Source organism: Rhodospira trueperi, from assembly GCF_900101965.1.
In the GTDB taxonomy this organism is placed as follows: Bacteria; Pseudomonadota; Alphaproteobacteria; order Rhodospirillales; family Rhodospirillaceae; genus Rhodospira; species Rhodospira trueperi.
The window spans coordinates 1-55,493 of sequence record NZ_FNAP01000013.1; the positions used below are offsets into that span (position 1 = coordinate 1).

Annotated in this window: 54 protein-coding genes (1 of these 54 running past the window's edge); 30 read left to right on the forward strand and 24 right to left on the reverse strand. The window is 67.5% G+C overall.

The annotated features are described in order from the left end of the window. The first annotated feature begins 141 nt into the window (after nt 1-141). Entirely contained in the window at nt 142-3,774 is a 3,633-nt protein-coding gene (locus BLS85_RS14700; protein ID WP_176793777.1) for a chemotaxis protein CheB, read from the forward strand. 130 nt (nt 3,775-3,904) lie between these two features. On the opposite strand, the gene BLS85_RS14705 is transcribed toward BLS85_RS14700, so the two are convergent. From BLS85_RS14705 to BLS85_RS14720, 4 genes are all read right to left on the reverse strand, one after another. After that, nucleotides 3,905-5,320 carry a cryptochrome/photolyase family protein gene (locus tag BLS85_RS14705; protein WP_092787495.1) on the reverse strand — a complete coding sequence of 472 codons (1,416 nt, stop codon included), beginning with the start codon at nt 5,318-5,320 and terminating at the stop codon, nt 3,905-3,907. Nucleotides 5,321-5,380: 60 nt separating this feature from the next. Then, nucleotides 5,381-6,367, reverse strand: coding sequence for an acrylyl-CoA reductase (NADPH) (acuI, locus tag BLS85_RS14710; protein WP_092787496.1), 987 nt, complete (start codon nt 6,365-6,367; stop codon nt 5,381-5,383). 105 nt (nt 6,368-6,472) lie between these two features. Then, the gene (locus tag BLS85_RS14715; protein ID WP_143027210.1) at nt 6,473-6,937 is read right to left on the reverse strand and encodes a hypothetical protein; all 465 of its coding nucleotides are present in this window, start codon (nt 6,935-6,937) and stop codon (nt 6,473-6,475) included. A gap of 157 nt (nt 6,938-7,094) precedes the next feature. Further along, nucleotides 7,095-8,771, reverse strand: a complete 1,677-nt coding sequence (locus BLS85_RS14720; RefSeq protein ID WP_092787498.1) for a choline dehydrogenase — start codon at nt 8,769-8,771, stop codon at nt 7,095-7,097. Nucleotides 8,772-9,255: 484 nt separating this feature from the next. Here BLS85_RS14720 and BLS85_RS14725 point away from each other — a divergent pair, with 484 nt between their 5' ends. From BLS85_RS14725 to serA, 6 genes are all read left to right on the forward strand, one after another. Further along, complete coding sequence (locus BLS85_RS14725; protein WP_092787499.1) at nt 9,256-9,603, forward strand: PilZ domain-containing protein; 348 nt, start codon at nt 9,256-9,258, stop codon at nt 9,601-9,603. 117 nt (nt 9,604-9,720) lie between these two features. Further along, nucleotides 9,721-10,065: a tRNA-binding protein gene (locus tag BLS85_RS14730; protein WP_092787500.1), complete on the forward strand. Its 345-nt coding sequence runs from the start codon at nt 9,721-9,723 to the stop codon at nt 10,063-10,065. Between the two features lie 17 nt (nt 10,066-10,082). Further along, on the forward strand, nt 10,083-10,442 hold the full coding sequence (locus BLS85_RS14735) for a CidA/LrgA family protein (protein WP_092787501.1): 360 nt from the start codon (nt 10,083-10,085) through the stop codon (nt 10,440-10,442). Beyond that, a complete protein-coding gene (locus tag BLS85_RS14740; RefSeq protein WP_092787502.1) occupies nt 10,439-11,146 on the forward strand; it encodes an LrgB family protein in 708 nt (235 codons plus the stop codon). The genes BLS85_RS14735 and BLS85_RS14740 overlap by 4 nt, the downstream gene beginning before the upstream one ends. 112 nt (nt 11,147-11,258) lie before the next feature. Next, a complete protein-coding gene (locus BLS85_RS14745; protein WP_092787503.1) occupies nt 11,259-12,431 on the forward strand; it encodes a phosphoserine transaminase in 1,173 nt (390 codons plus the stop codon). A gap of 148 nt (nt 12,432-12,579) precedes the next feature. Next, nucleotides 12,580-14,157, forward strand: a complete 1,578-nt coding sequence (gene serA, locus BLS85_RS14750; protein WP_092787504.1) for a phosphoglycerate dehydrogenase — start codon at nt 12,580-12,582, stop codon at nt 14,155-14,157. Between the two features lie 177 nt (nt 14,158-14,334). Here serA and BLS85_RS14755 read toward each other — a convergent pair whose 3' ends face one another. The 5 genes from BLS85_RS14755 to gpmI all read right to left on the reverse strand — a co-directional run bounded on the left by BLS85_RS14755 (nt 14,335) and on the right by gpmI (nt 21,453). Further along, nucleotides 14,335-14,826, reverse strand: a complete 492-nt coding sequence (locus BLS85_RS14755; RefSeq protein ID WP_092787505.1) for an RNA pyrophosphohydrolase — start codon at nt 14,824-14,826, stop codon at nt 14,335-14,337. Continuing rightward, nucleotides 14,819-16,780: a divergent polysaccharide deacetylase family protein gene (locus tag BLS85_RS14760; RefSeq protein ID WP_092787506.1), complete on the reverse strand. Its 1,962-nt coding sequence runs from the start codon at nt 16,778-16,780 to the stop codon at nt 14,819-14,821. The genes BLS85_RS14755 and BLS85_RS14760 overlap by 8 nt, the downstream gene beginning before the upstream one ends. A gap of 383 nt (nt 16,781-17,163) precedes the next feature. Continuing rightward, complete coding sequence (locus tag BLS85_RS14765) at nt 17,164-18,474, reverse strand: S41 family peptidase (RefSeq protein ID WP_092787507.1); 1,311 nt, start codon at nt 18,472-18,474, stop codon at nt 17,164-17,166. Further along, complete coding sequence (locus BLS85_RS14770) at nt 18,471-19,898, reverse strand: murein hydrolase activator EnvC family protein (protein WP_092787508.1); 1,428 nt, start codon at nt 19,896-19,898, stop codon at nt 18,471-18,473. The genes BLS85_RS14765 and BLS85_RS14770 overlap by 4 nt, the downstream gene beginning before the upstream one ends. Beyond that, nucleotides 19,870-21,453, reverse strand: coding sequence for a 2,3-bisphosphoglycerate-independent phosphoglycerate mutase (gene gpmI, locus BLS85_RS14775; RefSeq protein WP_092787509.1), 1,584 nt, complete (start codon nt 21,451-21,453; stop codon nt 19,870-19,872). Before gpmI ends, BLS85_RS14770 begins: the two co-directional genes overlap by 29 nt. Nucleotides 21,454-22,160: 707 nt before the next feature. On the opposite strand from gpmI, the gene BLS85_RS14780 reads away from it, so the two are divergent. Continuing rightward, nucleotides 22,161-22,949 carry a protein phosphatase CheZ gene (locus tag BLS85_RS14780; RefSeq protein ID WP_092787510.1) on the forward strand — a complete coding sequence of 263 codons (789 nt, stop codon included), beginning with the start codon at nt 22,161-22,163 and terminating at the stop codon, nt 22,947-22,949. A gap of 107 nt (nt 22,950-23,056) precedes the next feature. On the opposite strand, the gene BLS85_RS14785 is transcribed toward BLS85_RS14780, so the two are convergent. Further along, nucleotides 23,057-24,064, reverse strand: a complete 1,008-nt coding sequence (locus BLS85_RS14785; protein ID WP_092787511.1) for an NADPH:quinone oxidoreductase family protein — start codon at nt 24,062-24,064, stop codon at nt 23,057-23,059. 107 nt (nt 24,065-24,171) lie between these two features. Between BLS85_RS14785 and BLS85_RS14790 the strand changes: the two genes are divergently transcribed. The 4 genes from BLS85_RS14790 to BLS85_RS14805 all read left to right on the forward strand — a co-directional run bounded on the left by BLS85_RS14790 (nt 24,172) and on the right by BLS85_RS14805 (nt 27,633). Further along, on the forward strand, nt 24,172-24,798 hold the full coding sequence (locus BLS85_RS14790) for an RNA methyltransferase (RefSeq protein WP_092787599.1): 627 nt from the start codon (nt 24,172-24,174) through the stop codon (nt 24,796-24,798). A gap of 250 nt (nt 24,799-25,048) precedes the next feature. Beyond that, nucleotides 25,049-25,582, forward strand: a complete 534-nt coding sequence (locus BLS85_RS14795) for an invasion associated locus B family protein (protein WP_143027211.1) — start codon at nt 25,049-25,051, stop codon at nt 25,580-25,582. Between the two features lie 77 nt (nt 25,583-25,659). Then, nucleotides 25,660-26,913, forward strand: coding sequence for an NAD(P)/FAD-dependent oxidoreductase (locus BLS85_RS14800; protein ID WP_092787512.1), 1,254 nt, complete (start codon nt 25,660-25,662; stop codon nt 26,911-26,913). 81 nt (nt 26,914-26,994) lie between these two features. Next, nucleotides 26,995-27,633 (forward strand): glutathione binding-like protein, encoded by a 639-nt coding sequence (locus BLS85_RS14805; protein ID WP_092787513.1) that lies wholly within the window; start codon nt 26,995-26,997, stop codon nt 27,631-27,633. An 85-nt stretch (nt 27,634-27,718) separates the two neighbouring features. Here the strand turns inward: BLS85_RS14805 and BLS85_RS14810 are convergent, their stop codons facing one another. The 7 genes from BLS85_RS14810 to BLS85_RS14840 form a co-directional block, all read right to left on the reverse strand. Continuing rightward, nucleotides 27,719-28,210: a Dps family protein gene (locus tag BLS85_RS14810; protein ID WP_092787514.1), complete on the reverse strand. Its 492-nt coding sequence runs from the start codon at nt 28,208-28,210 to the stop codon at nt 27,719-27,721. Between the two features lie 269 nt (nt 28,211-28,479). Beyond that, on the reverse strand, nt 28,480-28,986 hold the full coding sequence (locus BLS85_RS14815) for a DUF2141 domain-containing protein (protein ID WP_143027212.1): 507 nt from the start codon (nt 28,984-28,986) through the stop codon (nt 28,480-28,482). Then, the gene (locus tag BLS85_RS14820) at nt 28,983-29,264 is read right to left on the reverse strand and encodes a hypothetical protein (protein ID WP_092787515.1); all 282 of its coding nucleotides are present in this window, start codon (nt 29,262-29,264) and stop codon (nt 28,983-28,985) included. The genes BLS85_RS14815 and BLS85_RS14820 overlap by 4 nt, the downstream gene beginning before the upstream one ends. A gap of 35 nt (nt 29,265-29,299) precedes the next feature. After that, on the reverse strand, nt 29,300-30,496 hold the full coding sequence (locus tag BLS85_RS14825; RefSeq protein ID WP_092787516.1) for an aminotransferase class I/II-fold pyridoxal phosphate-dependent enzyme: 1,197 nt from the start codon (nt 30,494-30,496) through the stop codon (nt 29,300-29,302). Nucleotides 30,497-30,544: 48 nt separating this feature from the next. Further along, the gene (locus BLS85_RS14830) at nt 30,545-31,516 is read right to left on the reverse strand and encodes a pyridoxal-phosphate dependent enzyme (protein WP_218128448.1); all 972 of its coding nucleotides are present in this window, start codon (nt 31,514-31,516) and stop codon (nt 30,545-30,547) included. A gap of 4 nt (nt 31,517-31,520) precedes the next feature. Next, the gene (locus BLS85_RS14835; protein WP_092787518.1) at nt 31,521-31,730 is read right to left on the reverse strand and encodes a DUF4169 family protein; all 210 of its coding nucleotides are present in this window, start codon (nt 31,728-31,730) and stop codon (nt 31,521-31,523) included. Nucleotides 31,731-31,754: 24 nt separating this feature from the next. After that, nucleotides 31,755-32,648, reverse strand: a complete 894-nt coding sequence (locus BLS85_RS14840) for an alpha/beta fold hydrolase (protein ID WP_092787519.1) — start codon at nt 32,646-32,648, stop codon at nt 31,755-31,757. A gap of 294 nt (nt 32,649-32,942) precedes the next feature. Here BLS85_RS14840 and BLS85_RS14845 point away from each other — a divergent pair, with 294 nt between their 5' ends. Then, nucleotides 32,943-33,623 carry a GntR family transcriptional regulator gene (locus BLS85_RS14845; protein WP_092787520.1) on the forward strand — a complete coding sequence of 227 codons (681 nt, stop codon included), beginning with the start codon at nt 32,943-32,945 and terminating at the stop codon, nt 33,621-33,623. A gap of 107 nt (nt 33,624-33,730) precedes the next feature. Here the strand turns inward: BLS85_RS14845 and BLS85_RS14850 are convergent, their stop codons facing one another. After that, complete coding sequence (locus BLS85_RS14850; RefSeq protein WP_092787521.1) at nt 33,731-34,765, reverse strand: AAA family ATPase; 1,035 nt, start codon at nt 34,763-34,765, stop codon at nt 33,731-33,733. 36 nt (nt 34,766-34,801) lie between these two features. On the opposite strand from BLS85_RS14850, the gene BLS85_RS14855 reads away from it, so the two are divergent. The 4 genes from BLS85_RS14855 to BLS85_RS14870 are packed head-to-tail and all read left to right on the forward strand — an operon-like array spanning nt 34,802 to nt 37,840. After that, entirely contained in the window at nt 34,802-35,437 is a 636-nt protein-coding gene (locus tag BLS85_RS14855) for a DUF1285 domain-containing protein (RefSeq protein WP_092787522.1), read from the forward strand. A gap of 59 nt (nt 35,438-35,496) precedes the next feature. Continuing rightward, complete coding sequence (locus tag BLS85_RS14860) at nt 35,497-36,078, forward strand: CoA pyrophosphatase (protein WP_245699250.1); 582 nt, start codon at nt 35,497-35,499, stop codon at nt 36,076-36,078. Between the two features lie 43 nt (nt 36,079-36,121). Further along, nucleotides 36,122-36,463: a hypothetical protein gene (locus BLS85_RS14865; RefSeq protein WP_143027213.1), complete on the forward strand. Its 342-nt coding sequence runs from the start codon at nt 36,122-36,124 to the stop codon at nt 36,461-36,463. Nucleotides 36,464-36,511: 48 nt separating this feature from the next. Next, complete coding sequence (locus BLS85_RS14870) at nt 36,512-37,840, forward strand: CCA tRNA nucleotidyltransferase (protein WP_092787525.1); 1,329 nt, start codon at nt 36,512-36,514, stop codon at nt 37,838-37,840. A gap of 16 nt (nt 37,841-37,856) precedes the next feature. Here BLS85_RS14870 and BLS85_RS14875 read toward each other — a convergent pair whose 3' ends face one another. Next, nucleotides 37,857-38,315, reverse strand: a complete 459-nt coding sequence (locus BLS85_RS14875; RefSeq protein WP_092787526.1) for a tRNA (cytidine(34)-2'-O)-methyltransferase — start codon at nt 38,313-38,315, stop codon at nt 37,857-37,859. 326 nt (nt 38,316-38,641) lie between these two features. Between BLS85_RS14875 and petA the strand changes: the two genes are divergently transcribed. From petA to accD, 10 genes are all read left to right on the forward strand, one after another. Beyond that, on the forward strand, nt 38,642-39,196 hold the full coding sequence (petA, locus tag BLS85_RS14880; protein WP_092787527.1) for a ubiquinol-cytochrome c reductase iron-sulfur subunit: 555 nt from the start codon (nt 38,642-38,644) through the stop codon (nt 39,194-39,196). Between the two features lie 7 nt (nt 39,197-39,203). Beyond that, nucleotides 39,204-40,445 carry a cytochrome b gene (locus BLS85_RS14885; RefSeq protein ID WP_092787528.1) on the forward strand — a complete coding sequence of 414 codons (1,242 nt, stop codon included), beginning with the start codon at nt 39,204-39,206 and terminating at the stop codon, nt 40,443-40,445. Continuing rightward, on the forward strand, nt 40,442-41,245 hold the full coding sequence (locus tag BLS85_RS14890; protein ID WP_092787529.1) for a cytochrome c1: 804 nt from the start codon (nt 40,442-40,444) through the stop codon (nt 41,243-41,245). Before BLS85_RS14885 ends, BLS85_RS14890 begins: the two co-directional genes overlap by 4 nt. Nucleotides 41,246-41,385: 140 nt before the next feature. Continuing rightward, entirely contained in the window at nt 41,386-41,514 is a 129-nt protein-coding gene (locus BLS85_RS19645; RefSeq protein WP_281242557.1) for a hypothetical protein, read from the forward strand. Between the two features lie 72 nt (nt 41,515-41,586). Continuing rightward, nucleotides 41,587-43,926, forward strand: coding sequence for a xanthine dehydrogenase family protein molybdopterin-binding subunit (locus BLS85_RS14900; protein WP_092787531.1), 2,340 nt, complete (start codon nt 41,587-41,589; stop codon nt 43,924-43,926). Then, nucleotides 43,923-44,732 (forward strand): 3'(2'),5'-bisphosphate nucleotidase CysQ, encoded by an 810-nt coding sequence (gene cysQ / locus BLS85_RS14905; RefSeq protein WP_092787532.1) that lies wholly within the window; start codon nt 43,923-43,925, stop codon nt 44,730-44,732. The genes BLS85_RS14900 and cysQ overlap by 4 nt, the downstream gene beginning before the upstream one ends. Further along, entirely contained in the window at nt 44,713-45,504 is a 792-nt protein-coding gene (locus BLS85_RS14910) for a trypsin-like serine peptidase (RefSeq protein WP_092787533.1), read from the forward strand. Before cysQ ends, BLS85_RS14910 begins: the two co-directional genes overlap by 20 nt. A 60-nt stretch (nt 45,505-45,564) precedes the next feature. Beyond that, nucleotides 45,565-46,791: a tryptophan synthase subunit beta gene (gene trpB, locus BLS85_RS14915; protein ID WP_092787534.1), complete on the forward strand. Its 1,227-nt coding sequence runs from the start codon at nt 45,565-45,567 to the stop codon at nt 46,789-46,791. Beyond that, complete coding sequence (gene trpA / locus BLS85_RS14920) at nt 46,791-47,603, forward strand: tryptophan synthase subunit alpha (RefSeq protein ID WP_092787535.1); 813 nt, start codon at nt 46,791-46,793, stop codon at nt 47,601-47,603. Before trpB ends, trpA begins: the two co-directional genes overlap by 1 nt. Before the next feature lie 33 nt (nt 47,604-47,636). Beyond that, nucleotides 47,637-48,713, forward strand: a complete 1,077-nt coding sequence (gene accD / locus BLS85_RS14925) for an acetyl-CoA carboxylase, carboxyltransferase subunit beta (protein ID WP_092787536.1) — start codon at nt 47,637-47,639, stop codon at nt 48,711-48,713. A gap of 37 nt (nt 48,714-48,750) precedes the next feature. Here the strand turns inward: accD and BLS85_RS14930 are convergent, their stop codons facing one another. After that, a complete protein-coding gene (locus BLS85_RS14930; protein WP_092787537.1) occupies nt 48,751-49,446 on the reverse strand; it encodes an orotate phosphoribosyltransferase in 696 nt (231 codons plus the stop codon). A 141-nt stretch (nt 49,447-49,587) separates the two neighbouring features. On the opposite strand from BLS85_RS14930, the gene BLS85_RS14935 reads away from it, so the two are divergent. The 3 genes from BLS85_RS14935 to BLS85_RS14945 are packed head-to-tail and all read left to right on the forward strand — an operon-like array spanning nt 49,588 to nt 51,625. Then, nucleotides 49,588-50,373 (forward strand): enoyl-CoA hydratase/isomerase family protein, encoded by a 786-nt coding sequence (locus BLS85_RS14935; RefSeq protein ID WP_092787538.1) that lies wholly within the window; start codon nt 49,588-49,590, stop codon nt 50,371-50,373. Nucleotides 50,374-50,379: 6 nt separating this feature from the next. Then, nucleotides 50,380-50,985 (forward strand): methyltransferase domain-containing protein, encoded by a 606-nt coding sequence (locus BLS85_RS14940; protein WP_092787539.1) that lies wholly within the window; start codon nt 50,380-50,382, stop codon nt 50,983-50,985. Next, complete coding sequence (locus BLS85_RS14945; RefSeq protein WP_092787540.1) at nt 50,942-51,625, forward strand: YkgJ family cysteine cluster protein; 684 nt, start codon at nt 50,942-50,944, stop codon at nt 51,623-51,625. Before BLS85_RS14940 ends, BLS85_RS14945 begins: the two co-directional genes overlap by 44 nt. Nucleotides 51,626-51,894: 269 nt before the next feature. On the opposite strand, the gene BLS85_RS19310 is transcribed toward BLS85_RS14945, so the two are convergent. The 4 genes from BLS85_RS19310 to purQ all read right to left on the reverse strand — a co-directional run. Beyond that, nucleotides 51,895-52,122, reverse strand: coding sequence for a hypothetical protein (locus BLS85_RS19310; protein WP_143027214.1), 228 nt, complete (start codon nt 52,120-52,122; stop codon nt 51,895-51,897). Beyond that, on the reverse strand, nt 52,097-52,903 hold the full coding sequence (locus BLS85_RS14950; RefSeq protein ID WP_176793779.1) for a DUF2806 domain-containing protein: 807 nt from the start codon (nt 52,901-52,903) through the stop codon (nt 52,097-52,099). Before BLS85_RS14950 ends, BLS85_RS19310 begins: the two co-directional genes overlap by 26 nt. An 89-nt stretch (nt 52,904-52,992) precedes the next feature. After that, entirely contained in the window at nt 52,993-55,188 is a 2,196-nt protein-coding gene (gene purL, locus BLS85_RS14955) for a phosphoribosylformylglycinamidine synthase subunit PurL (protein ID WP_092787542.1), read from the reverse strand. After that, nucleotides 55,185-55,493: the 3' end of a phosphoribosylformylglycinamidine synthase subunit PurQ gene (gene purQ / locus BLS85_RS14960; protein WP_092787543.1), read on the reverse strand. The gene runs 384 nt beyond the window's last position; the window shows 309 of its 693 coding nt (coding positions 385-693); its start codon lies beyond the right edge, outside the window; its stop codon occupies nt 55,185-55,187. Before purQ ends, purL begins: the two co-directional genes overlap by 4 nt.

The window sequence follows — 55,493 nt, forward strand, 5'->3', positions numbered from 1 at the left end:
GTCCACATGACCCTCTCCCTGACATCAGGTCCTCTTGGCAGGGAATCAGGCTACAGAGGCGGGATCAACCAAACTCTTCAACTGGTTGTTTTGACTCATGAACCTCTCGGACAGACACTTAGGACACGTGAGAGGCGGGGGATGACCAGGACACAAGCGAGTTCCGAGCCGGCCGTACCGCTTCTGGTCGGCGTCGGGGCGTCGGCGGGGGGGCTGAAAGCCTTCCAGATCCTGCTGGAGGTCATGCCGCCCGACACCGGCATGGCCTTCGTCTTTATCCAGCACCTGGACCCCGAACATCCCAGCATGATGACCGACCTGCTGTCGCGCCGCACCACCATGTCGGTGCGCGAGATCGAGGACGGCACCCTGCCGGAGCGCGATCACGTCTACATGATCCCACCCGGGCAGCATGTGGTGTTGCAGGACGGCCGCTTGCGGCTGATCCAGCCCACGGCGCGGCGCGGCGAGCGCATGGCCATCGACACCTTCTTCCGCTCGCTGGCGGCGGAGCGGGCGGAGGACGCGGCGGCCATCGTTCTGTCCGGCACCGGCACCGACGGCTCCCTGGGCTTGCGCGAGGTCAAGGAACGCGGCGGCCTGTGCCTTGTCCAGACCCCGGCGACCGCCGACTACGACGGCATGCCCACCAGTGCGATGATGACCGGCGTGGTGGACAGCGCGCTGGATATTGCCGACATGCCGCCGACCCTGCAGGCGTTCGAGCGGCGGGTGCGGGCGCGCGGCCGCGAGGAAGGGCAGGCCGCCGCGCCGTCGGAGTTCAATCGCCTGATGTCCGTGCTGGCCCACCAGAGCGGCATGGACTTCCGCTTCTACAAGACCAGCACCGTTCTGCGGCGCATCGAGCGGCGCATGAGCATGGTGCGTGTGGAGGACGCCGACGAATACCTGTCCCTGTTGCGCACCGATCCCGGGGAACGCCGGGCGCTGTCGCGCGACCTTCTGATCAGTGTCACCAGTTTTTTCCGCGATCCGGAGGTCTTTGAAACCCTCCAGAAACAGGCGTTGCCCGAACTGATCGCGGCCGGGGACAACGACCCTTTGCGCATCTGGGTGCCTGGCTGCGCCACCGGCGAGGAAGCTTACACCATCGCCATGCTGGTGCTGGACTGCATGGAGCAGGGCCTGCGCAAGCGGCCCTTGCAGATCTTCGCCACAGATGTCGATGGCGATGCCCTGCGGGTCGCCCGGGAGGGGGTTTATGCGGAGGGCATCGCCGGCGATCTGTCCGACCGCTGGCTGAACCGATACTTCACCCGCAATGAGTCCGATTACGTCGTCGGCAAGGCGTTGCGGGATGTCGTGGTCTTCGCGGAACAGAACCTGCTGACCGATCCGCCGTTTTCTCGTATCGACCTGATCAGTTGCCGGAATCTGCTGATCTATTTGAAGAACGATGTGCAGGAACGGGTCATGGGCCTGTTTTCCTTCGCCCTGCGGCCGGGCGGGTTCCTGCTCCTCGGGTCGTCGGAAAGCGTCGGCCGGGCGGAGGAACAGTTCTCCATCGTGTCGAAGAAGCACCGCCTGTACCGGCGCACGGATCGAACGGTGGTGGCGCCGCTGACCTCGCCGCCGATGGCGTACCAATACTCGGCGCCGAGTGGCGGCCAACGGCAGGTGCCGGCCCAGCCCATCCGGGATGTGGCGACGCGCGCCATTCTGGATCATCTGGCGCCACCGTGCGTTCTCGTGGACCGGGGGTATGACATCCGGTTCTATCATGGGGAAACCGCCCGGTTCCTGTCCCAGCCGTCGGGAGAGCCGACCCGCAACCTGCTGGACCTGCTGCGCCCCGGGCTGAAAACCCGCCTGCGCGCGCTGATGCGCGCCGTCGCCAAGAATGCGGGCCCCCTCGTGGGTGAGCCGGCCAAGATGCGGTGCGAGGATGGCGGCCGTGTCCCCGTCCGCCTCAGCGTGATGACGGTGCAGAGCGACCGGGCCGGCGAGCCCATGTACCTGGTCGCCTTTCACGAGGAATCGGCCGAGACCGTCGTGTCCGATGACGAGGGCGGCTCCTCCGGGATTGTCGCGCAACTGGAACAGGAACTGACCGCGACCCGCGAGGACCTGCAATCCACCATCGAGGAACTGGAAACATCCAACGAGGAACTGAAGGCCTCCAACGAGGAGGTCATGTCCATGAACGAGGAGTTCCAGTCCACCAACGAGGAACTGGAAACATCCCGCGAGGAACTCCAGTCGCTCAATGAGGAGTTGACCACGGTCAATTCTCAGCTTCAGGAAAAGGTGCTGGAGCTGGAAAAAACAAACGACGACCTGACCAATATTTTTGATGCCACCGACATTGCGGTGATCTTCATTAACAGGGACGGCATCATCAGCCGCTTCACACCGCAGGCGGGGCGTCTGCTCAAGCTGCGCGCCAGCGATTTGGGGCGTCCGGCCCGGGAACTGCGGTTCGACATTTCGGACGGAAACCTGCACGACCGCGTTGAGGAGGTTGCCCGTGTGCTGCGTCCGTGCGTGACCGTGATCATGGCCGAGGATGATCGCTGGTACAGCGAGCGCATCAATCCCTACCGCACCGGGGATGGCCGCTACGATGGCGTGGTCGTCAGTTTCGTGGAGATCACCGAGGAAGTCCGCGCCCAGCGGGAAGCCATGCGCCAGCGCAACCTGTTTGACTCCGTCATGCGCCAGGCGACGGAAGGCATCGTCGTCACCGACGTGGATGGAAACATGATGCTGGTCAACGACGCGGCGCGGCGCATGGCCTCCGGTGATCCGGGCGGCAAGCCGGTCCGGGAGGGGCCGGTCTATTGGGGCGAGGGGTTTCGCTTCGATGGTACGCCCATCGAAGTGGACGACTGGATCAGCCTGCGCGCGCTGCGGGCAGGCGGTCCGTTGGCGGAAACAGGCCGGATGGTGCGCCCGGACGGCAGTTTCTATGATTTGGCCATCAGCGCGGCGCCGGTGCGCGACGATCAGGGCGCAGTCATGGCGTCCATCGCCATCTTCCGCGACATCACCGGGGAACGCCGCCTGACGGAGGAGCGCGAGGCGGCGGTCCGCCGGGCCGACGAGGCCAACGCCGCCAAGAGCCGGTTCCTCGCTAACCTCAGCCATGATGTCCGAACGCCGCTGAACGCCATCATCGGATTCAGCGACGCGATCAGGGCCGGCATCTACGGCGAGGTCACGGACGCGCAGCGGGACGTGCTGGAAACAGTCCAGCGGGCCAGCCAGTATCTGAACCAGCTCGTCAACGACATTCTGGATCTGTCGCGGATCGAGGCCGGCCGTCTGACCTTGAGGCCGGAGACCGTGGGGCTTGAGGACTTGGTGCGGACGGCCGATGGCACGGCACGTCCGCAGGTGCGAGGGGCGGAGCCGATTGTTGATGTGGACATCGAACCGGCCGGCCTGACGGTGCATGCGGATGCCGTGCGTTTGACCCAGGTCCTGGTGAACCTTCTGACCAACGCGTTCAAGTACGGCCCCCCGAACGGCACCGTGCGGGTCCGCGCCCGTCTGCTGGGGCCGAACGGTGGCGTGCGCCTCACCGTCACCGATCAGGGGCCCGGGATGTCCGAGGAGGACATGGAAAAGGCATTCGAGCCGTTTTTCAGGGGCAGTCGGGATGATCCGACGGTGGAGGGAACCGGACTCGGGCTTTCTTTGGTTGCTCAGATCATGCACCTGCATGGTGGCCGGGCCGCGTTGTCTCAGGCGGAGGGCGGCGGCCTGGAAGTGACGCTGGAAATACCGCCGGAGGCGGGCGACGCGTCATAGGACCGTCGGGCGGGTGACCGCAGGGCACCCGCCGCCCGACGCCACCCCGGCGGCTGTCCTTCGGCCAGCCGCCCTACGCCTTTTCGTCGGGCCGTCTTTGAGCCGAATCCCAGGGATCCGTGCGCTTCCCCTATCCCGATCCGCTGTCGGCGAAGGCGGCCAGTGCCCGCGTTCGCGCGGCCGCGTGATCGACGATGGGGGCCGGGTAGGTCTCGTCCAGGCGCACCCCCGCCTCGCGCAGGGCCGGGGCCGGCGCCCGCCACGGAGCATGGATCCAGCGGGACGGCAGGCTGGCCAACTCCGGCACCCAGCGCCGCACGTAGGCGCCCTCCGGATCGAACGTCTCGCCCTGAAGGACGGGATTGAACACCCGGAAATAGGGCGCGGCGTCCGCGCCGCAGCCGGCCACCCATTGCCAGGAACAGGGATTGTTGGCCGGGCAGGCGTCCACCAGGGTATCCCAGAACCAGTGCTCACCGGCGCGCCAGTCGATCAACAGGTCCTTGACCAGGAACGAGCCGGCGATCATGCGCGCCCGGTTGTGCATCCAGCCGGTGTGCCAGAGCTGGCGCATGGCCGCGTCCACCACCGGAAAGCCGGTCATGCCCCGTTGCCACGCCCGCAGGCCGTCCGGGTCGTCACGCCACGCAAACCGGGCGAACCGCGCCTGCAAGGGGGCCTCGGCCATCGCCGGGTGTTGGTGCAGCAGGTGATGGCAGAACTCGCGCCAGCCGAGTTCGCGCAGGAACGCCTCGGCTCCGGCGGAGGGGAGGCGGTCGCGCACCGCATGCCAGATCTGGCGCGGCCCGATCTCGCCGAAGCACAGATGGGGAGACAGCCGGGACGTGCCGTCGTCGGCGAGCGCGTCGCGTCGGGTGTCATAACCCGCCATGGCCTCATCGAGAAAGGCTTCGAGCCGGTCACGCGCCGCCGCCTCGCCCGGGGTCCAGGTGGCACGCAGCCCGCCGGCCCAGTCCGGAGCCTCCGGACGCAATGGCCAGTCGGCGAGCGCGTCGCCGGCGGGCCAGACGGTGGGCGCCGGGATGTGGTCCGGCGCCGCCCGGGGGCGCGGCGGCGGTTCCAGCGTTTGCAGGTGCTTCCAGAACGGGGTGAAGACCCGGAACGGCGTGTCCTGTCGGGTGCGCACGGTCTCCGGCTCGTGGAGCAGCGCGCCGCCAAAGCGCCGCGCCGTCACACCTAGCGCGGCGAGATGATCGGCCAGCGGCGCCTCGTCGGTCCCGGGCCGGCGCGTCCACAACACCGCTTCGGCCCCGGTCTCGCGGATCAGCGCCTCCAGCGCCGGGCGCACCGGGCCGCGCCGCAGGGTCAGGCGCGAGCCCCGGGCCTCCAGGTCGCGAGCCAGCGCGGCCAGGGAGCCGTGCAACCACCACCGCGCCGCGCCGCCCAGCGGACGGGCGGACTCGTCCTCGCCGTCGAGGATGGTGACCGGGATGACCGGGCGGCCGGTGGCGACGGCGGCGGTCAGGGCGGGGTGATCGGCCAAGCGCAGGTCGCGGCGCAGCCACAGCAGAACGGGCGTGGTCACGGGCGGGATCCGATCTTGTGCGGGATCAAATGGCTGGACACTGCCGCCGCGATTGACCCCCTACCGCGCCATGTCCACCACGAGGCGGCCGCGCACTTGCCCGTCCATCAGGCGGCCGGCGGCGTCGATGGTCTCCGACAGCCCGATCTCGTGGCTGATGGCGGCGAGATGGGCGGCGTTGAGATCGCGCGCCAGCAACTCATAGGCGGCCAGCCGCTCCGGCTTCGGCATGTACACGCTCTCGATGCCGCACAGCTTGACCCCGCGCAGGATGAACGGCGCCACCGATGACGGCAGGTCCATGCCGCTGGCCAAGCCGCACGACGCCACGGTGCCGAAGTACTTCATCTGCGACAGCACGTTGGCGAGGGTATGGCTGCCCACCGCGTCGACCGCACCGGCCCAGCGTTCCTTGCCCAGGGGCTTGGCGGCGCCCGCGTACTCGGCGCGGTCCATGATGTCGGCGGCCCCCAGGCTCTTGAGGTAGTCGGCCTCGCCGGTACGGCCGGTCAGGGCCACGACCTCGAAGCCCTGCTTCGCCAGCAGGGAGATGGCGACGCCGCCGACGCCGCCGTTGGCGCCCGTGACCAGCACCGGTCCCTTGTCCGGCGTGACGCCCTGACGGGTCAGTTCCAGCACTGCGAGGGCCGCCGTATACCCCGCCGTGCCGATGGCCATGGCCTGCGCCGGGGTGAAGGCCGATGGCAGCGGCACCAACCAGTCGCCGGGCACGCGGGCCACGGCGCCCAGGCCGCCCCAGCGGGTTTCGCCCAAGCCCCAGCCGTTCAGCACCACCGGGTCGCCCGGTTTGAAATCTGCGTGTCCGCTGTCGGTCACCGTGCCGGCGAAGTCGATGCCGGGAATCATCGGCCATGACCGCACCACCGGACCCTTGCCGGTGATGGCCAGTCCGTCCTTGTAGTTCAGGGTGGAGTGACTGACGGCGACGGTGACGTCGCCCTCGGGCAGATCGGCCTCATCCACCTCGGCCACGGTGGCGCTGGTGGACTTGTCTTCGTTGCGGGTCAGCAGGATGGCCTTGAACATGCGGTGTCCTTCCCAAAAAGGTTCAGGGGATGACATGGTCCACCTTTAACAGCCCGGCAAGGCCGGCGTCATCACCGATCCTGTGCCGCGCCGACGGCGGCGGTTTCAGCGCACACGTTGCAGGATCAGAACACAGTCCGGGCGGTTGATCTGCTGTTGCACGCACAGGGAATGGGTTAGTTGCAGTGTGGCCGGCTCCAGGAGCCGCCAGACCCACAGTTCTCCGGGCGGACGTGGTCCCCTGCTGCCCTGGTGCGTGTCATAGTGCTCGCGGACCTCCAGCCGCAGCCACTCGCCCTCGGTGAACCAGATGCCGGCGACCCAGGTGTAGCCGCCGGAGACCCCGAGTTGCATGCCGAGCGACTTCTGGAACGTGCCGTCCGCATTGAACAGGTATTCCATGCCGATGACCGCGCCGCTGGACGGGTCCATGCCATGGCCCTGCCACGCGCCCACCAATGCGTCCTGGGCCCGGGCCGATGCGGGTCCCAGTCCAAGCGCGAACAGGAGCAGGGCCAGAAAGAGGGCGGCCGGTGACCGTAAGACGGCGCGTCTTGGTGTGCGTGACATGGGCGTGCCCCCCTTTCGACCGATGATGCCCTGCGGCCTCTGCGCGTCGCCGAACCTCTGGGCCGAACCTCTGGGCCGAACCTCTGGATCGCACCGGGCGAGGATCGGCGGGTGACCCGGCCCCACCCCATCCGATCCGATCCGATCCGGCGTCCGGTCAGCGCTGCTTCGTTTCCCAGTCTTCGGCGATGTGGACAGGCACGGTCTCCGGCGGCTCGGGATCGCGCCCCCGGATTCCGTCGGCAATCTTTTCGGCCAGCATGATGGTGGGGGCGGTCAGGTCGCCGGAGACGATGCTGGGCATGATCGAGGCATCGATCACCCGCAAACCCTCTACGCCCCGCACGCGGCCCCAAGTGTCGACCACGGCCATGGGGTCGGACTCGGGCCCCATGGCGCAGGTGCCGGCGGGGTGATGGGCGCTCTGCACGGTCTGGCGGATCCAGGCGTCGAGGTCGGCGTCGCTCGTCACGTCCGGGCCGGGCGCCAGTTCGCCGTCGTTGAACGGTGTCAGGGCCGGCTGGGTCATGATTTCGCGGGTCAGTTTGACAGCGTCGCGCATCTCGCGGCGGTCGGTTTCGGTGGACAGATAGTTGAACTGAATCCGTGCCCGTTCCATCGGATTGTCGGAATAGGGCACCACGCGGCCCCGGCTTTCGGGGCGCACGGGGCCAACATGGGCCTGATAGGCGTGCATCGGTTTCAAATCGCTGCCATCGTAGGCGGCAGCGGTGGGCCGGACGTGGACTTTCAGATTTGGATGACGCACGCCCGATTCGGAGCGGATGAACCCGCCGGCCTCGAAGTGGTTGGTGGCGCCCAGGCCGGTGCCGCGCGACCACCATTCCCGAGCGATCGAGGCTTGACGCAGGCCTGACTGGGTGCCGTACAGCGTTTGCGGGGTTTTGCACTTGTATTGGATGTAGACTTCCGGGTGATCCTGAAGGTTGGCGCCCACCCCGGGCAGCGGCGAGATGACGGGGATGTTGAGATCCTCCAGGATCTCGGGGTCGCCGATGCCCGACAGCATCAGCAGCAGCGGCGAGTTGATGGCGCCGGCGGCGAGAATGACCTCGCGCGTCACCCGCAGCTTGCGCTCGCCCTTCGGCGTCATCGCGTCGATTCCCTGGGTGCGGCCCTTGCTGTTGACCAGGATGGCGCAGACTTGGCTGCGGCTTAGGAAGGTCAGGTTGACGCGTCGCAGGATCGGGTGCAGGTAGGCGGTCGCGGTGGACGACCGTCGGCCCTGGCCCACGGTCATGTCCAGGGGGCCAAACCCTTCCTGATGCTCGCCGTTGAGATCGTCGGTGCGGGGGTAGCCGGCCTGTTGTCCGGCCTCGATGAAGGCGTCGTACACCGGGGTCCAGCGGTTGCCGCGTGTCACCTTCAGCGGCCCACCCCGGCCGTGGAAGGGGCTGTCGCCGATCTCGGGGAAATCCTCTGCCTTCCTGAAGTACGGCAGGCAGTGGGCATAACCCCACGACGGGTCGCCGGTTTCCTCGGCCCAGCGCTCATAGTCCAGCGCATGGCCGCGGGTGTACACCATGCGGTTGATTGAACTCGATCCGCCCCAGACGCGGCCGCGCGGCTGGTTGATGACGCGGTTGTCGGCGAAGGGCTCGGGATCGCTCTGGTGGCCCCAGTTGAGCCGTTTGGACTTCAGCGGGCGGGCGAACCCGGCCGGCATGTGGAGATAGGGGGACCAGTCGCGGCCGCCGGCCTCGATCAACAGCACCTTGACGCCCGGGTCCTCGGAAAGGCGGTTGGCCAGCACGCAGCCGGCCGTGCCGGCGCCGATGATGATGTAATCGTAACTGCCAATGGGATGGGACATCGGTAGGGGGCCTCCACGCGACCGGGTTCGATAGGGATGCTCAATCAGCCGGCGTAAGGGTCTGGATGACGACGCGGCGCGCCCGATCACATCATTCCCGCCGGCAAACGACAACACCGTCCTGACCGGATTGATCGTCCGGTCGCGCCATGGCGATCACGCATCGATTTCGTCTCCCCCTGAAGTGTTCGGAGCGAAGCGTTGCCGGACCACGGCGCGGGAAGACCGGTGTAGAACCATGGCGCGCCGAAATCCAGCGTCGCGCCGACGTTGATTGGGGCCCGAATCGACGTCGGTTCGGAGCATTCTTCGTCCGCGCGGCAGTCCCCGGCTCCGCGTGGGCGCGTTTTCGTGCCGCAAAGGCTGTGATTTGCATTGCCGCCACGGTATATTCCGCCGATGATGGTGGCTCGGTCATGTCCGCGCGAGGCGCGGCCGAGACGTGCCGCAGAAAACCTGAACCGGGGCCAATGGAGCAGGGACCATGGACAGCGACCGTCGCGACTTGCCGCGCTGGCAACTTGCCGAGGACGCCACCCTAATTCTGGATGCCGACTACGATGTCCGCTGTTCGTTGCGGGACGTGTCCGGTTCCGGGATTGCCATCGAAACGGACCTGAAGCCGGAAGTGGGTGACGAAGCGATTGTTTACGTGCGGTCTCTTGGCCGGTTCAAGGCGCGGGTGGCGCGCGTGGCCAAGGACCATGTCGCTTTTCGCTTCATGATCGAGAACGAGCGCCAGATCGTCCTCCTTGAGCGTCTGGAGCGCCGCCTTGTCCTGGAGAAAGAGAAAAACGGCGGCGCGGCGTCCTCCCAAGACGCGTCGGTGTAGAGTCTTTCCCGACTCCCGGGTCGAAGCTGCCCTGAGCCGGCCGAGTCTGTCCGCTTGACGGCGGACGGCCGGGGCGGTCTGATCCGCGCGACGGATTGGAAAGAGGGGGCTTCCGACATGCTTGGCGAAACCATTGGGTACGATGATTTTCTGAAGGTCGAAGTGCGCGTCGGTCGCGTGGTGGCCGCCGAGCCGTTCCCGGAGGCCCGCAAACCGGCCATCAAGCTGCGCATCGACTTCGGGGCCGACATCGGCGAGCGCAGATCCTCCGCCCAGATCACCGATCACTACACGCCGGAGTCCCTGGTCGGCCGGCAGGTCCTGGCCGTGGTCAACTTTTCCCCAAAGCAGATCGGCCCGTTCATGAGCGAGTGCCTGGTGCTCGGCCTGTCCGACGCCGAGGGCCGGGTGGTGCTGATCGGTCCCGACCGTGACGTGCCTCTGGGCGCGCGGATGCATTGAGGGGAGGCTCGACGGTCATGCTTCCCTGGCTCGCCCTGCTGCTGGTGTTCCAGTTGGCCGGAGAGGCCGCGCGGCACGCCCTGGCGCTGCCGGTGCCCGGTCCGGTGCTGGGCATGCTCGCCCTGCTGCTGACGCTGGGGGTGCGCGGCTGGCTGAAGCGGGACGGAGATGCCGTGCCCGAGTCGCTGGAGCGCGCGGTCGGGGTCCTGCTCGGCCACCTGTCGCTGCTGTTCGTGCCCGCCGGGGTGGGGGTGATGACGCACATCGCGCTGCTGGCCACGGAGGCGGTGCCGCTGGCCGTGGCCCTGATCGGCAGCACCCTGGCGGCCATCGCCACCGCCGGCCCCCTGATGGTCCTGATGGAGCGTCGGCCATGATCGACGGGCTGTCCGACATCTGGGTCTATCTGGCGCGGGATCCGTTGTTCGGCCTGACCCTGACCATCGTGGCCTATTTGGCGGCCGATCGGGTGTACCGCTGGCTGGGCCTGCACCCGCTGGCCAACCCGGTGCTGTGGTCGGTGATCGTGCTGGCCGGTGTGCTGTGGGCGACCGACATTCCCTACGCGCGCTATTTCGAGGGCGCGCAGTTCATTCATGTGTTGCTCGGCCCGGCGACGGTGGCGCTGGCGGTGCCGCTGTACCGGGCGCTGGGCACGCTGCGCAGAAGCTGGCGCGGCATCGCCGTGGCCCTGCCGGCGGCGGTGGTGGTGGCCTCGCTGGGCGCCGTCGGCCTTGCCATGCTGTTCGGCGCCGAGGACGTCACGGTGGCTTCCGTGGCGCCCAAGGCGGTGACCACGCCCATTGCCATGGGCATCAGCGAGCGCATCGGCGGCCTGCCCTCGCTGACCGCCGTGCTGGTGATCCTGACCGGGATTCTGGGCGCGGTGCTGGGGCCGCCGCTGCTGACCCTGCTGAAGGTGCGCGACCCCAGGGCGCGTGGCATCGCCCTGGGCGCGGCCGCCCACGGCATCGGCACGGCGCGGGCCTTCAACGAAAGCCCGGAAACTGGCGCCCACGCCAGCCTGGCCATGGGACTGGCCGGCGTGATGACAGCCGTATTGTTGCCGCTGGTGTGGTGAGGGGAGCGCGAACCGCTTTCCCGGTTGACCCCACCCCGCCCGGGGCCTATGACCGTCGGCGGGCCACGACCCCCCAACGGGTCGCGACCCTTCTGCAAGGAAGGGAGGCAACATGACCGCACCGCAGAAACCGGCCACCCGGCCGGAAAACCCGAACTTCTCCTCCGGCCCCTGCGCCAAGCGCCCCGGCTGGACCCCCGCCACCCTCGCCGACGCCCTGGTCGGCCGCTCTCATCGCTCCAAGCCCGGCAAGGCCCGCATCAACGCGGTGATGGACAAGAGCCGCGCCCTCCTGGGCCTGCCTGACGACTACCGCATCGGCATCGTTCCCGCCTCCGACACCGGCGCCGTCGAGATGGCGCTGTGGTCGCTGCTCGGCGAGCGCGGCGTCGAGATGCTGGCCTGGGAAAGCTTCGGCGCCGGCTGGGTGACCGACGTGGTCAAGCAGCTCAAGCTGTCCGACACCCGTAAGCTCGATGCCCCCTACGGCGCCCTGCCGGACCTGTCGGCGGTCGATTTCGACTGCGACGTGGTCTTCACCTGGAACGGCACCACCTCCGGCGTGTGTGTGCCGAATGGCGACTGGATCCCGTCCGACCGCGCCGGCCTGACGATCTGCGACGCCACGTCGGCCGCGTTTGCCATGGACCTGCCATGGGACAAGCTCGATGTGACCACGTATTCCTGGCAGAAAGTGCTGGGTGGCGAGGCGCAGCACGGCGTGCTGATCCTGTCGCCGCGCGCGGTCGAACGGTTGGAGTCGTATTCGCCGCCGTGGCCGCTGCCCAAGATCTTCCGCATGACCAAGGGCGGCAAGCTGATCGAGGGCATCTTCAAGGGCGAGACCATCAACACGCCGTCGATGTTGGCGGTCGAGGACGCGCTCGATGCGTTGACCTGGGCCGAGGGAATCGGCGGCCGCTCTGTGCTGATGGCGCGCACCCAAGCGAACCTGAAGGCCGTCGAGGATTGGGTCGCCGACAGCGACTGGGCGGGCTTCCTGGCCGCCGAGGCGGCGTCGCGCTCGTCCACGTCGATCTGCCTCAAGGTGGTGGCCGACTGGTTCACAGCCCTGCCCGAAGACGCCCAGGCCAAGGCCGCCAAGCGCATGGTGGCCCTGCTGGACGAAGAGGGCGTGGCCTTCGACATCGGCGCCTATCGCGACGCGCCGCCGGGCCTGCGCCTGTGGGGCGGCGCCACCGTCGAGACCGCCGACATGCAGGCTCTGCTGCCCTGGCTCGACTGGGCGGCGGCCGTCGTGAAGGCGGAGATGGCCTCGGCGTAGGTTGGGGTGAGCGAAGCGAACCCCAACACGTCCGGTCGAACGTTGCGGTGTTGGGGTTCGGCGCGTTGCGCCTTACCCCAACCTACGGGCAGCCGATCGCCCCGGGGTCAGCAAACTCTGCGACATATCATCACGAAAGGACTTCACCATGCCCAAGGTGCTGGTGAGCGACAAACTCAGCCCGCGCGCCGTCGATATCTTCAAGGCGCGCGGTGTTGAGGTCGACGTGAAGACGGGCCTCAAGCCCGAGGAACTGATCGCCATCATCGGCGACTACGACGGCCTGGCCATCCGCTCGGCCACCAAGGTGACGAAGGACGTGCTGGAGGCCGCCACCAACCTGAAGGTGGTCGGCCGCGCCGGCATCGGCGTCGACAACGTCGACATTCCGGTCGCCACGCAGAAGGGCGTGGTGGTCATGAACACGCCCTACGGCAACGCCATCACCACGGCTGAGCACGCCGTCGCCATGATGTTTGCCCTGGCCCGGCAGATCCCGCAGGCCAACGCCTCCACCCACGCTGGCAAGTGGGAGAAGAGCAAGTTCATGGGCGTCGAGCTGACCGGCAAGACGCTGGGCATCATCGGGTGCGGCAACATCGGGTCCATCGTCGCCGAGCGCGCCGTCGGGTTGCGCATGCGGGTCATCGCCTTCGATCCCTTCCTGCCACCGGAACGGGCGCTCGACCTGGGCGTGGAGAAGGTGGACCTCGACGACCTGATCGCCCGGTCCGACATCATCAGCCTGCACACGCCGTTGACCGACAAGACCCGCAATATTCTCAGTGCCGAGGCCATCGGGCGGATGAAATCCGGCGTGCGCATCATCAACTGCGCGCGCGGCGGTCTCGTCGATGAGGCCGCGTTGAAAGCGGGGCTGGAGAGCGGCCATGTGGCCGGGGCCGCCCTGGACGTCTTCGAACAGGAACCGGCCAAGGACAACCCGCTGTTCGGCCTGGACAACGTGGTCTGCACGCCGCACCTGGGCGCCTCGACCACCGAGGCACAGGAGAACGTCGCCCTGCAGGTGGCCGAGCAGATCAGCGACTTCCTGCTGACCGGCGCCGTGACCAACGCTCTGAACATGCCGGCCGTGAGTGCCGAGGAGGCGCCCCGCCTGCGCCCCTACATGAAACTGTGCGGTGAGTTGGGCGGCTTCGCCGGCCAGATCACCGAAAGCGGCCTGAAGTCGGTGCGAATCGAGTACCAGGGCGATGTGGCCGGGTTGAACACCCGCCCGCTCAGCGCCGCCGTCATGCAGGGTCTGCTGACGCCGCTGCTGGAGGCGGTCAACATGGTCAGCGCGCCGGTGGTCGCCCGCGAGCGCGGCATCGAGATCAAGGAAACCAAAAGCGAGAGCTGTCGCAACTACCACAGCCTGATCCGGCTGGAGGTCACGACCGAGCGTCAGACCCGCAGTGTCGAGGGGACGCTGTTCGGCGATTCCCTGCCGCGCATCGTGCGCATCAACGACATTCCGGTGGAGGCCGAACTGGGCCCGGACATGCTGTACCTCATCAATGAGGACAAGCCGGGCTTCATCGGCAGCCTGGGGTCCACGTTGGGCGATTCGGGCATCAACATCGCCTCATTCCACCTGGGGCGCACCGACGCCGGCGGGCAGGCCATCTGTCTGGTGCAGGTGGATGGACCGGTGCCGGCGGCGACGCTGGAGGCGGTACGCGCCCTGCCGCATGTGGTGCAGGCGAAGCCGCTGCGGTTCTGAAATCTGGAAAGCAACGCATTCGCCACGCCGTTCGGACAAGTTCTACGGCCATGTTCGACGCCCGGTAGGTTGGGGTGAGGGGCAACGCCCCGAACCCCAACGGCTCCGGCCGACAGATGTTGGGGTTCGCTGCACTCACCCCAACCTACGCGCGGCCCTGTTCCTCCGGCCTCGGTCTCACGCCGGGATCAGGTGCGGGGCGAACGCGTCGAGAACCTGTCGGTATAGGTCGCGCTTGAACGGGACGATTAGATCCACGGTGTGCTCTGGCCTGACCCACCTCCAGGCCGAGAATTCGGGGTGGGCGGTCTCCAGGACGACATCCTCGTCCCGGCCCAGAAAGCGCATCAGGAACCACTTCTGTTCCTGTCCCCGGTAGCGTCCCTTCCAGAGTTTGCCGCGCAGATCAGACGGCAGATCGTATCGCAGCCACGTTGCCGATTCGGCGACCAGGGTTGCCAGGCGAGGCGGGATGCCGGTTTCCTCCTCCAGTTCCCGCCGTGCGGTCTGAAGCGGATCCTCGCCCGGGTCGATCCCGCCCTGGGGCATCTGCCAAGCCTCGCTCTTGAAGTCGATGCGCTGGGCGACAAACACGAGCCCGTCCGGATTGGTCAACATGATCCCGACGCCGCGCCGATAGGGGCTGCTGTCCCGTGAGGGGTCAACCATGGTCCGCTGCGTCCGCCGCGTGGGTGGCCGACCCGGCCGGGGTCTCGTTTCGAGCAGCCCCACCGCCGCCGCTGGCATCGTGTTCGCCACCACCGCGCTCAATCACCGCCGACAGCGGCGCCAGGGCCACGCCGCGCGCGCGCAGATCGGTGGCCCACGCGCGCAAACGCACAAAGGCCAGCGGAGACGCCGTCATGATGCCGATGGACGAGCCACGGGCCAGGGCCACTCGTTCCAGATACGCCAGACGGGCGTCGATGCTCTCGGCGAAGCCGCGTTGATCGATGACCACGTCCACGGCGCGCAAGGGCGGCAGGACACGGTGGTTGGCGGCCAGGGCGCGGGCCTCTCCCTGGTGCAGGTAAACCAGCCCGGCCTCCCGAATGCGGCTGAGGACCGCCTCCATGGGCTCCGGCGCATTGGTGAAGCGTCCGGGAGCGGTGGCCAGCAGTCCGACGTAGCCGATCCCCTTGGCAAGAAGCTGATCCAGGCGGTCGCGCGTCTCATCGGTCGGCAGCACGCTCAGCATGCCCAGGGGGCCGGGGTCCTGGGCGGGGAACGCGGCGCCCTCCGTGGGCAGGTCCAAGAGTACCTCATGCCCCGCCTGTCGCGCGACCTGCATCTTTTCAGGCAAGGCGTCGGCGTATGGGGCGAACGACAACGTGACCGCCGGGGGTAGGCGCATGACGGCGGCCTGAAGCGAGTCCGTCATCATGCCCAGGCCGTGGACGACAATGGCCACGCGCGGCAGCTCCGGCGGCGCCTGATCGCGCGCGGCGTACGCCTGCCAGGGCGGCGTTCCGTCCGGACCGACACGCGGCACCGGGCCGTAGGGGCCGGTCTCGACCAGATCGCGTTTCGGCGCCGACGCCAGCGGATAGCCGCGTGTGCCGTCGGCCTGGGCCAACTGGTCATAGCTGGGCACCGGCGGCGACTCTCTCAGGCGGTTCGGCGCGTCTGGCTCGGCCATCGGTGCCACGCCGTCCGGGACCGGCATCAGGCCGGGCACATCGGGCAGGTCGATGTCGGGGGCGGCCAGGTCGACCCGGGCGCGCACGCCGTCCGTTTGGTGGTCGTGATCGCCCGATGGGGACGCGGTTTGGCCAGGGGTGTCATGACCGGCGTCGGCCATCTGCGTCGGCGATTCAGCGTGGGTGTCGGGTCCGCCGTCATGCGCGGTGCCGGCCGGATCGTCGGTCTGTTGATGTGCGTTCTCGGCGGTCTGCGTGCCGTGATCGGTGGGCGGCGGCGTTTCGGTCTCGTGGGAGTCCGCCGTGTCGGCCATGCCGTGGCCATCCGGCGTCGCGTCGGTTGACGCCGCTTCCGTCGGGGACGAATCGTCTGAGGCACCGTCCAACCACGGTCGGCGGTTGGGGGAACGATCCGTGGCCGCAGTGGGGTCGGCGACCACCGGAGGCTGATTCTCTGACGATGATGGCGTGGTCAGGGGGGGCAGGGCCATGACGACACGATCCGGGGCCACGACCTGCACGGTTTTGTCGGTATCGCCACCTTGATCGGGGGCATCGGCCGTCACGGTGTCGTCGCTGCCCAGGAGTCCGTCGAGGCCGCCGCTGGAGTAAGCCCAGGCACCGATGCCGCCGACGATGGCCAGTCCGGCCACGATCATGGCGGGCCGTTGCCACCCGCCCTGGCGGTCGCGCAGGGGACTGCCGTCCAGATCCTCGAACCCTCGAAAATCATGGCCCCCGCCGTCCGGACGGTTGCCGAACAGCCGCGCGACGAGGCCACTGGCGGAGTCCGGGGGTTCGGCCGGAGGAAGGCCGAAGTCGTCATCGACATCGGGGGCGCCGACAATCGCGGATCGCCCGCCTCGGGATGGGGCAGCGTCGTCGGCGGGGTCGGAGTCCAGGTCTATCCCCTCGAACGGGTCTCCGAGTGGATCGTTGGACCTTTTTCTCCCGTGTCCCCGGGCCATGCCGGGCAGTTTCACGGCCTTACTCTCCTAAAGGCGTCTAATCGCCCCCCTTGCGGCGCACTCTCGGATCATATCGGAAAAGGCGCGCCAAGGGAAACGATGCGAACGAAGAACAGCCATTGTCAGGATGGAGGAAGGATACCGGTTGCGGCCGGTGCCAGCCTGTTCTCCTTCCCCCCGTCGGGGGGAGGTTGGGAGGGGGGCGAGGTGGTTTCCGTACGGACCCGGTTTACCGCATCAACCCCACGGGCTTTTTTTCAACCCCACCCCAGCCCTCCCCGATCCAGGGGAGGGAGTTTGCTTCGTGCCCGAAACTCCCAACAGGGCCCGTCGCAGGCCGCGCGGCCAAAACGAGAACTGTTGAACGACGAACCGGGAGAGAACGCCTGGTGCCAAGGCTACTGTTGGTGTGCCATGCGCTCCCGGTACAGCGCCAGCCCACGCAAAAGATCCACGGCGCGGGTCAGCTGATAGTCCTCCATGGTGCCGTCCTCGCCATCCTCGCCCTCGCCCGGGTCATTGTCGTTGGCCGCGTCGTCCTCGCCGTTGTTGACGTCGAGGGCGTTGCGCAGGTCGGCTTCGGTGCGCCGGTGGGGCGCGTCCACCACTTCCAGGCGCGCGACCGGAATATCGATGTCGGGCTCGATCCCCTTGGCCTGGATGGATCGTCCGGACGGCGTGTAATAGCGCGCCGTCGTGATCCGCATGGCCCCGTTGCCGGGCAGCGGGACGATGGTCTGCACCGAGCCCTTGCCGAAGCTTTGGGTGCCGACCACCAGCGCGCGGCCGTGATCCTGCAAGGCACCGGACACGATCTCGGACGCGGAGGCCGAGCCGCCATTGATGATGACCACGACCGGCAGGCCTTCGGCGATGTCGCCGGGCCGCGCGTTGAAGCGCTGGGTGTCGTCGAGGTCCCGGGAGCGGGTGGAGACGATCTCTCCCTTGTCAAGGAAGGCGTCGGCCACGGCCACGGCCTGATCCAGCAGGCCGCCGGGGTTGTTGCGCAGGTCCAGCACGAACCCCTTCAGATCGTCGCCCGTCTGGTCCTGCACATCGGCGATGGACTCGCGCAGGCCGCTGTCCGTCTGCTCGGTAAAGGAGGTGATGCGCAGGTAGCCGACGTCGTCTCCAATGACCCGATGACGCACCGACTTGATGGTGATGATGTCGCGCGTGATCGTGACGTCAAAGGGCTCGCGGTTTTCGCGGCGAATGGTCAGGACGATGTCGGTGCCGACGCGGCCGCGCATCTTGTCCACCGCCTCGTTCAGGGTCAGGCCGGTGACGGCCTCTCCGTCCAGGTGCGTGACGTAATCGCCCGGCTCCAGGCCGGCCCGGGCGGCGGGCGTGTCGTCGATGGGCGAGACCACCTTGACCAGACCGCTTTCCATCGTGACCTCGATCCCCAAACCGCCGAACTCGCCCTTGGTCTGGACCTGCATGTCGCGGAAGTGGTCCTGGTTCAGGTAGCTGGAATGCGGGTCGAGCGATGTGAGCATGCCGTTGATGGCCGCCTCCAGGAGTTCGCGATCCTCAACCGGCTCCACGTAGTCGCTTTTGACCCGCTCGAACACGGTGGCGAACAACTCCATCAACCGATAGGTCTCGTCGTCGCGCGCCGACGCTTGCGGCGCGAGATACGTGGTTCCCAGGGCCGCCAGAGCGACGGCGCTAGCTGCAACGATCACGAGGGTTTTGCGCATCATCCCTTTCCAGTGTCTGAGCCCGCCGCCAACCAGGGCAGGGGGTTGATGGGCCGGCCGTCCCGGCGCAGTTCGACATAAAGGGCGGGCGTGCCCCCTCCCATGACGCCGACAGGTTCTCCGGCCCGAAGGCTTTGGCCCACCCGGGCATCCAGGCGACTCATTCCGGAGAGCAGCGAATGATATCCGTCGGTGTGTTCAATGATCAAGAGAAGGCCATACCCCCGGAACGGACCGGCGAAGGCCACGGTGCCGTCGAAGGGGGTTACCACCTGGGCCTGCTCGCGGGTCTGGATGGTCACCCCCTTGCTGGCGCTCCCGTTGTCGTCGGGCTCGCCGTAGCGGGCGACGATGCGGCCGCGGGCCGGCATGGGCATGGCGCCGCGACCGGACGCGAATGCGCGCGCCGGGACCGGTTCCGGTTCGGGCGGGGCGGCCAGCGGCTGTCCGGTGTCAGCGGCAGCGGTGGGGGGGGCGCTGTCCTCTGGGGCTGAGTCTGCTTCGGCCTCGGGATCGGTGTCCGGGTCGCTTCGGGCCACCGCGACCGCCGCCGCCTCCTCTTGCTCGAGTTGCGCCCGCAACGCGGCCTCAAGCCCCTGACGGCGGTCTTCCATGCCGCGGCGAAGGGCATCAAGGCTCTCGCGCCGATGTTGTTCGGCCTCCAGGCGGCGCACCAGATCGCGTAGATCGGCGGCCTCGCGCCCCAGGCGGGCCACCCGAAGGTCGGCCTCGCGTTCGCGTTCCAGGGTATCGCGCTGCAAGGCCGCCTTGTGGTCGAACAGCGCCTCAAGGCGGGCGTGCGCGACTTTCAGGGCCTCGGTCTTGTCGGCGATCTCGGCGCGCTGGGCGGTGATGGCGGCATCCAGGCCGCGAAGGGACTCCAGGTCACGAGCCAGCACACGGGCGCGTTCCTCGATCTGGGGAATGGCGGCGCGTAGCAGAATGGCGCCGCGCACGGTGTCGGCCGGCGGCGCGGGCTGCACCAGCAGTGCTTCGGTCGGTCGCCACGCAAGGCGCTGGATCGCCGTCAGGATGCGGGCAAGCTGTTCATCGCGCATCGACAGCGTGTTGGCGATGCGATCACGTTCCGCATGCAGCGACGCGAGTCGGTCTTCCAGGGCGGACAGGCTTTCCTCGGCGTCCTGAACGGCCCCGGCGCTGTCGATGACCTGAGTGCGGACGCGGCGCAGTTCGTCCGCCAGGGCCTCCCGTCTGGCCGCGAGATCTTCGCGTGTGGCCTGTTCCGCCGCCAGTCGTTCCTCGATGGAGCGCAGTTCGGTTTCCGGCGTTCGGGTCTGTCCGGACACCGGTGGCGCCGGAAACACGCCGACAACCAGCAGGCCAAGGCCGACCGCGCCGGCGGTTGCTCCGACTCGCCTGCAAGGGCGCGCGGATTGCTCAGGCCATGGCTCCGGCGCGCGCGGCATGGCGCGTCTCCTCGCCTGAAAGAAGGGATTGGCCAGTCATTTCATCGGGGCGCGGCAGTCCGATCAGGGACAGCAGCGTCGGCGCGACATCGGCCAGTCGCCCGTCGTGCATCACGGTGCCTGCCGGGCCGTTGACCAGAATGGCGTTCACCTTGCCGACCGTGTGCGCGGTATGGGGCTGTCCGGTCTCGGGGTCGCGCATCATCTCGCAATTGCCGTGGTCGGCGGTGACCAGCATGACGCCGCCGGCGTCTCGAACCGCCGTTTCCAGCCGCCCAAGGCTGTGGTCCACGGTCTCGGCGGCCTTCAGAGCGGCCTCAAGAATGCCCGTGTGGCCCACCATGTCGCCATTGGCGTAGTTCAGGATGATGACGTCGTATTTGCCGGAGGCGACGGCCTCGACCATGCGGTCGGTGACCTCCGGCGCGCTCATCTCGGGCTGAAGGTCGTACGTGGCCACCTTGGGACTGGGCACCAGGATACGATCCTCCCCGGCGTACTGCGTTTCCTCGCCGCCGTTGAAGAAGAACGTGACGTGGGCGTACTTCTCCGTCTCGGCGATGCGAAGCTGCGTCAGACCGGCGTCCGCCACGACCTCGCCCAGGATGCGGGTCAGCGTTTCCGGCGGGAACAGGGTGTCCATCCAGGCATTGTGGTTCTTGGAGTATTCCGCCATGCCCAGCGCCGCCGAGACGCGCACGACACGGCGGCGCTTGAACCCGTCGAATTCGGGATCGAGCAGGGCGGCCAGGATCTCGCGCGCCCGGTCGGCGCGGAAATTGGCCATCAGCACGCCGTCGCCCTCGGCCATGCCGGCATAGCCGCCAATGGCCATGGGCTTGATGAACTCGTCCGTCTCGCCCCGGTCATACGCCATCTGGATGCCGGTCAGCGGATCGTCTGCGGAGGCCATGCCGTCGCCGTCCACAAGGGCGTTGTAGGCCAATTCCACGCGGTCCCAGCGATTGTCCCGGTCCATGGCGAAATAGCGGCCGGAGACGATGCCCACGCGACAGTCCGGCACATCGGCCACGTCCGCCAGAAACCGTTCCAGGTAGCCCTTGCCGGACGAGGGCGGTGTGTCGCGGCCGTCCATCAGGGCATGCACCACCACCGGGACACCGGCTTCGCCGATGATTTTGGCCAGGGCGACCATGTGGTCCTGATGCGAATGCACACCGCCGGGGGACATCAGGCCCATCAGGTGACAGGTGCCCCCGCTGCTGCGCAGGCTGTCGATGAACCGGGTCAAGGCCGGGTTGGTGCTCAAGGAGCCGTCGCGCACGGCGCCGTCGATCCGGGGCAGGTCCTGGACCACGACCCGGCCGGCGCCCAGGTTCATGTGCCCGACCTCTGAGTTCCCCATCTGGCCGTGCGGCAGGCCCACGTCGCCGCCGCTGGTTTCGATCATGGCATGCGGGTTGTCGCGCAGCAGCCGGTCCCAGTTCGGTGTGTTGGCGAGCGCGATGGCGTTGTCGGCGGTGTCCTCGCGGTGTCCCCATCCGTCCAGGATGCACAGAACGACGGGGCGGGGACGCGGCGTGGTGTCAGTCATGGCGGTCTCTCGGAGCTCCGGAAGTGTCTTCAAGGGTGACGCGCCGAGCGCGTCCTTAAGATGTGGACGCGCCAAGCGCGTCCGGGCCGACGTCACGATCGCGGTCAAAGCATGGGGCACCGTAGCACGGTTGCGCGGACCTGTCAGACCGGCAAAACGGGACATCCTCGCAATCAGATGGTCCAGATGTGGGGTGCGGGGGGGCGTTCGTCATCCCCCGCCGACAGCAGTTCTCATTTTGGTCGCACGGCCTCCGATGGGTCCTGTCGGGAGCCCCAGGCGCGAACCCCTCCCGACCTCCCCCCGGAGGCTATCCGATTCACACAACTTTACTCCTGCTCGTCATTGCGAGGAGCGAAGCCCAAATAAAAGATATGGGGCAATCCAGGGCGGATACTTGCGTTTTGTGCCCTGGATTGCTTCACCCTCGTCTTGCGACGAGGCTTCGCAATGACGAGTCACATTGTCGCGCGAGCGAAGAGCCGCCGCTTCGGCGGGAAGAAGTGTGAATATGATAGCCCCGGAGGGGGGAGGAGAACAGGCCGGCGCTGGTCGCAACCGGTGTTCTCCCGCCATCCTGAGAATTGCTGCCCCGCCGACCCGACGGTTGCCAGTTCGACCGAAAATGGTCTAGCTAGGATAAAGAGATTAGCGTCGGCGCGAAATCGGGTCCTGTTGTCGCGTCCGCTCAAGTGGAGGAGCCTGCCATGGCCACGCGCCGACGTCCGTTTACGGCAGAACTTCGACGGGTCTCGCGCGGGGGCGCGGGTCCATCCTCCGACGCAGGCGGGGGCACGGGGGACGGTGCTCCGAATCCCGACACGGCGGCCATTCTGGCGGCCATCGGCGGCCTGTCGGATCGGATCGGCGCCCTGGAAACACGGGTCGAGGAGATCACGCCGGCGCAGCCGCCCGAGCCGGAGGTGGGCGAGGACGGCTTGACCGACACTGTGCGCCGTCAGGTGGAAGAGGCGCGCGTCATGCGCACCGAGATCGTCGCGCTGGCCCGCAGTATCGAGGATACCAAGACCGAACTGGCCAAATTGCGCGACCAACGCGCGGACGGTGACCGGTTGACGGTGATGGCGCATGAACTGGACGCCATCGTTGAGGCCACCGAAAACGCCACCAACGGCATTCTCGACATCGCCGAGGGGGTCTCGGCCCAGATCAGCGAAATCCAAGCCCAGGAAAAGGACAGCTACATTCGGCATCTGGCCGACGAGGTTCAGGAAAAGCTCCTGGGCGTGTTCGAGCACTGCAACTTCCAGGACCTGACCGGCCAGCGCATCTCCAAGGTCGTCAATACCATGAAGTTCATCGAGGACCGCATCGACCGCATGATGGACATCTGGGGCCGCGAGGGTTTCGTAGTGGCGGCGGAGGACGAGGCGGCCGGGGTCAGCCAGGAAGACCGGGACCGCCAGTTGCTCAACGGCCCGCAGACCGGCAACAAGGGCATCTCCCAGGACGAGATCGACGCCCTGTTCGATTGAGGGGTGCACTTCAGAGGAAACTGGAAGCAATTGTAGGGCGGCTGGCCGAAGGACGGCCGCCGGGATGGGGATGCCGATGGACGGCGGGTGCCCTTCGGTCACCCGCCCTACGATTCCGGCGGATCGGTGTTCTCCCCCTCCCCGATGCGCAGCACCAGCTTGCCGGTCGTTCCCCGGCCCAGCAGAACGTCGATGGCCTCGACCACGCGGTCGAGCGGGTATTCGGCCGAGACGCGCGGGCGCAGGTGGCCCTGGTCGTACCACGCGGCCAGGGCGGTCATGGTCGCCCGGACCCGCTGCGGCGCGATGCGCATGTAGGCGCCCCAGTAGAACCCGATCACCGACAGGTTCTTGACCAGCAGGCGGTTGGCCGGGATTTGCGGCACCGTGCCGCTGGCGAAGCCCACGGCGAGCAGGCGGCCGTCCGGTGCGGTACAGCGTAACGAGGCGTCGAACACCGCGCCGCCGACCGGATCGTAGACCACGTCGGCGCCGCGTCCGCGGGTGAGCGCCAGCACCCGCTCGCGCACGTCCTCGGTCTTGTAGTCGATGCCGTGATCGGCGCCGTGCGCGGCGGCCGTGGCCAGCTTGTCGGCGCCGCCCGCCGTGGCGATGACGGTGGCCCCGCCGGCCTTGGCGCATTCCACGGCCGTTAACCCGACCCCGCCGGCGGCACCGTGGATCAACACCACTTCGTCGGGCTGGAGTGCGGCCCGGTCGAACAGCCCGAAGTGCGATGTGCCGTAGGCGATGGGGAAGGCGGCCCCGGTTGCCATGTCCATGCCCTGGGCCAGCGGCCAGACGGCGCCCTCGGGCACCACAGCCTCCTCGGCGAAGGCGCCCAGGCCTGGCATGGCCATCACCCGGTCGCCGACGCGCACGGCGGAGACATCGTTGGCCACCTCCGTCACCGTGCCGGCCAGCTCGAATCCGGGCACGAAGGGCGGTTCCGGTTTCTCCTGATATTTCCCGGCCGTGATGAGGCTGTCGGCGAAGTTCAACCCGGCGGCGGCGACGCGGATGCGCACGCCGCCCGGCGTCATGGTCGGCGCGGGCACCTCCTCGACACGAAGGTCCTTGAACGAGGATACGGCGGGGCAGACGACGGCACGCATGGGCGGGGCTCCGGAGAGACTGGGAAGGGAGGCTTGATCGGGGCCGGCAGATCGGCATGATGCCGGATTTCGCGAGATCACCAAACCGAAACAAGGGCGGGGAATCCATGCGCGGCTATTTCGGCATCGGCGTCGAGCGGGTCAGCAAGCCCTACAACGTGGGCAGCGTGTTCCGCTCGGCGCACGCCTTCGGCGCCAGCTTCGTCTTCACCGTCGCCGCCAGTTATCCGCGCCGCGCCGGGCACACCACCGATACATCCGACAGCCAGGGGCAGATGCCGTTCTATGCCTTCCCGGACGCCGCCTCGATGGTGCTGCCGGAGGGGTGCAAGCTGGTGGGGGTCGAACTGTTCGATGACTCCATCGACCTGCCCAGTTTCCAGCACCCCCTGCGCGCGGCCTACATCCTGGGCGCGGAGCGCTTCGGCTTGTCGCCGGACATGGCCGCGCGGTGCGACTACGTGGTCAGAATCCCGACCCGGTTTTCCCTCAATCTGGGCATGGCCGGGGTTCTGGTCCTGTACGACCGCCTCATCAGCCGGGGTCGGTTCGCGGCCCGTCCGGTGGTGGAGGGCGGGCCGCGTGAACCGCTCGCCGGGCATGTCCACGGATGGCCCACCTTCCGAACCATGGAGGCTCATCGGGCGGCGCCGCCGTTGGCCGAACTGGCGGAGACCGAGCAACTGGAGCGGTTCGGACGGTCGCGCGACGGCGCGGGAGACGGGGAGCCATGAGGCCGGGGTGCCCTGAGTTGACCCCAGGTTCGCCATGCCGCAACCGCTTTGCTAGGGTGTGCTGTCGGACAGCCGGGCGACCGGGTTGGCACTGCGTCGCGTTCAAGGCTTGATCCGAGCCGGGCCACGGGGCACAGTCTCCCCGCCGACGAGTGGCGGCCCGTCCGGCACCCGGCGTTTCCTTATCCGCACCCACGGCGGCCGGCTTTCCCGTCGGCGTGCGGACGTCCATCCAGGAGGATCGACAACGATGATGCCTTCCATGCGCGGCCTTTTCGTCCTCGCGCTACTGGTCTCCACCATCGTCTTGGGGACGACGGCTTCGTCGTCCCAAGCCCTGGCGCAGGATGTCAGGACCATTGGTAAGTTTCGGGACTGGACGGCCTACACCTACGACGAGGGGGGCAGCAAGGTCTGCTACATTGCCAGCCGGCCGCAGAAGGACCAGGGCAACTACACGCGGCGGGGCGATATTTTCGCCATCGTCAGCCACCGCCCGGCCGAGGGCGCGAGCAACGTCGTCAGCTTTGTCGCCGGCTATCCCTACAAGGAGCAAAGTGAGGTGAGCGTCACCGTGGACGGGCGCAACGCCTTCACACTGTTCACCCATGACGAGACCGCCTGGGCCTATGACGAGGACGACGCCAAACTGGTCACCGCCATGAAGGCCGGCAGTGAAATGGTGGTCGTCGGCACTTCGTCGCGCGGCACCCGAACCACCGATACCTATTCTCTGATGGGCTTCACGAACGCGCACGAGGCCATCACGGGCGAATGCCAATAGAGAGAGAGCGGGCGCACGCCGCCCGCTGATCGTTGCGTCGCCTGGAGGTCGGAGCCATTACCGCGTCCGCCGTTCCCGTGGATTTCGCGCCCGATGCGCCGCCCGTCGCGGTGATCGGGGCCGGCATCGTCGGCGTTGCCGTGGCCTTGAGCCTGCGGCGCCGGGGTGTGCCGGTGGTTCTGATCGACCGCGAGGGACCCGGCGCGGGGGCCTCCCACGGCAACGGCGGCATTCTGGCCCGCTGTGCCTTCATTCCCGTCAACACGCCCGACCTGTGGCGGACGGCGCCGGGCATGCTGTTGTCCCGCGATGGGCCGCTGTTCGTGCGCGGCGCGGCGCTGCCCCGGCTGGCGCCATGGCTGTGGCGCTTCCTCGCCAACGCGACGCGGGGCCGGGCCGAGACGGTCGCCCGGCAGACGGCCCCTTTGCTTCTGGACAGCCTGGATCAGCACTTGGCCCTGGCCGAGGGTACGCCGGCCGCGCGCTTCATCCGGCCGACGGACTACCTGTACCTCTACCGGGATCGCGCCGGCTATGAGGCCGACCGCTTCTCCTGGACGCTGCGGCGTCAGGCCGGGATGACCTGGACCGAACTGGATGAGGCCGCGCTACGGGCGCGCGAGCCCGACCTTTCGGGCGCGCGTCGGTTCGGCGTCGCGTTGCCGGATCACGGCGTCATCACCGATCCGGGGGCGCATGTGGCGGCTCTGGCCGAGGCGTTCGCGGACGCCGGCGGCCAGAGTGTTCGCGCTCGCGTGCGGGCGGTGGAGCCGGACGACGGCGGCGTGACCCTGCACACCGACGGCGCCGACATCCGCGCCGGCCATGCGGTGATCGCGGCCGGTGCGTGGTCCGATGCCCTGGCTCGCCCGCTCGGGGCGCGCGTGCGTCTGGAGGCCGAGAGCGGCTATCACGTCGATCTGGCCGGGGCGAACGGCGGTCCCCGTCATCCGGTCATGGACGCCGCGCGCAAGATGGTCGTCGTACCCATGGAGGGCCGGGTGCGGCTGGCCGGACTGGTCGAGTTCGCGGGGCTGGACGCGGCGCCGGCGCGGGCGCCCACGGAGCTTCTGCATCGCGGTGTGGCGGACCTGTTTCCGGCCCTGCGTCACGACGGGGCCACGCCCTGGACCGGTCCGCGCCCGGCGACCACGGACAGCCTGCCGGTGATCGGAGTTCTGCCCGCATCGGCGCGGGTCGTGGCGGCCTATGGTCATCAGCATGTGGGCCTGACGGCGGCGGCGCGCACCGGGCGTATGGTGACCGACCTGCTAACGGGCCGTCCGGTGGACATCGATCTGGCGCCGTTTCGCCCGGATCGGCGCGGGTAAGCCCGTCCGGGCCTTGCGCCGCCGTGCCGCCGGCCCATCTGGGACCCATCGCGCCCCGGTAACCGAACGCACGGAGTCGTCATGATCGAACTGCATTTCTGGCCCACACCCAACGGACTCAAACCGCTGATCCTGCTGGAGGAACTGGGCCTTCCCTATACGATTCATCCGGTGGACATCACCAAGGGCGATCAGTTCAAGCCGGCGTTTCTGGCGCTGTCGCCGAACAACCGCATTCCGGCCATCCTCGACACCGCGCCGGCCGACGGCGGGGCGCCACTCGGGATTTTCGAATCCGGCGCCATCCTGATCTATCTGGCGGAGACGCACGGCCGTTTCCTGCCCACCGATCCGCGCGGCCGGATTCGCGTCAACGAGTGGCTGTACTGGCAGGTCGGCGGTCTGGGACCGATGGCCGGGCAGGCGCATCACTTCCGCCGCTTCGCGCCGGAGCCGGTGCCCTATGCCATCGAGCGCTACACCAAGGAAACCAACCGTCTTTACGGCGTGATGGAGCGGCGTCTGGCCGACGTGTCCTATCTTGCGGGCGCCGACTACACCATCGCCGACATGGCGTCGTGGCCCTGGGTGGCGCGCCATGAGTGGCAGGGGCAGGACCTGGGCGACTTTCCGCATCTCAAGCGCTGGTACGACGACATCGCGGCGCGTCCGGCGGTCCAGAAAAGCCTGAGCATCGGCGAGGAGATGCGGAAGGGATAGGGCTTTCAGGGGCCGACATCAGTCGCCCGGGACACGCAAGCGCGCAACGGCCCGCTCCGATGTGCTCGGAGCGGGCCGGTTCGGATCAGCCGGCGGCGACGCGCAGCATCCAGGCGGTCTTTTCGTGCACGCCCAGACGGTCGGTCAGCAAGCCGGCGGTCACCTCATCGGAGACCTCGCCCGCCTCGCTGATCAGCGGGCGGAGCTGCCGTGCCATGGCGTCGTGATCGCGCGCCAGGGCGGCGACCATGTCTTCCGCGGCCGGCGGAGTCTCCGGCGCATCCTCGACCACGCTCAGCTCCCCGTAACGGCCCAGGCCGCCGGGCGCCATGCTGCCCAGGGCACGGATGCGCTCGGCGATCTCGTCCACGGCGGCATACAGGTCGGTGTACTGCTCCTCGAACTGGGCGTGCAGACCCTGGAAGCGGGGGCCGGTCACGTTCCAGTGGAAGTTGTGCGTCTTCAGCGCCAGGGCGAAGGTGCTGGCGAGCACCGCGTTCAGTCCCTGCGCCACGCTGTTGCGGGCGTTCTCTTCAAGGCCGGTGTTGACCGGGGCGGCGGCATTCTGGTTGGCCATGATGATGTCTCTCCTCTCGTGTTCTGGTTCGTTCATCCGTGGTGGATCGGTCTCTGCGGGACGGGTGCCCCGCGCGCGGGCGTCGGACCATGGACGATACGACGGGGGCCCGCATTGACCGTTCACATGCCCAGACGATGGATCAGCGCGATCCATTAATCCAATTGATTGTTTTATTGTGTACGAGAGAAAAAGACGAACGAACGACGTGGACCTCGCCCTATCGGGCCAATCCGGGCGCGGCTGCTCCTGCCCCCGATCAAACCGCCCTACATAACGCTGTACCGCATACTGAAGGTTTGTCGGGATTCCGGCGCGGTGACCGGGAAGGCTGCGTCATCGAAGGTCGGCCGGCGCGGTATCACGCCGGGATCGCGGGAGAACCCGAATCCCTCCAGGGGAATGCCGAACAACCCGAGATCGAAGCGACCGTTGTCGTTCTCATCGTGATAGGCGGCGACGGCATACCGACCCGGCGGCAGATCGGGAATCTGGATGACGACCTTGCCCTCCTGGGCGGCGACGATCGCGCCCGTCAGCATCCGCTGCTTGTCCAGGAAGGCGTCGGGCCGGTCGTACAGCGCGACATGGACCGTGCCCCTGTCACTGGTCACATCGGTGATGGTCAGGGACAGGGTGGCCGATGGCGCGTCCGTTTCAATCGTGGTCGCGGATGCGCTGCCCCCGATCAAGGCCAACATCACCAGGGCGGCGGCGCCGGAACCGCGCCGCAGTCCGCGTGCCAGACGTGGGTCCTGACGTCTCTCGATGGTCATGGGTGTGGGCCGCCTCCGAAGGGGGGGCGTTGTCCGTAACCGCAGTCGCAGGTCTTGGACTCCCTGACCAGTCGCGCCGACCACGCGACCTCCGGGCTGCCGGGCTTTTCGGCCCGGTCCCAGGCGAATTCGGCGCCGCAGCGCTGGCAGACCAGATTGGCCGGCTGGCGCGGTTCCTCCAGCCCCGCCGGGGGCCGCGGTCCATAGGATCGCAGACCGGCCCGCTTCGGCGGGGGAATCAGTTCACCCTCGCGGGGTTTGTCGGAAGGAGGGGACACCGCAAATCTCCTGTTTCGCCCGATGGGGCGCGCACTTACAACAACGGCCGGATGCGGCGCATCGCGGCGTCGATGGTCGTGGCGTCATGCACCATCGCCAATCGGATATAGGGCGTGCCGGGATTGAATCCAGCGGCATCGGGGCGGCCGAAGTAGGCCCCGGGGACCACCTTGACGCCCGCTTCGGCCCACAGGCGCCGGGCCACCTGCTCGGCATCGTCCACGCGCAGCCAGAGGAAGAACCCGGCCTCGGGGTGCGTGAATCCCGGATGGTCGCCCAGAACGGCCTCGGCGATCTCGAAGTTGCGCCGGTAGTAGGCGCGGTTCGCCTCGACATGAGTGTCATCGGCCCAGAGGCGCGCGGCGGCGGCTTGCGAGGGCAGGGGAATGAACACCGCGCCGTAATCGCGCAGCTTCAGGAACGGCTTGAGAACACGGGGATCCCCGGCGCAGAATCCCGCCCGCAGGCCGGCCAGACTGGAGCGCTTGGACAGCGAGTGAAACACCACGACGTTGTCCAGCGTGCCGTCGAGGTCGAGCGCCGCCTGTAGCGCCGACGGAGGCGGATCGCCGTAGTACAACTCGGCATAGCACTCATCCACCACCAGACAGACATCGTGCTCGCGGGCGATGGCGATGAAGCGCTTGAGGTAATCGAGATCGGCGACCGTGCCGGCCGGATTCGACGGCGAGCAGAGGTAGGCCAGGGACGTCCTCGCCCAAAGATCGGGGCTTACGGCGTCCAGGTCGGGCAGATAACGGGTTTCTTGCGTGGTGTTGAGGAACACGGGCTCCGCCCCCGCTGCCAGGGCCGCGCCGGCATAGGTGTGGTAGAACGGATTGGGAATCAACACGGCGGGCGGTTGGTTGCTGTCGCTGGCGCGGCGCGGTGTGACCACCTGGGGCAACAGGAACAGGCCCTCGCGGGTGCCGGCCAGAGGGGCGATGGACTCGCCCGGCCGGATGGTCCCGGCGGGAACCCCGAAGCGCCGCCCGAGCCATCCGATCATGGCGTCGTTCAGCGCGTCGGTGCCGCGCGGTGAGACGTATTTGCCCCACAGGTGGGCGTTCTCCGCCAACGCCTCGGCGACGAAGGCGGGATAGGCGTTCTGCGGCTCGCCCACCGACATCAGCAGAGGCGTCACACCGTCCGGCGGATCAATGCCGTCGATCAGCGCGGTCATGCGCGAAAACGGGCTGTCGGGCAGGTCGGCCAGGGCGGGATTCAGCATCGCGGGGGGCTCCGAAGGGTCAGGGGCTTTGCGTCCAAGACGGGGGCATCACGGGGGCATCCAGGGCAGGCGGTCGAGATCGACGTTGCCGCCGGTCAGGATGACGCCGACGCGGCGCCCGCGAAAGTCCTCGGGGTGGGCCAGGACGGCGGCGAGAGGGACGGCGGCGGACGGTTCGACGATCAGCTTCATGAACTGCCATATCAGACGCATCGCGGTCACGATCTGCTCTTCGGTGACGGTGAAAATTGCCGGGACGTGTGCCCGAATGATGGCGAAGGTGAGGTCTCTCAGGGACGCCCGCAAGCCGTCGGCGATGGTGTCGGGCGCGTCGTCCTCGACGATGCATCCGGCCTTGAGCGACCGGGCCGCATCGTCGGCGTTGGCGGGCTCGGCGCCGAGAACGCGGGGGGCGGGCGCGGTGGCCGCGCAGGCGAGCGCGGTGCCGCTGATGAGGCCGCCGCCGCCCACGGGGGCGATCACGAGATCAAGCGGGCCGGCCTGCTCCAGCAGTTCCAGGGCGCAGGTTCCCTGCCCGGCGATGACGCGGGGGTCATTGTAGGGGTGCACCATGTCGGCCCCGGTGGCGGCGAGGACGTCAGCCAGCGCCTGTTCTCGGGCGCGGGTGCCGGGCGGGCACAGGGTCACCCGGCCGCCGTAGCCCCTGACCGCCTCCAGCTTGGGTCGGGCGGCCGTTTCCGGCATCACGATGTGGGCGGGAATGCCGCGCCGCGCCGCCGCGTAAGCCAGGGCCTGACCGTGGTTGCCGGACGAATGCGTGGCCACGCCGCGCGCGGCGGCCTCATCGGACAGCGAGAACACCGCGTTGACCGCGCCCCGGGCCTTGAAGGCGCCGACCTTCTGCAACGGCTCGGCCTTGAAGACCAGCGTCGCTCCGGCCATGCGGTCCAGGGTGGCGCAGGTCAGCACCGGTGTGCGGTGGACATGCGGGCCGATGCGCTCGTGCGCGGCGCGGATGTGGGCGTCGGTGGGCAGGGCAGGGGACATGGATACGGGCACGGGGTCAGTCCGCATCATCCGCCGACGGGTCGCGGTCGGTGTTTTCCAGCCGGTGGCCCTCCAGCCGGCGCCGCTCGCGTTCGCGGGCGTCCTCCGCGTTGCGACGAACCGCCCCGGAAAGGCCGAACCGAAGCCGGTTGCCCTGAGCGGTGGTGTTCTTCTCGGCGCGCTGGCGCTGTTTGCGGGCGCGGCGCAGGTTGATGATGTCGGCCATGGCAGGGTCTCGGCTGTGCGGTGATCAGGCGGCGAGGAAGTCGGCGACCACGCCGTTGATCTCCGCCGTGGTGAACATGGGCGCGTGGCCGGCGTCGGGGACCTCGTGGACCGTGCAGTTCGGGCCGCGCTTGGTCATTTCCGCCGCCGTCTCCGCCGTCAGCAGGTCGGAGCGGGCGCCGCGCAGCACCAGAACGGGGCACTGGATCAGGTCCCATAAAGGCCACAGATCGACGTCGGCCACCTCCTGGCCCCGCATCGGATCGCCGATCCCCGGGTCCTGATGGGGCAGCCAGCCGCCGGGGCCGTCGTCCCGCTGGACGGTCGAGTGGCGGGTGAAATCGTTCCAGTCGGCATCCGTCATGGGACCGAAGTCGGCGTGGATTTGGCGATAGTGGGCCTCCGCCTCTTCCAGCGAGGCGAAGGTCGGTTCCGCCGCCGTGGCATAGGCCGCGATGCGCTCCAACGCGGCCTTGGGCACGAAAGGGCCGACATCGTTCAGGACCAAGCGACGGATGGGGGACTGCGGACTGGCGGCCAGCAGCATGGCGATCAGCCCGCCCATGGAGGTCCCCACCCAATCCACCTGATCCATGTCCAGGGGGGCCGTGGCCCGGGCAATCAAGGGCGTCATGTCGCTGACGTAGTGCGGCAACTGATATCCCGACGAATCGGTGAGCCAGTCGCTGTCGCCGCGCCCCAGGACATCGGGGGCGAGGACGCGCCGACCCGCTTCGCCCAACGCCGCACCGAGATGGTCGAAATCGTGGGCGTTGCGGCTCAGGCCATGCACGCAGATCACGGCGGGGTGCCCGCCGTGGCCCGGTCCCCACTGGCAGTACGACATCCGTTTCAGGCCCTCGGGCCGGGCGCAGAGGACATGCCGGACGGTGGCGGCGGTGGCGTTGGTCTCGCTCATGGCGCGGGCCTTTCTTCCGGTGACCGGACGATCATTAAACACGGACTTCGGGGTGGGTCCAAGTCTTGACGCAGGGGCAAGACGCAAGGGCCGTGAATGGAAGTAAAAATGAGAACACCCCCAGCGTTATATGTTATGACATAGCTCGCCAAAAGGCGAGTTTGAATTTCCCTCCAAAATAGATTACAACATCGTTGATGAATTCTTGTGTAATATGAGATGTTTCGAGGAAATGGTTTTTACGTTTTGATTTTTCAGTATATATCGTGTTTTCGGGCAAGGAAGCATGAGGTCATGAACAACAAAAAAGCTCGGGCGCCGACCCGAACCGAGTTGGTCTGCAAAGCCCTTGAGGACGAGATCTTCGGCGGAGATTTGTTGCCGGGGGCCCGCCTTGACGAACTGTCTCTTGCCAGCCGCTTCTCGGTGTCTCGAACCCCTGTGCGGGAAGCCCTGCATCAACTTTCGGCCTCTGGGCTGGTGGAGGTGCGTCCGCGTCAGGGGGCCGTGGTGGCACGCATCACCCTACGGCGTCTGATCGAGCTGTTCGTTGTCATGGCGGAACTGGAAAGCCTGTGCGCCCGGCTGTCCGCCACCAATATGACGGAGGACGAGCGCTGCCAACTCCTAGAATCCTGCGACGCCTGCGGCGCGGCGGTGGCGCAGGATCTGGGCATGGATGCCTACTACCAAGCCAACTGCCGGTTCCACGATGCGGTTTACGAGGGGGCGCATAACTCCGTTCTGGCCGAGCTGATTTCCGGTCTGCGGCGACGGGGAGAGCCCTATCGCCGCAAACAGCTTGCCCGTCCCGGGCGCATGGCGGTGTCCCAGGCGGAGCACTGGACCGTGGCGCGGGCTATCGTCAAAGGCGACGCGGACGCGGCGGCGGAGGCGATGCGGTGCCACGTCATGGTGCAGGTCGACGTCATCGGTGAACTTCTGCCGATGCTGCCGTCGGGCGTGGATGAGTGATCGCGGTTCGTTGAACCGCGAATCGGACTCGCTGTTCGCATTTGCCGACGGATCATCCGGTTTCGGTCTTACCCGCTCAGCGCGCGGGTCCGTCCCGGTTTGACCCGTCAGCCCACCGACTCCGTTAGCCTGTCAATGATCTCTCCGAGGGTTACGCCATCGGCGCGGGCGGTGAAGGTGGGCGCCATGCGGTGGATCAAAACCGGACGGGCCAGGGCGATCACGTCGTCAACGCTGGGCGCCAAGCGGCCGTCCAGGACGGCCCGCGCCCGGCACGCCAACGCCAGCGACTGGCTGGCGCGCGGTCCCGGACCCCAGGCCACATGCGCCCGGATCTCAGGCAGGTCGGTGGTTTCGGGGCGCCCTTTGCGAACCAGGGTGAGAATGGCCTCGATCACGCTTTCGCCCATGGGCACGCGGCGGACGAGCCGCTGAGCCGCCATCAGGTCGTCTTGCGACAGGGTCGGTTCGGGTTCGACGACCCGGTCGGTCGTGGTGGCCTCCAGCATCGCCCGTTCGGCCGCGCGATCCGGATAGCCGATGTCCACCTGCATCAGGAAGCGGTCGAGCTGCGCCTCCGGCAGCGGATAGGTGCCTTCCTGCTCGATGGGGTTCTGGGTGGCCAGCACATGGAACGGTGCCGGCAGGTCATGGTAATGCCCGGCCACGGAGACTTTGTGCTCCTGCATCGCCTGGAGCAGGGCCGATTGCGTGCGCGGGCTGGCGCGGTTGATCTCGTCGGCCATCAGAAGCTGGCAGAAGACCGGCCCCGGGATGAATCGGAAGCCGCGCCGTCCGGCCTCGTTCTGTTCCAGCACCTCTGAGCCGAGGATATCCGCCGGCATCAGGTCGGGCGTGAACTGCACTCGCTTGGCGTCGAGGCCGAGCACGACGCCCAGGGTCTGCACCAGTCGTGTCTTGGCCAGGCCGGGCACGCCGATCAGCAGGCAATGCCCTCCGGCCAGCAGGGTGACCAGGGTGCCGTCCACCACGTCCGCCTGCCCAAAGATGACGCGGCCGATGGCCTGCCGGGCCGCCTTGATTCGGTCCCCCAGCCTTTCTACGTCTTCGAGCAGGGCCGCATCGGCGTCGAACGCGGCGTCGGCGGTCCGGGCGTCGCTGGATTCGGTGGCGGGGCTCATCGCATCTCCTCCCTCGCACGGTCACGGGAACATCTCATGGGACTCAACGCCTCCGGCACCGGGCACCGACACGACTCCGTCGCGGATCGGACATCGGGCGAGGCGGACGCCGATCAAGGCCTTCCCCCTGTCCTGAGGCGTCTGGAGGTGTTGCAGACGCCCGGGATCGGCGGGCGGCCAAGGCATTTCTGCGGCGACCTGGGCCTCTCCATAGATCGGGATGGCGCGTGGCATTACCAGGGGTCGCCGATTGGGCGAAAAGAGATGGTATGCCTGTTCGCGTCGGTGCTCCACCGGGCGGATGACGGGACGTACTGGATGGTCACCCCGGCGGAGGTCGGCCGAGTCGAGGTCGCCGACGTTCCGTTCATGGCGGTGGAACTGTTCGTGGACTGCTGCCAGGGCGGTGCCTGCATCAGCTTTCGCACCAATTGCGACGAGGTCGTGACCCTGGACGAGGACCATCCCCTGCGGGTCGAGCACGATCCGGAAACGGGCGAGTCTGTGCCCTACATCACCGTGCGCGACGGACTTGATGCCCGACTGAGCCGGTCGGTGTACTATGATCTTGTGGGACGCGGGGTCGAGGAGACCCATGACGGTGAAAGACGATTCGGGGTATGGAGCAGGGACCGATTCTTCAGCCTGGGCACGCTGGACGACGAAGACTAGACCGCGCCGATCTGGCCCGCCGGCTGCGCGACGGACGGGGACTGGGCCAGGGGTCGGACATGGCCATTGCTCGCCTGCTCGGGGGCGAGGAGGCGCGGCTGTTCCTTGCCGACAGGCCGCCAGCGCCGCACCGGCCGGCCGCCGTTCTGGTTCCGATCATCGATCATGACGGGGCCGTCACCGTGTTGCTGACCGAGCGCGCCAGCCACCTTCCGCATCATCCGGGGCAGATTTCGTTTCCTGGTGGCCGCGTCGATCCTGAGGACGCCGGTCCGCGCGAGGCCGCGTTGCGCGAGGCATACGAGGAAACCGCGCTGCCGGCGGAGCGGGTCGAGATCGTCGGTCGGCTGGACGACTACATCACGGTCACGGGCTTCCGTGTGACACCGTTCGTCGGTGTGGTCACCCCGCCGGTGTCCCTGCGGCCCGACCCGGCGGAGGTCGCCTCGATTTTCGAGGTTCCGCTGGCGTTTCTGATGGATCCGGCCAATCATGCCCACGGGTATCGAGAGAAGGACGGACAGCGCCGCCCCTACTTCGCCATTCCCTACAAGGATTACTATATCTGGGGAGCCACGGCCGGCATTCTCATCAACCTGCATGCGGTGTTGCAGGGTGAGGGTCCGGCTGCGCGGTCCTGACCGCACCTTTCCGCCGCTGCTGCGAGGCCCGTGATCCATGCGCGTGTTCCTGACTATCATCCTGCCGCTGCTGACACCCAGCCTGCTGTATATTGCCTGGCTGCTGATGCGGGGGCAGGCCGCCCCCAACGCCGGTGACGGACAAGAGGGGGGCGTGGTCCGCCGGCTCGGCGATGACATGCCCTGGGTGACCCTGGTGCTGTCCGGCGCCGGTCTCGCCTTGGCCGCCACCATGACCATGTATCTTCTGCAGCCCATGGGCAGTCCGACCAGTGAGTACTCGCCGCCTCGGATGGAGAATGGGCGCATTATCCCGGCCGAGTTGAGAGACCGCGACGCCGACGCCCCCGATGCTTCCGGCTCGGCGGATGCGCTGCCGGACTGAGCGGATCTCGTGCCCTGGGGCGGCCGCCACGCCGTCGGATCTGTTGCCATGACGCGTGACTGGACCCAGTTGAAAACCCGTACTCCGGTCGGGCAACTCTCACCGGACCCCTGGATGAAGACCCCGGGGCTGCGGCGGCTGCTGGCGGCCCTCAGTGCGGACGGAACCGAGGTGCGCCTGATCGGCGGGTGTGTCCGGGACGGCCTGCTGCGTCGGCCCGTCAAGGACGTGGACATTGCCACGCCGGATCGGCCGGAGGTCGTGCAGGCGCTGCTTGCCCGGGCCGACATCGGCACCGTGCCGTGGCGGCGCGGGCTGGAGCACGGCACGGTTCTGGCGGTGGTGGACGAGACGCCCTTCGAGGTGACCACCCTGCGTCGTGACGTGCGGTGCGATGGGCGCCACGCCGAGGTGGCGTTCACGGAAGACTGGACGGCCGACGCGGCGCGGCGCGATTTCACCATCAACACCCTGTCGGCGACTCCGGACGGCGCGGTGTTCGACTACTTCGACGGCATCACCGACCTGTCGGCTGGCCGCGTGCGATTCGTTGGTCGCGCCATCGATCGGATCCGCGAGGATGCCCTGCGCATCCTGCGGTTCTTCCGCTTTCACGCCCATTATGCCCACACGGCGCCGGACAAAGATGCCTTCACGGCCTGTCAGGCCTTGGCCGAGACGGTGGACGATCTGTCGGGCGAGCGGGTGCGCGCGGAACTGCTCAAGATCTTGATGGCCTCCGATCCGGCCGGCGCCCTGCTCCTGGTCCGTGCCGCGCATGTCTTGCGGCGCATCCTGCCCGAGGCGGAACGCTTTGATGTTCTGCGCATTCTGGCCTTCCTGGAGACGCGCGGGGTCATCGCGCCGGGCGTGGTCGCGGATGATCTGCGCCGGCTGGCGGCGGTGCTGAACACGGATGAGCCGGGTGCTGTCGCCGTGGCCGAACGCCTGCGCCTGTCGCGTCGCGAGACCCAGCGGTTGGCGGAGATCGCCGCCCTGCCGGCGCGACTTCGTCCGCGCCCTGAGGCCTCCCCGGCCGATCGGCGGCGCCTGCTCGATCAACTGGGGCCGAGCCGGACCCTTGATCTGATCCTGGTTGAGTGGGCGGCGGAACGTGCCCGAAACGGTCACACAGACTCGCGCCGAACCGCCGCATGGATGGCGGCCGTGACCGAGGCCACCGCGTTTGCCCCGCCCCCGTTTCCGCTGACGGGTCATGATCTGATCGCCGCCGGCGTGCCGCGCGGTCCCGCCTTGGGCGCGGCTCTGACGCACTTGCGCGACTGGTGGCTGATCGAGGATTTCCGCCCTGACCGGGGCGCGCTGCTGGAGCGGATCCGGGATCTGGGCCTGGACGGTGGGGAAGGGGGCGGCTGATCCCGACGCCCTTTGGTCAGGCCGGCCAGCCGTTCGTTTGGCGCAAGGCCTCGCTCGCCACCATGGCGGCGGCCGTGACCACGTTGAACGACCGAAACCCGGGCGCCATGGGGAGGGTCACCCGCGCGTCCACGGCATCGTGAACGGAGTCCGGCACGCCGGACCCCTCCCGTCCCACAAGCAGCACGTCGTCGGGCCGGAATGGCAACGCGATGTGTGGTGTGGCGCCCCTGGTGGTCAACAGCACCACCCGCGTTCCGATCACGTCGGCCGACCGCCGGAAGCAGTCCCAGTTCTGGTGCCTCTGGACCGAGACGAGCTTAAGATAGTCCATGCCGACCCGTCGCAAGCGCCTGTCGTCCCACAGGAATCCGCAGGGTTCGATGATGTCCACGGGCAGGTCGAGCCCCGCCGCGAGACGCATCAAGGCGGCGGTATTCTGGGGCATGTCCGGCTGGTACAAGGCCAAGCGCATGGAAAAAAAACCTGGATGCGGAACGGGTTAAGCGCCGGGAATGGGAGAAATTTGCCCTTTTCATGGCTAAGGATTTCGATTATACACCGTCACAACCACCGTCGCCCATGGGTCGCGTGGGCTCGATTCCGTCGGGCCATTCGCGGGGCAGGAACGGCGGATCCAATCCGTCCCGGGGTTTTTACTGTCGGGCTCAGGCCGTGGCGGTAAGCCGGCACGGGCGGATTATCATGACCGAGAACCGTAGACGCACGCCGATCCGAGGGGGAGGGAGCGTGAGTCGTCTGTTTTGCGCTCCGTCAATGCAATGAAGAGGTTGCTTCACCATGTCTCACACGGCTAACCCGGCCGGATCCGGCGACGACAAGACTCGTCGCGATTTCCTGCTGATTGCCTCCGCCGGGATGGGAGTGGTCGGCACCGCCCTCGCGGTGTGGCCCTTCATCGATTCCATGAACCCGGCCAAGGACGTCATGGCCCTGGCGGTTGTCGAGGTCGATCTTTCGCCCGTCGCGGTAGGTCAGGCCATCACCGTCGTCTGGCGCGGCAAGCCCGTGTTCGTGCGCCATCGCACGCCCGAGGATATCGAGCAGGCCCGCGCGGTCAACGTCGCCTCGTTGCGTGATCCCGAGGCCGATGAAGACCGGGTCATCAAACCGGAATGGCTGGTGCAGATCGGCATCTGCACGCACCTGGGCTGCATCCCCAAGGGCCAGAAGCCCAGCGATCCCAAGGGCGACTACAACGGCTGGTTCTGCGTCTGCCACGGCTCGCACTACGACACCGCCGGTCGCATTCGCAAGGGGCCTGCGCCCCTGAACCTGCCCGTCCCGCAGTACGCCTTCCTGGATGACACGACCATCCAGATCGGCGAGGAGTGATTGTTTCATGAGCAGCACCCCGAGTCCCGTCTGGAGCAACCCGGCCATCAAGTGGGTTGACCGACGGATGCCGATCTTCTCCCTGATGCACAAGGAGTTGATCGTCTACCCCACGCCGCGCAACCTGAACTACTGGTGGAACTTCGGGTCGCTCGCTGGCATTGCCCTGGTGATTCTGATCTTCAGCGGCATTTTCCTGGCCATGCATTACGTGCCGCATGAGGATATGGCGTTCGCTTCCGTTGAGCGCCTCATGCGCGAAGTGAATTCCGGCTGGCTCATCCGCTTCATCCACATGAACACGGTCAGTCTGTTCTTCCTATGCGTGTACATCCACATCTTCCGCGGCATGTACTACGGGTCCTATAAGGCGCCCCGGGAACTCCTCTGGATCATTGGCGTGATTATCTACTTCGTCATGGTCGGCACGGCCTTCCTGGGCTACGTGCTGCCGTGGGGGCAGATGTCCTTCTGGGCCGCCACCGTGATCACCAGTCTTGTGACGCCCATTCCCCTGGTCGGCGAGGAACTGGCCATCTGGCTGTGGGGCGGCTTCGGGGTGAACAACGCGACGCTGCAGCGCTTCTTCTCGCTGCACTACCTGCTCCCGATGGTGATCTTCGCGCTGGTGTTCCTGCACCTGTGGGCGCTGCACACGACCAAGTCGAACAACCCACTGGGCGTGGACGTGAAGAAGAAGGCGGACACCCTGCCGTTCCACCCGTACTACACGATGAAGGATGCGTTTGGCCTGGGTGTGGCGCTGGTCGTGCTGTCGTACTTCATCTTCTTCAACCCGAACTACTTCAACCACTCCATCAACTACGTCATGGCTGACCCGATGGTCACGCCGGAGCACATCGTGCCGGAGTGGTACTTCCTGCCGTTCTACGCCATCCTGCGCGCCATTCCGGACAAGCTGGGCGGCGTGGTGCTGATGTTCTTGTCGATCCTGATCTGGATGGCCCTGCCCTGGCTCGACCGCTCTCGGGTGCGGAGCGGCAAGTTCCGCCCGGTCTTCAAGTGGTTTTTCTGGGTATGGGTGGCGGATTTCGTCCTGCTGACCTGGTTGGGCGCGATGCCGGCCGAGGGCACGTACGTCACCATGGGCCAGTGGGCCACCGCTTACTACTTCGCGCACTTCGTCGTCATCCTGCCGCTGCTGGGATGGTTCGAGAAGACGAAGCCCGTACCAGAGAGCATCAGCGCGGCCGTGACCGCCGGTCATGACAAGGAGGCCGCAGCATGAAGACCCTGATTCGTATCGGCACCGCCGCCATCTTGGCCACGGGCCTGTCCCTGGGCGGTACCGCCGCCCAGGCCGCCGGTGGGCATGGGGGCCCGGAGTTGAAGCATCCGTCCTGGACCTTCGATGGCCTGTTCGGGCACTACAACGAAGATCAGTTGAAACGCGGTTGGGAGGTCTACTCGAACGTTTGTGCTTCGTGCCATGGCCTCGAATACATGCACTACCGCAACCTTAAGGGACTCGGGTACACCGAAGATGAGGTGGAGGCAATCGCCGCCAGCTTCGAGATCGAGGACGGCCCGGACGAGTGGGGCGAAATGTTCACGCGCCCGGCCACCGTGGTGGATCCCATCAAGGAGCCCTACGAGAACGATGCCCTCGCCAAGCTGGCCAACGGGGGCGCGGTGCCGCCCAACCTGTCGGTGATGACGCGTGCCCGCGACCATGGCCCAGACTACGTCTACAGCCTGATGCTTGGGTACGAAGCCGGCGTGCCGGAATGGGTTCACGAGGAAGATCCGGAGTTCTCCGTGCCGCCCGGCAAGTCGTTCAACAACTATTTTCCCGGCTATGCCATCTCCATGCCGCAGCAGTTGTTCCCCGGCATCATGGAGTACTCCGACGGAACGGAGGCGACTCCGGAACAGATGGCCAAGGATGTGGTGACCTTCCTGCAATGGGCCGCCGAGCCAGAGCTGGAGAAGCGCAAGGACCTGGGTCGCTATGTCCTGGTGTTCCTGATCGTCTTCACCGGCGTTCTGTATGCCTACAAGCGTGAGATCTGGAAGAACGCGCACTGACCTCGGATTCGGTTCGCTTCTGGCAACCTCTTGAACGCCGGATCCTGCTTCTGGGCCACCCGTTTCGGCGGGTGGCCCTTTCTTTTGCGGTGGCGCGGGCATGCTCGGCGGGCCGCCGGCACGGCGTGCGCGGTGACATCATGTTGACAGCCTGGACCCGGCCGGACTTCATCGTCCGCGTGATGGCGCACGGCGCCGACATCGTCACCGGAGCCGTTGATCCGTCCGGGGCGATTCCCCGCGTCCGCGAGGTCGCCGCTCCCTCCTGACCGCGCCCGTCCCCTTGACCCGGCCGGCCCGTCCAGGCTTGCTTGATCCACCGCATTGGGCAGGAGACCGACATGGGCCGCTTCGGCAAGGGACAGGCCATCCGCCGGGTGGAGGACCAGCGCTTTCTGACCGGCGCCGGACGCTTCACGGATGACATCGTGTTGCCGGGCATGGTGTTCGGCGCCGTCGTCCGTTCGCCGCACGCACACGGCGTTCTCAAGGCCGTGGATGTCGACGCGGCGCGGACGATGCCTGGCGTGCTGGGCGTGTTCACCATCGCCGATCTGGACGCCGTCGGCGTGGGTGGCCTGCCGACGACGATCCTCGTCAAGAACCGCGACGGCAGCCGCATGACGGGACCGGAGCGTCCGGTGCTCGCCCGCGACCGGGTGCGCTTCGTGGGGGAGCCGGTGGCCTTCGTGGTGGCCGAAACCGCCCATCAGGCCCGCGACGCCGCCGAGGCCGTGTTTCCGGACATCGACCCGCTGGACGCCGCACCGGACATTGCTACGGCTTTGACCGACGGTGCCCCGGTCCTGCATCCGGACGAGGCCCCCGGCAACATCCTGTTCGATTGGGAGACCGGCGATCCCGAGGCCACGGCGGAGCAGTTCGCGCGCGCCGCCCGGATCATCACGCTTGATCTCGTCAACAGCCGGGTGGCCCCGACGCCCATGGAGCCGCGCGGCGCCATCGGCCGGTTCGACCCGGAGGCCGGCCGCTACGAGTTGTTTACGGGCAGTCAGGGCTCCCACACCCTGCGCGGCTGGCTGGCGGAGCATGTGTTCAAGGTGCCGGCGGATCGGATTCGCGTGGTCTCTCCCGACGTGGGCGGCGGGTTCGGCATGCGCCTGTTCCTGATGAACGAACATGCCCTGGTCATGGTCGCCGCCAAGGCCCTGGGCCGGCCGGTCAAGTGGATCGCCGATCGGTCGGAGGGCTTCGCCAGTGACCTGCACGGCCGCGACCATCTGACCCGCGCCGAACTGGCGCTTGATGTCGACGGGCGATTTCTGGCCATCCGCGCCGATGTGCGCGGCAACATCGGGGCCTACTGCTCGCAAAACGCGGCCTTCATTCCCACCATGGCCGGGGCCGCGATGATCGTCGGCGTCTACGCCTTTAAGGCGGCCACCTACCGGGCACGGGGGGTGATGACCAACAGCACGCCTGTTGACGCCTACCGGGGCGCCGGCCGGCCGGAGGCCGCGTACCTGTTGGAACGCCTCGTGGAGACGGCGGCGCGGGAGACCGGGGTGTCCGTGGACGAGATCCGGCGCCGGAATTTCATTCCCGCCGCCGCGATGCCCTACACGACCGCGCTCGGCCGCACCTACGACTCGGGCGATTTCGCCGCCGTCCTGGAGGAGGGCTTGCGCGATGCGGATTGGGCCGGGTTCGAGTCTCGACGGGCGGCGTCGGCCGCCGCCGGCCGGCTGCGCGGCATCGGCCTGAGTTTCTACATTGAGGCCTGCGGTGGTGGTGGCGACGAAAGCGCCACCGTCCAGGTGGCGTCCGATGGCATGGTGACGGTGCTGATCGGCAGCCAGTCTACCGGCCAGGGACACGAAACCGCCTACGGCCAGATGGTGGCCGACGCGCTCGGTGTGCCGCTGGACCGTATCCGCGTGCGTCAAGGAGACACCGACGAGGTGCCCACCGGCAAGGGCACCGGCGGCTCCCGATCCATCCCCGTCGGCGGGGCCGCGCTGGCCGCCGCCGCTGACGCGCTCGTGGTCCGTGCCCGGGAGATCGCGGCCGATCTGCTGGAGGCGGACGGCTCAGACGCTGTCGAGCACGACGCGGATGCCGGCCTGTTCCGTCGCAGGGGCACCAACCGCGTGCTTACGCTGGCCGAGGTTGCCCAGGCCGCCGCTGAATCCGCGGCAGGAGGCCTGAGCGTTACTCAGGCCTGGAAACCGCCGCAGGCCACCTATCCCAACGGCTGTCATGTCTGCGAGGTGGAGATTGATCCGGATACCGGGGAAGTCCGGGTGGACCGCTACACCATCGTCGATGATGTCGGCACCGTCCTGAACCCGATTCTGCTGCGGGGCCAGATCATCGGCGGCGCCGTGCAGGGACTCGCCCAGGCCCTGATGGAAGAGGTCCGATATGACCGGGAAACCGGCCAACTTCTGACCGGCACGTTTCAGGACTATCAGGTGCCGCGCGCCCGGGATGTTCCGGACATCAGCTTCCGCACGGTCGAGGACTTCCCCTGCCGCACCAACCCGCTTGGGGTGAAGGGTGCCGGCGAGGCCGGCACCATCGGCGCCACGCCAGCGGTCATCAACGCCGTCGTGGACGCGTTGGCGCCGTTCGGCATCCACCACATCGATATGCCCGCGACCCCGCACCGGGTGTGGCGGACGCTCCAGACCGCGCGGAAGGCTCGCAATCCAACATGACAGATGGTTTCGACATCCGGTCACTGGGGGCCGTCGCGGACGCCCTGATCCCGGTGATCCGCAGCGCCGGCGCCGAGGTTATGTCGGTCTACGACAGCGACTTCACGGTCGAGTCCAAGGATGACAACTCGCCGGTCACGGCGGCCGATAGCCGTGCAGAGGCCGTGATTCTGGCGGCCTTGGACCGGCTGACTCCGGAAATCCCCGTGGTTGCCGAGGAAAGCGTCGCCGCCGGTCGCGTGCCCACGGTAGGGGACGGTCCGTTCTGGCTGGTCGATCCGCTCGACGGCACCAAGGAGTTTATCAAGCGCAACGGCGAGTTCACGGTGAACATCGGCCTGATCCAGAACCGCCGGCCGGTGCTGGGGCTGGTGCTGGTGCCCGCCCTCGACGTTCTCTATATCGGTCACGGCGCCGGCACGGCGCGTCGGCTGACCGCGCGGGGCGAGGACTCCATCCGGTGTCGCCGACCCGATCCGACCGGTCTGGTGGTGCTGGGCAGCCGCTCGCACGGAGACGGTGGGGCCATGGACGCATTTCTCGCGCGCTATCCGGTGGCCTCGCGCGTCACCGCTGGCAGCTCTCTCAAGTTCTGCCGCGTCGCCGAGGGTACGGCCGACCTGTACCCGCGCCTCGCCCCCACCTGCGAGTGGGACACGGCGGCGGCGCACGCCGTGATGCTGGCGGCTGGAGGCCATGTCACGACCGAGTCCGGGGCGCCCCTGCACTATGCCAAGAACGCGCGGTTCCTGAATCCGCACTTCATTGCCCGGGGAGCGTGGCGGGATGCCGACCTTGGTCTTTAGAGCCCGCATTGTCCTGACGTGCCTGTCGGTTGCGGCTGTCGTGCTCACGTCGGCCCTCGCCGATGCGCGCACCTACGAAATACCCGGCATCCAGGGTGCCGATGATCGCCGCCCCGTCATCGAGGGCGGTCCCAGCGCCGGAAAAGACTATCCCTGGCCCTGGCGCGCCATCGGGCGGGTCAACCGGCGCACGGGCGGGTTCTGCACCGGCACCCTGATTGCGCCCGACCTCGTTTTGACCGCCGCACATTGCCTGGAAGACCGCCGACTCGGGCCGTTGCCCCCCGATACGCTGCATTTCGTGGCCGGATACCGGTTCGGGGATTATGATGCCCACAGCCTCGTTGCCGCCATCCACCGTCCCGACCGAGACGGGCCGCGCGGCGATTTCGCGCTGTTGCGACTGCGCGAGCCGATGGACATTCGCCCCATGACGCTGAGTGAGAACGTCGGAATGGGGCGCTCGGCCGGCGTTCATGCCCGGGTCTGGCTGGCGGGCTACAGTCAGGACCGGCCGCATCTTCTGGCCGTGGATCGAAGCTGCGTCATCCTTGGCGTGCAGGGCGATGCGCTGTGGCGCCATGATTGCGACGGGCCGAAGGGGTCGTCCGGGGGGCCGGTGCTGGTCAGCGCCGACGGCACAGACGAGCCCCTTGTCGCGGGCATCTCCATTGGATTTACGGAACGATTGGATATGCCGCGCGGGGTCATGATTCCGGCGCCGGTGATCCGTGCCTTTGTTCAGGAACGGAAGCTCTTGCCCGAGAATTAGCGCTAGGCCCGGCCCCGTCGCCCGCGCTATAACCCCGGCGCGAAACGACATGGGCGACTCATGACCAAGGCACTGAACACATACCGCGCGGGCGCGGACGAATGCGGCCATTTCGGCATCTTCGGCGGGCGCTACGTGGCCGAGACCCTGATGCCCCTGATCCTGGAGGTCGAGCGGGCCTATGAGGCCGTGACGACCGACCCGGCCTTCAGGACCGAACTGAACGGCTACCTGAAGCACTATGTCGGCCGGCCGAGCCCGCTCTATTTCGCGCGGCGCATGACCGAGCATCTGGGCGGGGCGAAGATCTATTTCAAGCGCGAGGATCTGAACCACACCGGCGCCCACAAGGTGAACTCCTGCATGGGGCAGATCCTGTTGGCCCGGCGCATGGGCAAAAGCCGCATCATCGCCGAGACCGGGGCCGGGCAGCACGGCGTCGCCACGGCCACGGTGTGCGCGCTGTTCGGTCTGAAGTGCGTGATCTACATGGGTCAGGTGGACATTGAACGGCAGGCGCCGAACGTGTTCCGCATGAAACTCCTGGGCGCCGAGGTCAAGCCGGTCACCAGCGGCTCGGCGACTCTGAAGGACGCCATGAACGACGCCCTGCGCGACTGGGTCGCCAACGTGGACGACACCTACTACCTGATCGGTACCGTCGCTGGCCCGCACCCCTATCCCTCCATGGTGCGCGACTTCCAGTGCGTCATTGGCGAGGAAACGCGCGAACAGATCCTGGAGCAAGAGGGCCGCCTGCCCGACAGCCTGGTGGCCTGTATCGGCGGCGGCTCCAACGCCATGGGCCTGTTCCACCCCTTCCTGGACGAACCGGACGTGCGCATCGTCGGCGTCGAGGCCGCCGGCGACGGCGTCGAGACAGGCCGCCATGCCGCCTCCATGACCGGCGGGCGTCCGGGCGTGCTGCACGGCAACCGGATGTATCTGTTGCAGACCGACGACGGCCAGGTCACCGAGGCGCATTCCATCTCCGCCGGCCTGGACTACCCGGGTGTGGGTCCCGAACACTGCTGGCTGAAGGACACCGGTCGGGTGGAGTACGTGCCCATCACCGACGCCGAGGCGCTGGAGGCGTTCCAGACCGTCACCCGACTGGAGGGCATCATTCCGGCCTTGGAAAGCGCGCACGCCGTGGCCCAGGCCATCAAGATGGCACCCACCCTGCCCAAAGACCACATCATGGTGGTCAACATGTCCGGACGCGGCGACAAGGATGTCGCCACCGTCGCCAAGGCGCTGGGGACCGACATGGGGGAGGTGCTGTGATGCCCAGGGAGACAACCCCCGAAAGCTGTCGCATCCAGGCCCGCTTCGCCGCCCTGCGCGAGCAGGGCCGCGCCGGTCTGGTGACCTACATGATGGCCGGCGACCCCGACCCCGCAAGCGCCCAGGCCATTCTGGACGGCCTGCCGACGGCCGGCGCCGACATCATCGAACTGGGCATGCCGTTCTCGGATCCCATGGCGGACGGACCGACCATCCAGGTCGCCGCGCAGCGCGCCCTGAAGCAGGGCCAGACGCTGAAGGGCACGCTGGAGATGCTGTCCCGGTTCCGCGAGAAAGACACCGAAACGCCGGTCGTGCTGATGGGCTACTACAACCCCATCCACAGCCACGGCGTCGAGCGCTTTGCCGCCGATGCCGCTGCCGCTGGGGCGGACGGGGCCATCATCGTCGATCTACCGCCGGAGGAGGCGCCGGAGTTGACCGGCCCCTTCAACGCCCACGGCCTGCATCTGATCATGCTGACCGCGCCCACGACCGACGCGGCGCGCCTGCCGGCGGTGCTGGCTCATGCCGGCGGATTCCTCTATTACGTCTCCATCACCGGCATCACCGGCACCCGCTCGGCCGACGAGGCCCAGGTGGCCGAGGCCGTGGAGCGTCTGCGCCGTCAAACGGACCTGCCCATTGCCGTCGGCTTCGGCATTCGTACCCCGGAGCAGGCCGCCGCCACCGCCCGCGCGGCGGATGCCGTCGTGGTCGGCTCGGCCCTGGTGGACCGTATCGCCAAGGGCGACGACCCCTTGGGCTTCGTCGCCGCCCTGGCCGAGGGTGTCCGCGCCGCGCGCCGCTGATCCGCGCCCTGACCCGCGTTCTCGGGAGTTCGCATGAACTGGCTGTCCGAATACGTCCGCCCCAAGTTCCGTAACCTCGTCGGCAGTCCGCGCGAGGTGCCCGACAACCTGTGGCACAAGTGCCCCGCCTGCGGGCACATGATCTTCCACAAGGAACTCGACAAAGCCCGCCGGGTCTGCCTGCAGTGCGGCCATCACATGCGTCTGCCGGTCAAGCACCGGCTGGCGATGCTGTTCGACGACGGCGTCTATGACCGCGAGCCGCTGCCCAAGGTGCCAGCGGACCCCCTGAAGTTCCGCGACGTCAAAAGCTATTCAAGCCGCCTGAAGGACGCCCAGGCGAAAAACGGCGAGACGGATGCGCTGATCGTCGCCAAGGGGCCGATCGAGGGGCAGACGACGGTGCTGGCCGCCTTCGACTTCGACTTCATGGGGGGGTCGATGGGCATGGCCGTCGGCGAGGGCTTCGTGGTCGCCGCCGAACTGGCCGTGAAGCATCGCGCGCCCCTGGTGGCCATTCCGTCGTCGGGCGGTGCCCGAATGCAGGAGGGCATCCTGTCGTTGATGCAGATGGCCCGGGTGACCGTGGCCGTCGACATGGTCAAGGACGCCGGCCTGCCCTACATCGTCGTGCTGACCGATCCCACAACCGGCGGGGTGACCGCCTCGCTGGCCATGCTGGGCGACATCGCCATGGCGGAGCCGGGGGCGATCATCGGCTTCGCCGGTGCCCGGGTCATCGAACAGACCATTCATGAGAAACTGCCCAAGGGCTTCCAGCGCTCGGAATACCTGCTGGAACACGGCATGGTGGACATGGTGGTGCCGCGCGATGCCCTCAAGGGGACGCTGGCGCGGGTCATCCGGCTGCTGACGGTCCCGACCATGCCTTATGAGCAGACCAACCTGCCGGTGGTCGCGGATGCGTCCCATGTCGAGGGGCACCGCGAGACCGAACCCACCGGGCCGGTGGACGAGTCCGATGATCCGCATCCCGACGTCGAGGAGCTGCCGCCCCTCGCCGAGCCGCCCAAACGCAAGGGCGTGCGCAAGAGCGAGGACGACAGCGTCGCTGCGTCCACGGCGGCCGACCGCGCCCCGGAGTCGTGATCGCGTCCCTGCGCTTCCCCGCGTCGGGGACGCGGGCCTAAGCCTCGCGTCCGCCCCGGGCGGCCGACCATCCGATGGGATCCTGCAGGAAGGCGCGCACGCCCGCGATGGCCTCGGGCGCGAAGGCCTCCTGTGCCTCGGCCTCCTGCAGCACGTCCCACCACGTGGCCAGGAAGTGCAGCTTGATGCCGGCGGCCTCCAGGTCGTCCAGGGCGCCCGGAAACACCCCGTAGAAGAACACGACGAAGGCGTGCCGCACGTCTGCCCCGGCGGCGCGCAGGGCGTCACAGAACACCAGCTTGGAACCGCCGTCGGTGGCCAGGTCCTCCACCAGCAGCACTCGCGCGCCTTCTTCGAACGTGCCCTCGATCTGTGCCATGCGGCCGAAGCCCTTGGGCTTCTTGCGCACGTACAGCATGGGCAGGGCGAGCGCGTCGGCCAGCCACGCGGCGTAGGGAATCCCCGCCGTCTCGCCGCCGGCCACGGCGTCGAAGGCCTCCAGGCCCGCGCCCCGCTCCAGCGTGTCCTGGGCCAGACCGATCAGCCGCCGCCGCGCGCGCGGAAACGAGATCAGCCGCCGACAGTCGATATAGACCGGGCTGGCCCAGCCGGCCGTGAGCGTGTACGGCTCCTCCGGCCGGAAGTTGACGGCGCGGGTCTCCAGCAGGATGCGGGCGACCAAGCGGCCGGCATCGGGATCATGCGAGTCGGCGGCGGCGGGATTGTGGGTCATCGGCGGGGTCTCCGGACAGGGGACGGACGGGCGGGATTTCTCCTTCGTTCCGGCCTTCTGTAGCGGCTATAAGGGGACCCCGCAATCGTCCGGCACCGTTCCAGGCCCGGCGCCGACTCACGTGATCCCAGGGAGAGCCGCATGCAGCCCGACGCCATCCTCACCAGCCGTGATGAATCCGGCCTTGTGGCCACCGTGACCCTGAACAAGCCGGACAAGCTGAACGCGCTCGACCTGCCCATGTGGCGGGGGCTGGCGGAGGCGTTCGAGGACCTCTCAGAGGACGAGAGCCTGCGCTGCGTGGTGCTACAGGGGGCCGGCAAGGCCTTCGCCGCCGGGGCCGACATCGGCGAGTTCGACACCGTGCGCGCCACCGCCCAACAGGCCAAGGAGTATGATGTGACCATGCGTCGCGCGCTGCGGTCGGTGCGCGAGTGCCCCGCCCCCGTGGTGGCGCGCATTGACGGCGCGTGTGTCGGCGGCGGGCTGGAACTGGCCTGCATGGCGGATCTGCGGGTTGCCTCCACGCGGTCGAAATTCGGCGTGCCCATTTCGCGTATTTCCGTGGTCATGGCCTACCCGGAGATCGAGGCCATTCAGCGGCTCATCGGGGCCGCGCGCACGGCCGAGATCCTGCTGGAGGGCAAGATCCATGACGCCGACTGGGCCTATCACGCCGGCCTGATCAACTACGCGGTGGAACCGGACGCGCTCGACAAGACCCTCTCCGGGGTGGTCGAGCGGATCGGCCTGGGCGCGCCCCTGGCGGCGCGCTGGCACAAACGGTTCGTGCGCCGTCTGGTCACGCCGCATCCGGTCACCGACAGTGAACTCGACGAGTGCTATGACTTCCTGTCCACGGGCGACTACGTGGAAGGCGTGTCCGCCTTCAAGGACAAGCGCAAGCCGGCCTTCAAGGCGAAATAGCGGACCGTGGCGGGGTTCGGCGAGACGGCCCTGCTGACGGCGGGGCTGATCGCCGTGGCTGTGGTCGTTGTCTACACCTTGCGGCTGGGTGCGCCGCCGTGGCCGTCGTCGCCCCGCGCGCGGCGCGTCCTGCTTGAGGCGGTGCCGACTGAGTCGGCCATCGACGGCGAGATTCTGGAACTGGGGTGCGGCTGGGGCGGGCTGGCGCTGGCGCTGGCGGCGCGGTATCCGGATCGCCGCGTGCTGGGTGTGGAGCTTTCGCCCGTTCCCTGGGCGGTGGCGCGCCTGCGGGCGTTGGCCGGGCGGGTCGGCAATCTGGAGATCCAGCGGGCCGACCTGCACAGGGTGGACTTGTCGGGGGCCGGCCTGATCGTCTGCTATCTGAATCGCGACGCCATGAGCCGTCTGGCCGAGCGCGCGGCAACCGAGGCAAGACCCGGAACCTGGATCGTGTCCAATACCTTCGGCCTGGGGGACGGGCGGCCCGTTGCGCGGCGTTTCGTTGGGGATCTGTACCGAACCGAGATTCTCGTCTACCGTATTGGCGAGGATAGCGACGGGATCTCCGATGATGCAACGGGACCGCGATTCGCTCACACGCGAGATTGTTGAGGGTGTCGCCGGGGCGACGGCCGGGGCGCTGTCCGGTCGGCCCTCCGTGGCCGTGCTGTCGACGTTGCTTGGCGAGGTCTGGACCATCGCCGAGGACGTGACCCGCCGCAACGAAGCGGTTGCGCCTCCGTCTCGCCCCATTGCCTGCAAGGCCGGATGCACGATGTGCTGTCATTCGCGCTGGATCCTGGTGACCGCGCCCGAGGTGCTGGTGACGGCGGACGCGGTGCGAGAACGGCCCGAGCACGCCGACATGCTGGCCCGCGCCGAGGCGGCGGCGGCGCCCGATGTCGACGTTGTGCGTGTCCCGTGCGCGGTGCTGGACGGGGCCGGGATGTGCTCAGCCTACGCGTCGCGCCCCCTGAAGTGCCGGGGGTACACATCGCTGGATGTAAGGGCCTGCGAGGCCAAACTGACCGTCAACCCGGAGGCGGAGGTGCCCGTCTACTATCCCCGGTACGCCATTTATGACGCCATGCAGGCGGGCGTGCTGAAGGGTGTGGAGGCGGCCGGCTATCGATCCGAACGTCTGGACCTGCGCGGCGCGCTGGTCCGGGCGCTGGCCACGCCGGACGCGACGGCGCGGTGGCTGTCCGGGGAGGATGTATTCGCGGGCCTCCGCATGCCACGGGATGTGTGACGGGCGAGGCATGGGCGGGGGGGCGACCAACGCGATCGGAGACAATGGGTAGGGCGGATTCGGCCCCGCCCGTTTCCCGAAGGGGAACGCGGCGGGGCCAATCCGCCGCTGGGGACGCCGCCGAACGCGGCTTGCGCCCGCGGCGTGAAGCCGCCCATACGGGCTCGACGTTACGCAGCGAAGCCACATGTGCCCGCTATGGTGGCGAAACAGGCAGTGGCACCTTGAGAACGATGATGTTTTGGCTGAGAAAAAACACCTAAACAGCATTATTCGGCCGAATCCAGAGGTGGCGTGACGTCAGGAAACGACAAGGTCAGGCCATAAGTGGCCAAACCGTCGCGGAGCATCAACGCATAATCTCGATCCAGTTCTTTGCTAACTACTTTAAATAGCTCGGCTCCAACAAAGGAAAAATAAAATAATTTTGGCATAATTGCCAAATTATTCTTTTCGTAATCGGGATTCTGTTCAATAAAAACGACATTCCTCCCCATATTGAACTTCTTTTTTTTCAGAATACTGCTCCGGGTTTACAATATATATGCCAGTTTGTCCAACTAATCCATGTGTTTGAAGGCGCAAAATAAGATCATCTTTTATAGATTTACATCTGTCGGAGCCGAGGCTTGAGTATATGACCATCACTTCTCCCTGAGAATTTACCAGCGCACAATTGCAAATATAATCAAATAATGACGCTGTCTTCTGATCCAAGACTGAAAGCGCCTGTATGGTAAGCGGTGAAAAAGTACCGGGGCGCGAAACTTCTCCCGCGAGAATTCTTCCTAAAATTAATTGAATATCTTCATTTGACTTAATAGAGGCAACCTGATTAAATTGGGTAAGCCAATCTTCATCCAGCTCCTCTGCATGACTAACTGCGGCACTTTTTTCATTCTTCTGACCTCCTTCAAAGCCAAGCCGCATGGCTTCGCAGGCATGATAGGCGACCGCTTCTCTATTTATTTGGCTCGCGACAAGATGATTTGCATGATACTCCAAGGCACGGTCAACTATTTCAGGGTCCGACGTCGCCTTGTTAGCCGCGCCGCGACCTGCAGCAGCCATGATGAGCTCATGATTCCTCGTGCGAGATCGAATTCTGGCTGCCTTATCCTCCAGCCAAGCGGCTGGGACATCGGCACAGCCGGTAATCAGGCTACTCAATGCCTTGAAAATCGAACGCTTAATCGGCGCCGGAATGCCATCCAGCCCATCCAGAGCATCGGTCAATGATTCCGGCAGGTTGGTAGCTTCGTCGTCCGAAGGCTCCATGAACGGGCTCACTCTCGCAATTATTGACAGCGCATCCATTCACAGTAGCGCGAAAACTAGCGTCCCGAAAACGGGTTTCTTCGCTCAGGCTACGCCCCCATCACCCCTGGCAACCAGCCTTCATGGGCCGCGCGCAGGTCGGACAGCGCCACCTCCGCCCCGCCCAGGGTGATCGCGGCGTCCGGGCCGGTGCCGCCCGTGTCGCCGATATGCCGCGCCAGCGTGCCCAGCTCGGCCAGCAGCCCCGTTACCCCCTCGGCCGGCACGGTGACCACATACCGCCCCTGGTCCTCGCCGAACAAGGCCGCCGCCGACGGCGCGGCGAGCGTCAGGGCCGCGCCCATGTCCCCCGCCAGCGCCATTTCGGCCACCGCGACCAGCAGGCCGCCGTCGGAGACATCGTGGCACGCGCTCACGCGCCCCGCCTGGATCAGCCCGCGCACCACGTCGCCGACGTGGCGTTCGTGCTCCAGGTCCACCGGCGGCGGCGCGCCCTCTTCCCGGCCGCACAGCTCGCGCAGGTACAGGCTCTGGCCCAGCCAGCCGCTCTCGCGTGTGTCCGGCCGCTCGCCGATCACCACGATGGCCTCGCCCGGCGCTTTGAAGGTCACCGTGGCCATGCGGTCCAGGTCGTCGATCACGCCCACCCCACCGATGGTCGGCGTGGGCGGAATGGCGCGGCCCTCGGTCTCGTTGTAGAGGCTGACGTTGCCCGACACGACCGGGAAGTCGAGCGCCCGGCAGGCCTCGGCCAGCCCCTGGCAGGCGCCGACGAACTGGCCCATGATCAGCGGCTTTTCCGGGTTGCCGAAGTTCATGTTGTCGGTGACGGCCAACGGCCGCGCACCGGCGGCGGTGAGGTTCCGCCACGCTTCGGCCACCGCCTGCCGCCCGCCCATCACGGGGTCGGCGCGGACATAGCGCGGCGTGCAGTCGGTGGTCATGGCCAGCCCGCGCTCGGAGCCATGAATCCGCACCACCGCCGCGTCGCCGCCCGGGCGCTGCACCGTGTCGCCCATGACCATGTGGTCGTACTGCTCCCAGATCCAGCGGCGGCTGGCGAGGTCGGGCGAGCCCATCAGGGCCGGCAGGGCTTCGGTCCACGGCACCTCGGGCACGTCGGCGGCGTCCACCACGGGCGCGGGCGGGGTCGGCTCCCACGGACGGTCGTATTCGGGCGCGGCCTCGGCCAGCGGGTCGATGGGCAGGTCGGCCACCGTCTCGCCGTTCCAGGTGAGCACCATGCGCCCGGTGTCGGTCAGGTGCCCGATGACGGCGAAATCCAGGCCCCACTTGCGGAAGATGGCCTCGGCCACCGGCTCCTTGCCCGGTTCCAGGACCATCAACATGCGCTCCTGGCTTTCCGAGAGCATCAACTCATAGGGCGTCATGCCCTCTTCGCGCATGGGCACGCGGTCGAGCGTCAGTTCCACGCCCAGGCCGCCCTTGGAGGCCATCTCGAACGACGACGAGGTCAAACCGGCCGCGCCCATGTCCTGGATGGCGACGATGACGTCGGTGGCCATCAGTTCCAGGCAGGCCTCGATGAGGAGTTTTTCCGTGAACGGGTCGCCGACCTGGACCGTGGGGCGCTTCTCCTCCGAATCGGCGTTGAACTCCGCGGACGCCATGGTGGCGCCGTGGATGCCGTCACGCCCGGTCTTGGAGCCGACGTAGACCACCGGATTCCCGACGCCGCTGGCCTTGGAATAGAAGATGCGGTCGGCGGGCGCGATGCCGACCGTCATGGCGTTGACCAGGATGTTGCCGTTGTAGTCGGGGTGGAAGTTCACCTCGCCGCCTACGGTCGGCACACCGACACAGTTGCCGTAGCCGCCGATGCCGGCCACCACGCCGCTGATCAGGTGGCGCGTCTTCGGGTGGTCCGGCGCGCCGAAGCGCAGCGCGTTCAGGTTGGCCACAGGGCGGGCGCCCATGGTGAAGACGTCGCGCAGGATGCCGCCGACCCCGGTCGCCGCGCCCTGATAGGGCTCGATGAAGCTGGGGTGGTTGTGGCTTTCCATCTTGAAGACGGCGGTCAGGTCGTCGCCGATGTCGATGACGCCAGCGTTCTCGCCCGGCCCCTGGATCACCCAGGGCGCGGACGTGGGCAGCGTCTTCAGCCACTTCTTGGAGGATTTGTAGGAGCAGTGCTCCGACCACATGACCGAGAAGATGCCCAACTCGGTGAGGTTCGGCGCCCGGCCCAAGATGTCCAGGACGCGCTGGTATTCCTCGGCGGTCAGGCCGTGCTCGGCGATAATGTTGGGGGTGATCGTGGTCACGACAGCGCCTCCAGCAGCGAGGCGAACAGGGGCCGGCCGTCGGTGCCGCCCAGGCGTGGGTCGGCCAGCCGTTCCGGGTGGGGCATCAGGCCCAGCACGGTGCGCTCCTCCGACAGGATGCCGGCGATGTTGTCCAGCGAGCCGTTGGGGTTGGCGTCCTCCGTCACCTTACCGGCCGGGTCGCAGTAGCGGAAGACGACGCGGTCCTCGTCCTCCAGCGCGCACTGGGTGGCCAGATCGGCGACATAGTTGCCGTCGTGATGTGCGATGGGGATGCGGATGACCTGCCCGGGCGCGTAGTGGCC

What these genes read in the sequence shown, in the direction of transcription:
- accD (WP_092787536.1), top strand. Translation starts at nt 47,637, where the DNA reads ATGAACTGGCTGTCCGAATACGTCCGCCCCAAGTTCCGTAACCTCGTC.
- BLS85_RS14825 (WP_092787516.1), bottom strand. Translation starts at nt 30,496, where the DNA reads ATGCTGAATCCCGCCCTGGCCGACCTGCCCGACAGCCCGTTTTCGCGC.
- BLS85_RS14770 (WP_092787508.1), bottom strand. Translation starts at nt 19,898, where the DNA reads ATGCCGCGCGCGCCGGAGCCATGGCCTGAGCAATCCGCGCGCCCTTGC.
- BLS85_RS14700 (WP_176793777.1), top strand. Translation starts at nt 142, where the DNA reads ATGACCAGGACACAAGCGAGTTCCGAGCCGGCCGTACCGCTTCTGGTC.
- BLS85_RS14930 (WP_092787537.1), bottom strand. Translation starts at nt 49,446, where the DNA reads ATGACCCACAATCCCGCCGCCGCCGACTCGCATGATCCCGATGCCGGC.
- BLS85_RS14780 (WP_092787510.1), top strand. Translation starts at nt 22,161, where the DNA reads ATGGCCACGCGCCGACGTCCGTTTACGGCAGAACTTCGACGGGTCTCG.
- BLS85_RS14910 (WP_092787533.1), top strand. Translation starts at nt 44,713, where the DNA reads ATGCCGACCTTGGTCTTTAGAGCCCGCATTGTCCTGACGTGCCTGTCG.
- BLS85_RS14715 (WP_143027210.1), bottom strand. Translation starts at nt 6,937, where the DNA reads ATGTCACGCACACCAAGACGCGCCGTCTTACGGTCACCGGCCGCCCTC.
- BLS85_RS14755 (WP_092787505.1), bottom strand. Translation starts at nt 14,826, where the DNA reads ATGGTTGACCCCTCACGGGACAGCAGCCCCTATCGGCGCGGCGTCGGG.
- trpA (WP_092787535.1), top strand. Translation starts at nt 46,791, where the DNA reads ATGCCCAGGGAGACAACCCCCGAAAGCTGTCGCATCCAGGCCCGCTTC.
- BLS85_RS14945 (WP_092787540.1), top strand. Translation starts at nt 50,942, where the DNA reads ATGATGCAACGGGACCGCGATTCGCTCACACGCGAGATTGTTGAGGGT.
- BLS85_RS14740 (WP_092787502.1), top strand. Translation starts at nt 10,439, where the DNA reads ATGATCGACGGGCTGTCCGACATCTGGGTCTATCTGGCGCGGGATCCG.
- BLS85_RS14730 (WP_092787500.1), top strand. Translation starts at nt 9,721, where the DNA reads ATGCTTGGCGAAACCATTGGGTACGATGATTTTCTGAAGGTCGAAGTG.
- BLS85_RS14840 (WP_092787519.1), bottom strand. Translation starts at nt 32,648, where the DNA reads ATGAGCGAGACCAACGCCACCGCCGCCACCGTCCGGCATGTCCTCTGC.
- BLS85_RS14745 (WP_092787503.1), top strand. Translation starts at nt 11,259, where the DNA reads ATGACCGCACCGCAGAAACCGGCCACCCGGCCGGAAAACCCGAACTTC.
- BLS85_RS14795 (WP_143027211.1), top strand. Translation starts at nt 25,049, where the DNA reads ATGATGCCTTCCATGCGCGGCCTTTTCGTCCTCGCGCTACTGGTCTCC.
- BLS85_RS14885 (WP_092787528.1), top strand. Translation starts at nt 39,204, where the DNA reads ATGAGCAGCACCCCGAGTCCCGTCTGGAGCAACCCGGCCATCAAGTGG.
- BLS85_RS14765 (WP_092787507.1), bottom strand. Translation starts at nt 18,474, where the DNA reads ATGATGCGCAAAACCCTCGTGATCGTTGCAGCTAGCGCCGTCGCTCTG.
- BLS85_RS14790 (WP_092787599.1), top strand. Translation starts at nt 24,172, where the DNA reads ATGCGCGGCTATTTCGGCATCGGCGTCGAGCGGGTCAGCAAGCCCTAC.
- BLS85_RS19310 (WP_143027214.1), bottom strand. Translation starts at nt 52,122, where the DNA reads ATGGGGAGGAATGTCGTTTTTATTGAACAGAATCCCGATTACGAAAAG.
- BLS85_RS14870 (WP_092787525.1), top strand. Translation starts at nt 36,512, where the DNA reads ATGACGCGTGACTGGACCCAGTTGAAAACCCGTACTCCGGTCGGGCAA.
- BLS85_RS19645 (WP_281242557.1), top strand. Translation starts at nt 41,386, where the DNA reads ATGTTGACAGCCTGGACCCGGCCGGACTTCATCGTCCGCGTGATGGCG.
- acuI (WP_092787496.1), bottom strand. Translation starts at nt 6,367, where the DNA reads ATGTTCAAGGCCATCCTGCTGACCCGCAACGAAGACAAGTCCACCAGC.
- BLS85_RS14835 (WP_092787518.1), bottom strand. Translation starts at nt 31,730, where the DNA reads ATGGCCGACATCATCAACCTGCGCCGCGCCCGCAAACAGCGCCAGCGC.
- BLS85_RS14810 (WP_092787514.1), bottom strand. Translation starts at nt 28,210, where the DNA reads ATGGCCAACCAGAATGCCGCCGCCCCGGTCAACACCGGCCTTGAAGAG.
- BLS85_RS14935 (WP_092787538.1), top strand. Translation starts at nt 49,588, where the DNA reads ATGCAGCCCGACGCCATCCTCACCAGCCGTGATGAATCCGGCCTTGTG.
- BLS85_RS14855 (WP_092787522.1), top strand. Translation starts at nt 34,802, where the DNA reads ATGGGACTCAACGCCTCCGGCACCGGGCACCGACACGACTCCGTCGCG.
- BLS85_RS14720 (WP_092787498.1), bottom strand. Translation starts at nt 8,771, where the DNA reads ATGTCCCATCCCATTGGCAGTTACGATTACATCATCATCGGCGCCGGC.
- BLS85_RS14845 (WP_092787520.1), top strand. Translation starts at nt 32,943, where the DNA reads ATGAACAACAAAAAAGCTCGGGCGCCGACCCGAACCGAGTTGGTCTGC.
- BLS85_RS14785 (WP_092787511.1), bottom strand. Translation starts at nt 24,064, where the DNA reads ATGCGTGCCGTCGTCTGCCCCGCCGTATCCTCGTTCAAGGACCTTCGT.
- cysQ (WP_092787532.1), top strand. Translation starts at nt 43,923, where the DNA reads ATGACAGATGGTTTCGACATCCGGTCACTGGGGGCCGTCGCGGACGCC.
- BLS85_RS14860 (WP_245699250.1), top strand. Translation starts at nt 35,497, where the DNA reads ATGGCCATTGCTCGCCTGCTCGGGGGCGAGGAGGCGCGGCTGTTCCTT.
- BLS85_RS14815 (WP_143027212.1), bottom strand. Translation starts at nt 28,986, where the DNA reads ATGACCATCGAGAGACGTCAGGACCCACGTCTGGCACGCGGACTGCGG.
- BLS85_RS14725 (WP_092787499.1), top strand. Translation starts at nt 9,256, where the DNA reads ATGGACAGCGACCGTCGCGACTTGCCGCGCTGGCAACTTGCCGAGGAC.
- BLS85_RS14875 (WP_092787526.1), bottom strand. Translation starts at nt 38,315, where the DNA reads ATGCGCTTGGCCTTGTACCAGCCGGACATGCCCCAGAATACCGCCGCC.
- gpmI (WP_092787509.1), bottom strand. Translation starts at nt 21,453, where the DNA reads ATGACTGACACCACGCCGCGTCCCCGCCCCGTCGTTCTGTGCATCCTG.
- petA (WP_092787527.1), top strand. Translation starts at nt 38,642, where the DNA reads ATGTCTCACACGGCTAACCCGGCCGGATCCGGCGACGACAAGACTCGT.
- BLS85_RS14805 (WP_092787513.1), top strand. Translation starts at nt 26,995, where the DNA reads ATGATCGAACTGCATTTCTGGCCCACACCCAACGGACTCAAACCGCTG.
- BLS85_RS14890 (WP_092787529.1), top strand. Translation starts at nt 40,442, where the DNA reads ATGAAGACCCTGATTCGTATCGGCACCGCCGCCATCTTGGCCACGGGC.
- BLS85_RS14735 (WP_092787501.1), top strand. Translation starts at nt 10,083, where the DNA reads ATGCTTCCCTGGCTCGCCCTGCTGCTGGTGTTCCAGTTGGCCGGAGAG.
- trpB (WP_092787534.1), top strand. Translation starts at nt 45,565, where the DNA reads ATGACCAAGGCACTGAACACATACCGCGCGGGCGCGGACGAATGCGGC.
- serA (WP_092787504.1), top strand. Translation starts at nt 12,580, where the DNA reads ATGCCCAAGGTGCTGGTGAGCGACAAACTCAGCCCGCGCGCCGTCGAT.
- BLS85_RS14900 (WP_092787531.1), top strand. Translation starts at nt 41,587, where the DNA reads ATGGGCCGCTTCGGCAAGGGACAGGCCATCCGCCGGGTGGAGGACCAG.
- BLS85_RS14850 (WP_092787521.1), bottom strand. Translation starts at nt 34,765, where the DNA reads ATGAGCCCCGCCACCGAATCCAGCGACGCCCGGACCGCCGACGCCGCG.
- BLS85_RS14950 (WP_176793779.1), bottom strand. Translation starts at nt 52,903, where the DNA reads ATGGAGCCTTCGGACGACGAAGCTACCAACCTGCCGGAATCATTGACC.